At 70.4% G+C, this 46,294-nt stretch carries 43 protein-coding genes; 24 read left to right on the forward strand and 19 right to left on the reverse strand.

Annotated elements, in window-relative coordinates; all coding sequences use genetic code 11:
- The coding region (locus tag Q7T09_RS13935; RefSeq protein ID WP_304700489.1) for a methyl-accepting chemotaxis protein at nt 1-1,020 on the forward strand (1,020 nt) is incomplete at its 5' end.
- Here Q7T09_RS13935 and recQ read toward each other — a convergent pair.
- Both recQ and Q7T09_RS13945 read right to left on the reverse strand, forming a co-directional pair.
- Nucleotides 1,017-2,849 carry a DNA helicase RecQ gene (gene recQ, locus Q7T09_RS13940; RefSeq protein ID WP_304700490.1) on the reverse strand — a complete coding sequence of 611 codons (1,833 nt, stop codon included), beginning with the start codon at nt 2,847-2,849 and terminating at the stop codon, nt 1,017-1,019. The genes Q7T09_RS13935 and recQ overlap by 4 nt on opposite strands.
- A gap of 168 nt (nt 2,850-3,017) precedes the next feature.
- A complete protein-coding gene (locus tag Q7T09_RS13945; RefSeq protein WP_304700491.1) occupies nt 3,018-4,757 on the reverse strand; it encodes an amidohydrolase family protein in 1,740 nt (579 codons plus the stop codon).
- Nucleotides 4,758-4,925: 168 nt separating this feature from the next.
- Here Q7T09_RS13945 and Q7T09_RS13950 point away from each other — a divergent pair, with 168 nt between their 5' ends.
- Nucleotides 4,926-5,063 carry a hypothetical protein gene (locus tag Q7T09_RS13950; protein ID WP_304700492.1) on the forward strand — a complete coding sequence of 46 codons (138 nt, stop codon included), beginning with the start codon at nt 4,926-4,928 and terminating at the stop codon, nt 5,061-5,063.
- 102 nt (nt 5,064-5,165) lie between these two features.
- Here Q7T09_RS13950 and Q7T09_RS13955 read toward each other — a convergent pair whose 3' ends face one another.
- Complete coding sequence (locus Q7T09_RS13955) at nt 5,166-5,456, reverse strand: GIY-YIG nuclease family protein (protein ID WP_304700493.1); 291 nt, start codon at nt 5,454-5,456, stop codon at nt 5,166-5,168.
- Nucleotides 5,457-5,590: 134 nt separating this feature from the next.
- On the reverse strand, nt 5,591-6,052 hold the full coding sequence (locus tag Q7T09_RS13960) for a COG3650 family protein (protein WP_304700494.1): 462 nt from the start codon (nt 6,050-6,052) through the stop codon (nt 5,591-5,593).
- 47 nt (nt 6,053-6,099) lie between these two features.
- On the opposite strand from Q7T09_RS13960, the gene Q7T09_RS13965 reads away from it, so the two are divergent.
- The 3 genes from Q7T09_RS13965 to Q7T09_RS13975 all read left to right on the forward strand — a co-directional run bounded on the left by Q7T09_RS13965 (nt 6,100) and on the right by Q7T09_RS13975 (nt 9,028).
- A complete protein-coding gene (locus tag Q7T09_RS13965; protein WP_304700495.1) occupies nt 6,100-7,239 on the forward strand; it encodes a DNA cytosine methyltransferase in 1,140 nt (379 codons plus the stop codon).
- Between the two features lie 348 nt (nt 7,240-7,587).
- Nucleotides 7,588-8,580 carry a cysteine synthase A gene (cysK, locus tag Q7T09_RS13970; RefSeq protein WP_304700496.1) on the forward strand — a complete coding sequence of 331 codons (993 nt, stop codon included), beginning with the start codon at nt 7,588-7,590 and terminating at the stop codon, nt 8,578-8,580.
- 19 nt (nt 8,581-8,599) lie between these two features.
- Nucleotides 8,600-9,028: a very short patch repair endonuclease gene (locus tag Q7T09_RS13975; protein WP_304700497.1), complete on the forward strand. Its 429-nt coding sequence runs from the start codon at nt 8,600-8,602 to the stop codon at nt 9,026-9,028.
- A 108-nt stretch (nt 9,029-9,136) separates the two neighbouring features.
- On the opposite strand, the gene Q7T09_RS13980 is transcribed toward Q7T09_RS13975, so the two are convergent.
- The 4 genes from Q7T09_RS13980 to Q7T09_RS13995 all read right to left on the reverse strand — a co-directional run bounded on the left by Q7T09_RS13980 (nt 9,137) and on the right by Q7T09_RS13995 (nt 13,791).
- The gene (locus Q7T09_RS13980; RefSeq protein ID WP_304700498.1) at nt 9,137-10,867 is read right to left on the reverse strand and encodes an ATP-binding protein; all 1,731 of its coding nucleotides are present in this window, start codon (nt 10,865-10,867) and stop codon (nt 9,137-9,139) included.
- Nucleotides 10,868-10,972: 105 nt separating this feature from the next.
- A complete protein-coding gene (locus tag Q7T09_RS13985) occupies nt 10,973-11,440 on the reverse strand; it encodes an OsmC family protein (protein ID WP_304700499.1) in 468 nt (155 codons plus the stop codon).
- Between the two features lie 2 nt (nt 11,441-11,442).
- On the reverse strand, nt 11,443-13,230 hold the full coding sequence (locus Q7T09_RS13990) for an acyl-CoA dehydrogenase C-terminal domain-containing protein (protein ID WP_304700500.1): 1,788 nt from the start codon (nt 13,228-13,230) through the stop codon (nt 11,443-11,445).
- Nucleotides 13,231-13,323: 93 nt separating this feature from the next.
- Nucleotides 13,324-13,791 carry a MerR family DNA-binding transcriptional regulator gene (locus Q7T09_RS13995; protein WP_304700501.1) on the reverse strand — a complete coding sequence of 156 codons (468 nt, stop codon included), beginning with the start codon at nt 13,789-13,791 and terminating at the stop codon, nt 13,324-13,326.
- 159 nt (nt 13,792-13,950) lie between these two features.
- Here Q7T09_RS13995 and Q7T09_RS14000 point away from each other — a divergent pair, with 159 nt between their 5' ends.
- Nucleotides 13,951-16,398 carry a zinc-dependent metalloprotease gene (locus Q7T09_RS14000; protein WP_304700502.1) on the forward strand — a complete coding sequence of 816 codons (2,448 nt, stop codon included), beginning with the start codon at nt 13,951-13,953 and terminating at the stop codon, nt 16,396-16,398.
- Nucleotides 16,399-16,402: 4 nt separating this feature from the next.
- Here the strand turns inward: Q7T09_RS14000 and Q7T09_RS14005 are convergent, their stop codons facing one another.
- Entirely contained in the window at nt 16,403-18,094 is a 1,692-nt protein-coding gene (locus tag Q7T09_RS14005) for a lysine--tRNA ligase (RefSeq protein ID WP_304700503.1), read from the reverse strand.
- 117 nt (nt 18,095-18,211) lie between these two features.
- Here Q7T09_RS14005 and phnD point away from each other — a divergent pair, with 117 nt between their 5' ends.
- Entirely contained in the window at nt 18,212-19,213 is a 1,002-nt protein-coding gene (gene phnD / locus Q7T09_RS14010; RefSeq protein WP_304700504.1) for a phosphate/phosphite/phosphonate ABC transporter substrate-binding protein, read from the forward strand.
- 148 nt (nt 19,214-19,361) lie between these two features.
- Here the strand turns inward: phnD and Q7T09_RS14015 are convergent, their stop codons facing one another.
- Nucleotides 19,362-19,778 carry a PaaI family thioesterase gene (locus tag Q7T09_RS14015; protein ID WP_304700505.1) on the reverse strand — a complete coding sequence of 139 codons (417 nt, stop codon included), beginning with the start codon at nt 19,776-19,778 and terminating at the stop codon, nt 19,362-19,364.
- Nucleotides 19,775-20,227 (reverse strand): PaaI family thioesterase, encoded by a 453-nt coding sequence (locus Q7T09_RS14020; RefSeq protein ID WP_304700506.1) that lies wholly within the window; start codon nt 20,225-20,227, stop codon nt 19,775-19,777. Before Q7T09_RS14020 ends, Q7T09_RS14015 begins: the two co-directional genes overlap by 4 nt.
- 334 nt (nt 20,228-20,561) lie before the next feature.
- Between Q7T09_RS14020 and Q7T09_RS14025 the strand changes: the two genes are divergently transcribed.
- Nucleotides 20,562-21,575 (forward strand): ligase-associated DNA damage response exonuclease, encoded by a 1,014-nt coding sequence (locus Q7T09_RS14025; RefSeq protein WP_304700507.1) that lies wholly within the window; start codon nt 20,562-20,564, stop codon nt 21,573-21,575.
- On the forward strand, nt 21,576-23,210 hold the full coding sequence (locus Q7T09_RS14030; RefSeq protein WP_304700508.1) for a cisplatin damage response ATP-dependent DNA ligase: 1,635 nt from the start codon (nt 21,576-21,578) through the stop codon (nt 23,208-23,210).
- On the opposite strand, the gene Q7T09_RS14035 is transcribed toward Q7T09_RS14030, so the two are convergent.
- Genes Q7T09_RS14035 through Q7T09_RS14045 form a run of 3 tightly spaced genes read right to left on the reverse strand, consistent with a single transcriptional unit; the run spans nt 23,188 to nt 25,972 of the window.
- Nucleotides 23,188-24,540 carry a hypothetical protein gene (locus Q7T09_RS14035; protein ID WP_304700509.1) on the reverse strand — a complete coding sequence of 451 codons (1,353 nt, stop codon included), beginning with the start codon at nt 24,538-24,540 and terminating at the stop codon, nt 23,188-23,190. The two genes, Q7T09_RS14030 and Q7T09_RS14035, sit on opposite strands and share 23 nt — an antisense overlap.
- Nucleotides 24,537-25,454, reverse strand: coding sequence for an ABC transporter ATP-binding protein (locus Q7T09_RS14040; RefSeq protein ID WP_304700510.1), 918 nt, complete (start codon nt 25,452-25,454; stop codon nt 24,537-24,539). The genes Q7T09_RS14035 and Q7T09_RS14040 overlap by 4 nt, the downstream gene beginning before the upstream one ends.
- On the reverse strand, nt 25,451-25,972 hold the full coding sequence (locus Q7T09_RS14045; protein WP_304700511.1) for an HAD family hydrolase: 522 nt from the start codon (nt 25,970-25,972) through the stop codon (nt 25,451-25,453). Before Q7T09_RS14045 ends, Q7T09_RS14040 begins: the two co-directional genes overlap by 4 nt.
- A gap of 187 nt (nt 25,973-26,159) precedes the next feature.
- Between Q7T09_RS14045 and Q7T09_RS14050 the strand changes: the two genes are divergently transcribed.
- The 5 genes from Q7T09_RS14050 (at nt 26,160) to Q7T09_RS14070 (ending at nt 32,103) form a co-directional block, all read left to right on the forward strand.
- Nucleotides 26,160-27,989, forward strand: coding sequence for a dipeptide ABC transporter ATP-binding protein (locus tag Q7T09_RS14050; RefSeq protein ID WP_304700512.1), 1,830 nt, complete (start codon nt 26,160-26,162; stop codon nt 27,987-27,989).
- 72 nt (nt 27,990-28,061) lie between these two features.
- Complete coding sequence (locus Q7T09_RS14055; RefSeq protein WP_304700513.1) at nt 28,062-29,129, forward strand: mannose-1-phosphate guanylyltransferase; 1,068 nt, start codon at nt 28,062-28,064, stop codon at nt 29,127-29,129.
- Between the two features lie 113 nt (nt 29,130-29,242).
- On the forward strand, nt 29,243-30,334 hold the full coding sequence (locus tag Q7T09_RS14060) for a GNAT family N-acetyltransferase (RefSeq protein ID WP_304700514.1): 1,092 nt from the start codon (nt 29,243-29,245) through the stop codon (nt 30,332-30,334).
- A gap of 60 nt (nt 30,335-30,394) precedes the next feature.
- Nucleotides 30,395-31,597, forward strand: coding sequence for a threonine ammonia-lyase (locus Q7T09_RS14065; RefSeq protein WP_304700515.1), 1,203 nt, complete (start codon nt 30,395-30,397; stop codon nt 31,595-31,597).
- A 14-nt stretch (nt 31,598-31,611) separates the two neighbouring features.
- Nucleotides 31,612-32,103 (forward strand): FKBP-type peptidyl-prolyl cis-trans isomerase, encoded by a 492-nt coding sequence (locus tag Q7T09_RS14070; protein WP_304700516.1) that lies wholly within the window; start codon nt 31,612-31,614, stop codon nt 32,101-32,103.
- A 169-nt stretch (nt 32,104-32,272) separates the two neighbouring features.
- Here the strand turns inward: Q7T09_RS14070 and Q7T09_RS14075 are convergent, their stop codons facing one another.
- Complete coding sequence (locus Q7T09_RS14075) at nt 32,273-33,358, reverse strand: hypothetical protein (RefSeq protein ID WP_304700517.1); 1,086 nt, start codon at nt 33,356-33,358, stop codon at nt 32,273-32,275.
- 96 nt (nt 33,359-33,454) lie between these two features.
- On the opposite strand from Q7T09_RS14075, the gene Q7T09_RS14080 reads away from it, so the two are divergent.
- The 3 genes from Q7T09_RS14080 (at nt 33,455) to Q7T09_RS14090 (ending at nt 35,339) form a co-directional block, all read left to right on the forward strand.
- Nucleotides 33,455-33,748, forward strand: coding sequence for a DUF1294 domain-containing protein (locus Q7T09_RS14080; protein ID WP_304700518.1), 294 nt, complete (start codon nt 33,455-33,457; stop codon nt 33,746-33,748).
- 164 nt (nt 33,749-33,912) lie between these two features.
- Nucleotides 33,913-34,263, forward strand: a complete 351-nt coding sequence (locus Q7T09_RS14085) for a nuclear transport factor 2 family protein (RefSeq protein WP_304700519.1) — start codon at nt 33,913-33,915, stop codon at nt 34,261-34,263.
- Nucleotides 34,260-35,339 (forward strand): phosphotransferase family protein, encoded by a 1,080-nt coding sequence (locus Q7T09_RS14090; protein ID WP_304700520.1) that lies wholly within the window; start codon nt 34,260-34,262, stop codon nt 35,337-35,339. The genes Q7T09_RS14085 and Q7T09_RS14090 overlap by 4 nt, the downstream gene beginning before the upstream one ends.
- Before the next feature lie 4 nt (nt 35,340-35,343).
- Here the strand turns inward: Q7T09_RS14090 and purU are convergent, their stop codons facing one another.
- Entirely contained in the window at nt 35,344-36,186 is an 843-nt protein-coding gene (gene purU / locus Q7T09_RS14095) for a formyltetrahydrofolate deformylase (protein WP_304700521.1), read from the reverse strand.
- A 118-nt stretch (nt 36,187-36,304) separates the two neighbouring features.
- Between purU and argE the strand changes: the two genes are divergently transcribed.
- Entirely contained in the window at nt 36,305-37,474 is a 1,170-nt protein-coding gene (argE, locus tag Q7T09_RS14100; protein WP_304700522.1) for an acetylornithine deacetylase, read from the forward strand.
- A gap of 122 nt (nt 37,475-37,596) precedes the next feature.
- Here argE and Q7T09_RS14105 read toward each other — a convergent pair whose 3' ends face one another.
- The gene (locus tag Q7T09_RS14105) at nt 37,597-38,586 is read right to left on the reverse strand and encodes a glycosyltransferase family 2 protein (RefSeq protein WP_304700523.1); all 990 of its coding nucleotides are present in this window, start codon (nt 38,584-38,586) and stop codon (nt 37,597-37,599) included.
- A 61-nt stretch (nt 38,587-38,647) separates the two neighbouring features.
- On the opposite strand from Q7T09_RS14105, the gene rfbC reads away from it, so the two are divergent.
- The 3 genes from rfbC to Q7T09_RS14120 are packed head-to-tail and all read left to right on the forward strand — an operon-like array spanning nt 38,648 to nt 41,423.
- Complete coding sequence (gene rfbC, locus Q7T09_RS14110) at nt 38,648-39,202, forward strand: dTDP-4-dehydrorhamnose 3,5-epimerase (protein WP_304700524.1); 555 nt, start codon at nt 38,648-38,650, stop codon at nt 39,200-39,202.
- On the forward strand, nt 39,202-40,038 hold the full coding sequence (locus Q7T09_RS14115; protein ID WP_304700525.1) for an acyl-CoA thioesterase II: 837 nt from the start codon (nt 39,202-39,204) through the stop codon (nt 40,036-40,038). The genes rfbC and Q7T09_RS14115 overlap by 1 nt, the downstream gene beginning before the upstream one ends.
- A gap of 56 nt (nt 40,039-40,094) precedes the next feature.
- Complete coding sequence (locus tag Q7T09_RS14120; protein ID WP_304700526.1) at nt 40,095-41,423, forward strand: amidohydrolase family protein; 1,329 nt, start codon at nt 40,095-40,097, stop codon at nt 41,421-41,423.
- A gap of 4 nt (nt 41,424-41,427) precedes the next feature.
- Here the strand turns inward: Q7T09_RS14120 and Q7T09_RS14125 are convergent, their stop codons facing one another.
- Together Q7T09_RS14125 and Q7T09_RS14130 are read right to left on the reverse strand one after the other, a co-directional pair.
- Entirely contained in the window at nt 41,428-42,504 is a 1,077-nt protein-coding gene (locus Q7T09_RS14125; RefSeq protein WP_304700527.1) for a sensor histidine kinase, read from the reverse strand.
- Nucleotides 42,505-42,584: 80 nt separating this feature from the next.
- Nucleotides 42,585-43,682, reverse strand: coding sequence for an NADH:flavin oxidoreductase (locus Q7T09_RS14130; RefSeq protein ID WP_304700528.1), 1,098 nt, complete (start codon nt 43,680-43,682; stop codon nt 42,585-42,587).
- Between the two features lie 124 nt (nt 43,683-43,806).
- On the opposite strand from Q7T09_RS14130, the gene Q7T09_RS14135 reads away from it, so the two are divergent.
- From Q7T09_RS14135 to Q7T09_RS14145, 3 genes are all read left to right on the forward strand, one after another.
- Nucleotides 43,807-44,238 (forward strand): globin, encoded by a 432-nt coding sequence (locus Q7T09_RS14135; protein WP_304700529.1) that lies wholly within the window; start codon nt 43,807-43,809, stop codon nt 44,236-44,238.
- A gap of 109 nt (nt 44,239-44,347) precedes the next feature.
- Nucleotides 44,348-45,772, forward strand: a complete 1,425-nt coding sequence (locus Q7T09_RS14140; protein ID WP_304700530.1) for an MFS transporter — start codon at nt 44,348-44,350, stop codon at nt 45,770-45,772.
- 234 nt (nt 45,773-46,006) lie between these two features.
- Nucleotides 46,007-46,294: SDR family NAD(P)-dependent oxidoreductase (locus Q7T09_RS14145; protein WP_304700531.1), on the forward strand; the 288-nt coding region annotated here is incomplete at its 3' end.

A 46,294-nucleotide genomic window follows, 5' to 3' on the forward strand; every position in this document is an offset into this window, starting at 1 on the left:
CGGCTGTCGTCCGTCGCCGGCGCCAAGATCGGCGAGATCTCCTCGATCAATCGCGAAGCCAAGATGCTGGCGATCAACGCCCTGATCACCGCCGCCCGCGCCGGCGACGCGGGCAAGGCCTTCGCCATCGTGTCGGAGGAGTTCAAGCGCATCTCCCAGGAGATCGACGAGGTGGCCCAGGCCCTGGAGAGCCAGGTCCGGGCCGATCTGCGCGAGCTGTCGGCGGTGGGGGGCGCGATCCTCGATCACCTGCGGGGCCAGCGTCTGGCCGACCTGGCGCTCAACGCCATCGAGATCATCGACCGCAACCTTTATGAGCGCACCTGCGACGTCCGCTGGTGGGCCACCGATTCGGCCGTGGTGGCCTGCTGCGCCGATCCGACGCTGGAGGCCGCGCGCCACGCCAGCAGTCGGCTCAAGGTCATCCTCGACGCCTATACCGTCTATCTCGACCTGTGGATCTGCGACGCCCGGGGCAAGGTCCTGGCCACCGGCCGGCCCCAGACCTATCCGCAGACCCAGGGCCTGTCGGTGGCCGGCGCCGGCTGGTTCCAGCAGGCGATGAAGACGGTTTCCGGCGACGAGTTCGTGGCCTGGGACATCGAGCGGGTGGCGGCGCTGCACAACGCACCGGTGGCCACCTACGCCACCGCCATCCGCCAGGACGGCCTGGCCGATGGCAAGGTGATCGGGGTGCTGGGCATCCACTTCGACTGGAAGCCCCAGGCCCAGGCGGTGGTGGACGGGGTGCGCCTGACCGAGGACGAGCGGGCCCGCTCGCGGGTCCTGCTGCTGGATCACAGCGGCCGGATCCTGGCGGCCTCCGACAAGCGCGGCGAGCTGGAGGAAACCTTCCGCCTGCCCGGTGACGCCACCGGCATGGGCAGCTACGCCCGCGAGGGGGTGACGGTCGGCTACGCCCTGACCCCCGGCTACGAGACCTATCAGGGCTTGGGCTGGTACGGCGCCATCACCCAGCGCGAACCCGACGCGGCGTCAGCCGCCTCGAGGGCGGCCTAACCCTCGAAGCCCCGAACCACCTCCAGCACCGCCTCGCCGTAGCGGGCGAGCTTGCTCTCGCCGACGCCGGAGACCGCGGCCAGGCGGGGCAGGGAGCCGGGCTTGGTCTGGGCCACCTCGATCAGGGTGCGGTCGGGGAAGATCACATAGGGCGGCACGTGCTGGCGCTTGGCCTCGCCGGCCCGCCAATAGCGCAGGGCCTCGAACAGGGCCGCATCCCCCGGATCGATGGTCGCGGACTCTCGGCGCTTGCGGGGCCGGCCCGAGCGGGTGGTGGGATCGTGCTCCTCGGGCGCCTTGCGCAGACCCACCCGGCGCTCGCCGCGATAGACCGCCTTCACCCCCTCAGGGTCCCCCAGGCCGATCAGGGGGCGGCCGTCATTGGGGTCTTCCTTCAGCAGGCCGTCGAACAGAAGCTGGTCCAGCAGATCCCGCCAGCCGTTGGTGCTGAACTCCTGGCCGATGCCGAAGGTGGTCAGCCCCGCCTCGAAGCTGGAGGGCTCCTTGGTCTTGCCCAGCAGGTGCTCCACCAGCCGCCCGCGCCCGAACCGGCCCCCCAGGCGATGTACGGCCGAGAGCGCCTTCTGGGCGGCCTGGGTGGCGTCGATGCTCTCCGGCGGCGACAGGCAGAGGTCGCACTGGCCGCAGGGGGCCACCCCCTCCTCGCCGAAATAGCGGCGGACGGCGGCGGCCCGGCAATTGACCCCGTCCAGCATGGCGTAGAACTGGCCGACCTTGCGCCGCTGCACGGCCTTGACCGTGTCGTCCATCTCGCGGCCGTCGATGCGGCGGTAGGCCCAGGCCATGTCGGCCGCGCCATAGAGGGTGATGCCCTCGGCGGGATCGCCGTCGCGCCCCGCCCGGCCGATCTCCTGCCAATAGGCCTCGATGGAGGCGGGCGGATCGGCGTGGATGACGAAGCGGACGTCGGGTTTGTCGACCCCCATGCCAAACGCGATGGTGGCCACCATCACCGCGGCGTCGGCCTCCAGGAAGGTCTCCAGCCGTTCGGCGCGCACGTTCTTGTCGAGGCCGGCATGGTAGGCGAGCGCGTGGGTTCCGGCCGCCCTCAGGCTTTCGGCCAGCTTGTCGACCCCGTCGCGGGAGCCGGCATAGACCACGCCGGAGCGGTCGGGTCGGGCCTCGATCAGCTCTAGCACCCGCTTGTGGCCGGCCCCGCGCTTGCGTTCGGCCGATAGGGCGAGTTCGGGGCGGGCGAAGCTGGCGACGAACTCCTGGGCGTTCTCCAGCCTAAGTTCCGCGCGGATGTCGTCGCGGGTCCGGGCGTCGGCGGTGGCGGTGACCGCCAGGCGCGGCACGTCGGGGAAGACCTCGGCCAGGCGGCCCAGCATGCGGTATTCGGGCCGGAAATCGTGGCCCCACTGGCTGACGCAGTGGGCCTCGTCTATGGCCACCAGGGCCAGCGGCGTGCGGCGCAGGCGCTCCATCACCGAGGAGCTCATCAGGCCCTCGGGCGAGATGTAGAGCAAATCGAGCTTGCCGGCCTCGATCCGCTCCCAGGTCTGGGCCTTCTCCCAGGGCTCGATGTTGGAATCCAGCCGCGCGGCGGCGACGCCCGACTGCACAAGGCCCGCCACCTGATCGGTCATCAGGGCGATGAGGGGCGAGACCACCAGGCCCAGGCCCGGGCGCATCAGGCTGGGGATCTGGTAGCAGAGGCTCTTGCCGCCGCCGGTGGGCAGGACGGCCATGGCGCTGCGCCCGGCCAGGATCTCGGCGATCACCTCGGCCTGGCGTCCCCGGAACTCGGCATGGCCGAAGGTGCGGCGCAGGATCTCCCGCGCCTCGTCGAGGGAGGCGGATGGCATGGCGGTCTTATGGCCTGCATCGGGGGGCCTGCGAAGACCCCAGCAACATGTCGGCGGCCGCGGATGGAGCAGGAGGCCACATTGGCCCGGCATGATCGCGCGAAAGCCCGCCCCGCCGGGCTCAGGGCCGATCGACACAGGCCGACATGTGGCCGTCGAGGTCCCGCGCTACTCCGCCGCCATCGAGACCGGCGCGGCCTGGCTGCCGCGCAGCAGGCGGCCGGGCAGGGCGCCGGTGGGCTCGCCGTCGCGATAGGTGACCTGGCCGGCCACGATCGTCGCCACATAGCCGTCGGCCCGCTGGATCAGCCGACGCCCGCCGGCCGGCAGGTCATAGGCCACCTGGGGCGCCTTCAGGGTCAGGTTCTCGTAGTCGATGACGTTGAGATCGGCCCGGTAGCCCGGGGCGATCAGGCCGCGATCGAACAGACCCAGCGCCTGGGCGGTGTCGCGGCTCTGCATCTTGACCATCAGCGGCAGGGAGAGCCTCGGCCCCCGGGTGCGGTCTCGGGTCCAGTGGGTGAGGTTGGAGGTGGGGAAGCTGCCGTCGCAGATCATGCCCACATGGGCCCCGCCGTCCGACAGGCCGGGCACGGTGTCGGGATGGGTGAGCATCTCGAAACTGGGGTCCAGGGAGCCGTCGGCATAGTTGAGGAAGGGCAGGTAGAGCATGCCGCGCCCGCCGTTCGTCAACATGTGGTCCAGCGCCACCTCCTCGGGCGTCACGCCCTTGGCGGCGGCCAGGGCCGCGACGGTGCGGTCGGGGGTCTGCTCGTAGTCGGGCTCCTCCCCCATCAGGAACATGATCTTCCAGTTCTGGGTCATGTTGGCGGCGAAGGCGGGGTCGGCGGCGGCGCCCTGCGCGAACAGCTCGGCGCGGAAGACCGGATCGCGGAGCTTGGCGACCCGCTCGGCCAGCGGCGCCTTGGCGATCGCCTGGTAGCTGGGGCGGTGGGTGAAGGGATTGAGGGTCAGCTCCAGCCCGAAGAGGACCCCCACCGCCCGGCCGGCGACCTGGCCCCGCATCTCCAGGCCGGCCACGTTGGCGTCGCTGAGCTGGTCGAGCAGGAACTCGTACTGCCGCGGCTGGCGCGGGTTCTGGATCAGGGAGAAGGACAGGGGCCGCCCCGAGGCCTCGACGATCCGCCGCAGCATGGCGAACTCCCGCGCGCCGTCGTTGAAGTCGGAGACGAACTGCAGGACGCCCTTGCCGGCCGCGGCCAGGCCCATGGCGATCCCGGTGAGTTCGGCCTCCGAGGCCGTGAGCGTGGGGGTCGGCTGGCCGTCGCTGGTGCGGTGGTTGAGGGTCCGGGAGGTGGAGAAGCCCAGCGCCCCGGCCTCCATGGACCGCTTGGCGATGGCCGCCATGGCCGCGATATCGGCCGCCGTGGCGTCCTCGCGGTTGGCCCCGCGCTCGCCCATCACATAGACCCGCAGGGCCGCGTGGGGCAGCTGGCTGCCGATGTCGACGTCGAAGCTGCGGGCGGCCAGGGTGTCGAGATAGTCGGGATAGCTCTCCCAGGTCCAGGGCAGGCCCTCGGCGAGCACCGGGAAGGGGATGTCCTCCACGCCCTCCATCAGGCGGATCAGCCGGTCGTGGTCCTCGCGCTTGCAGGGCGCGAAGCCGACCCCGCAATTGCCCATCACCACGGTGGTCACGCCATGCCAGGCCGAGGGCTGCATGTGGCTGTCCCAGGTGGCCTGGCCGTCATAGTGGGTGTGGATGTCCACGAAGCCGGGGGTGACGATCTTGCCCGCGGCGTCGATCTCCTCGGCGCCCCGGCCGCGGACCTCGCCGACCTCCCCGATCAGGCCGTCCTTGATGGCCACGTCGGCGGCGTAGGGCTCGCCGCCCGAGCCGTCCACCACGCGGCCGTTGCGGATCACCAGGTCCCAGGCGCGTTCCATGGCGGTCTCCCTATCTTCTTCTTCGTTGGATCGAATTGGGCGCCCGGAGGGGCGGTGGGGTCAAGGGCGCCGCGAGGGAATGGTCCCTATTCACCCTGTGCTTTCCCGAAGTCTTAACCGCGACAAGCTAGGCTGTCGGCAAGATCAAGGGTTCGGGAGGACCCTGCCATGGGGATTAGAGCCGTCTTCGCCGCCGCCACCCTCGCCGCCGTCCTGGTGGGGATGATGCTTCCCACCCCCAACGGCCACAGGCCCGCGCCGCCCGGCGAGAGCCAGATCGCGACCATGACGCTGGGGGCCGGGTAAGGATAGACACGTCATCCCGGGCGGAGCGTAGCCCTCGGGTCCGACCTTTGGTCGGCCCAAGGATAAACTCCGACCCGGGACCCAGGGGCCATCTGCACGACATCAGGAATTGAACGTCTCGTAGAGGTCCAACCACTGCGGGTTCAACTTTTCGATCAGTTCGATCTTCCAGGCCCGGCGCCAGCGCTTGATGCGTTTCTCGGCGTCGATGGCGTCGTGAATGCTGGAAAAGATCTCGTACCAGACGAGGCGTTTGACGTCGTACTTGGCGGTGAAGCCCGAACGCCCCTCGCGGTGTTGATACACTCGGCGCGAAAGATCGGCTGTGACGCCGGTGTAGAGCGTGCCGTTTCGTCCGCTGGCCAGGATGTAGACGTAGGAGCTGCGCTCCATGGACGCCTCCCAAGTTCGCAAACCCACGACGTCATCCCGGCCGCAGCGAAGCGGAGAGCCGGGACCCAGGGGCGGTGTGCTGGGCCCCTGGGTCCCGGATCGGCCTGTCGGCCGTCCGGGATGACGGTAGAAATTTACCCTTCCTTCGGCATCGCGCCGGTCTTGCCCGCGCAGCCCTTCAGGGTCTCCGAACCGATCACCACCTGCGCCGCATAGCTGTACTTCAGGTCCGACATGCCGTCGGAGCAGGCCTGCAGGGTCAGGGTGACGGTGAGCGGGACCGCGCCGGCGGTGGTGGTCCAGACCGCCTTGGCTCCATCCATCGTCGGGCCGCGATTGGCGGCTGTCAGATCGGGATGGTCGGGGCGTTGCAGGGTGATCTGGGTGGCGCGGACCTGCAGGCCCCAGAAGGGTTCGGTCCCGCGCGCGTCGAGATCGCCGGAGAATTCCTCGGGGATCGGGGCCGCCGGGGGCGGGGCGGCCGCTGGCGGCGTCGCCGGCGCGTCGGCGGGGGGCGGGGCGAGCGCGCCGTCGGGCGCCTGGGGCGAGCAGGCGGCCAGGATCAGGACGCAGGCGGCAAGGACGATGGGGCGCATGGCGGCGATCCTTTCGCGGGGACGGAAGCAGGCTAGACTCCAATGCGATGAGTCGGAACGCCCCTCGCCCCTTCTATGAGTTCTTCGCCGGCGGCGGCATGGCCCGCCTGGGGCTGGGCGAGGCCTGGACCTGCGCCTTCGCCAACGACTTCGACGCCACCAAGGCCGCCACCTATCGCGCCAACTTCGCCGACGCGCAGGCCCATTTCCGCCAGGGCGACGTCTGGAAGCTGGCGGCGTCGGATCTGCCGGGCCAGGCCGACCTCGCCTGGGCCTCCTCCCCCTGCCAGGACTTCAGCCTGGCCGGCGCGCGGGCGGGGCTGACGGGCGGGCGCTCCTCGGCCTTCTTCGGCTTCTGGCGGCTGATGGAGGCCCTGGCCGCCGAGGGCCGCGCGCCGCGCACGGTGGTGATCGAGAACGTGGCGGGCCTGCTCACCTCCCATGGCGGGGCCGATTTCACCGCCCTGTGCCGGGCCCTGGCGGCCCAGGGCTACCGGTTCGGGGCCCTGGAGATCGACGCCGCCCGCTTCCTGCCCCAGTCGCGGCCCCGGGTCTTCGTGGTGGCCACGCGCCAGCCCGTCCCCGCCGGCCTGACCGGGGAAAGCCCCTTCCACACCCGGCTGGTGCGCGAGGCCCACGCCCGCCTGCCGCAGGACCTGGCCGCCGCCTGGGTCTGGTGGCGGGGCCCGGCGCCGGCCGCTCGCAACACCGACCTGGCCAGCCTGCTGGAGGCCGACGCGGCGGTGACCTGGCATTCGCCGGCCCGCACCCAGGCCCTGATCGACCTGATGGCGCCCCTGCATCGCGCCCGGATCGAGAAACTTCAGGCCGGCGGCGGCCGCGCCGTGGGCGGGCTTTTCCGCCGCATGCGGGTGGAGAACGGCGTCCGGGTGCAGCGCGCGGAGGCCAGGTTCGACGGCCTGGCCGGCTGCCTGCGCACCCCCCGGGGCGGCTCCTCGCGCCAGACCCTGGTGGTGGTGGAGGCCGGCAAAGTCCGCACCCGCCTGCTCAGCCCCCGGGAAGGCGCCCGGCTGATGGGCCTGCCGGAGACCTACCAATTGCCCCGCGCGGCCACCTCGGCCCTGCACGTCATCGGCGACGGGGTGGTGGTCCCGGCGGTGCGCTGGCTGGCGGGGAACATCCTGGAGCCGCTGCTGGCGGGCGAGGCCGTGCTGGCGGCGGAGTAGGCCACGGGTCAAACACGCCACGTCATCCCGGACGGCCGTCAGGCCGATCCGGGACCCAGGGGCCCAGCGCACCGCCCCTGGGTCCCGGGTCTTCGCTGCGCTACGCCCGGGATGACGTGATGAGGTAGGCGGAGGCGTTTAGAAAACCTGCGCCTCCGCCGCCAAGAACCTGCCTTCCAAATCCGCGCCACGGGGTTAGGGTCTGGCCTCAAAGAGACCCCTTGGAGCGTGACAGCCTGAAGTGGATGCCGGTTCAGGCGCCCGTCACGCTCCAAACATAAGAAACCGAGCCTGTTCATCCGTTTCAGATGAGGCCATCTGAAACGGACAGGCTCTAGGGACCAGACCATGGCCGACGCCGCCGACACCTCCGCCTATGACGCCGCCCGCTACAAGCGCGCCGGCCGCGGCAAGATCTACGACTCCATCATCGACACCATCGGCGACACGCCCCTGGTGGCCCTGCCCAACCTGACCAAGGCGCTGAAGCCCAAGGGGATCGTGCTGGCCAAGCTGGAGTTCTTCAATCCGATCGGCTCGGTGAAGGACCGCATCGGGGTGGCGATGATCGAGAGCCTGGAGGCCCGCGGCATCCTCAAGCCCGGCGGCGCCATCATCGAGCCCACCAGCGGCAATACCGGCATCGCGCTGGCCTTCGTCGCCGCGTCGAAGGGCTACAAGCTGACCCTGGTCATGCCCGAGAGCATGTCCATCGAGCGGCGCAAGATGCTGCTGATCCTGGGGGCCAAGCTGGAGCTGACCCCGGCCGAGCGCGGCATGGCCGGGGCGGTGGCCCGCGCCAAGGAGCTGGTGGACGCCACGCCGGGCGCCGTCATGCCCCAGCAGTTCGACAACGCCGCCAATCCCCTGATCCACCGGGTCTCGACGGCCGAGGAGATCTGGAACGACACCGCCGGGGCGGTGGACGCGGTGGTCTCCGGGGTCGGCACCGGCGGCACCATCACCGGGGTCGGCCAGGTGCTGAAGGCCCGCAAGCCCTCGGTGAAGATGATCGCCGTGGAGCCGGAGGCCTCGCCCATCCTGTCGGGCGGCAAGCCCGGGCCGCACAAGATCCAGGGTATCGGGGCGGGCTTCGTCCCCTCCATCCTCGATCGCGGGGTGATCGACGAGATCATCCAGGTCTCCAACGACGACAGCTTCGCCATGGCGAGGCGGGTGGCCCGCGAGGAGGGCATCCCGGTGGGCATCTCCTCCGGCGCGGCCCTGACGGCGGCCTTCGACCTGGCGTCGCGCGACGAGTTCGCCGGCAAGACCGTGGTGGCCATCATCCCGAGCTTCGCCGAGCGCTACCTGTCGACGGCCCTGTTCGACGGGCTCTGACACCCCGCGATCGGGCGCCATGACCGACGTCTACGGCCCGGAGAAGCGCTCGGCGGTGATGCGGGCCGTGAAGGGCAAGGGCACCACCCCGGAGATGAAGGTGCGCCGGGCGCTCACGGCGCTCGGCGCCCGCTATCGCCTGCACCGCACGGACCTGCCGGGGAAGCCGGACGTCGTCCTGCCGGGGCGCAGGCTGGCCATCTTCGTCCACGGTTGCTTCTGGCACGGCCACGACTGCGCCCGCGGCGCCCGCGTGCCCAAGGCCAACCGCGACTACTGGGTCGCCAAGGTTGCCCGCAACCGGGCGCGGGATGCCGCCTCGCGGGACGCGCTGCTGGCTCTGGGCTGGCGGGTGGAGACGATCTGGGAGTGCGACCTGAAGGACGGCGAGGCGCTGACGGCGCGGCTGGAGACTCTTCTCCTCTCCCCGTTCAGGGGGAGAGGTTAGGGTGAGGGGGCGCGCAGCAGCGCTGCGCGTCTCGGCCTCGGAGTAACAACGGACCTTCAGAAAGGGCCCTCACCCTACCCTCTCCCGCAAGCGGGAGAGGACAAGGGCCTAGGCCACCGCCGTTTCTGCTGACTCCTCGACCTCCGGCAGCACGCGGGCGATGGCGGCGGTCAGGGCGGCGGGGTCGATGGGCTTGGCCACGTGGTCGTTCATGCCGGCGACCATGCACGCGGCCCAGTCCTCGGAGCTGGCCGAGGCGGTGCAGGCGATCACCGGCGTCCTGCGGTTGGGGCCGGGGGTCGCGCGCAGGCGGCGGCAGGTCTCGTGGCCGTCCATCTCGGGCATGTAGACGTCCATCAGGATGACGTCGAAGACGCGGGCGGCGGCCAGGGCCAGCCCCTCCTCGCCGCTGGCGACGGCGGTCAGCTCCACCCCGAAGGGCTCCAGCATCAGGGCCACGGCGCGGCGGTTGACCTCGTGGTCGTCCACCACCAGCACCCGCACGGCCCCCAGCTCGGCCGGGGCGGCCGGGGCGGCCTCATCGACGGTCTCGCCGGCGGGCTCGGCCAGGTCGAGGGACAGGGTGAAGACCGCCCCCTGGTCCGGCAGGCTTTCGGCCACCAGGTCCCCGCCCATCAGGCGGGCGAGCTGGCGGCTGATGGAGAGGCCGAGCCCCGTGCCGCCATGGGTGCGGGCGGTGGAGGCCTGGCCCTGCTCGAAGGGCGAGAAGAGGCGGGAGATCTCGTCGGGGGTCAGGCCGCGGCCGGTGTCGGCCACGGCGAAGCGGAAGGCCTCCCCCTCGCGGCTCACCGCCAGGATCACCGCGCCGCGGTCGGTGAACTTGATGGCGTTGGAGATCAGGTTGTTGAGGATCTGGCGCAGGCGGGTGGGGTCGCCGGCCACGCTGGCAGGCAGGGTCTCGGCGCCCAGCCGTTCCAGGCGCAGGCCCTTCTTCTCCGCCTCGGCCCGCCAGAAGGCGGCGGTGTCGCCCACCAGGGCGTCGAGGTCGAAGGCGACGGTCTCGATGCTCATCCGACCGGCCTCCATCTTGGAGAGGTCCAGCAGGTCGTTGAGCAGGGTGCGCATCATGCGCCCGGACTGGGCGATCAGGGCGCCTGCGGCGGCGTCGGTCCCGCCGCGGCGCTCGATGACCTCGGCCCCGGCCAGGATGGCGCTGATGGGGGTGCGCAGCTCGTGGCTGACCATGGCCATGAAGGCCGACTTGACCTCTGCGGCGGCCTCGGCGACGCCCCGGCCGCGCTCGGCCTCCTCGCGGGCCCGGCGCTGGGCGTCGAGGGCCTCGGCGGCGGCGCGCCACAGGATGGTGGAGGAGAAGACCAGCAGCACGCCCACCATGCCCACGGCGATCCCGTAGGTGGAGGCGCCGCTGATCGCCCAGGCCATGCCGGCGGTGAGCAGCAGATAGACGCCAAAGGGGGTCATGGCCGCCACATAGGCCGCCTGCGACCTCTGGTTGGTGACCACGGTGTTGAGGACGGCGCCGGCCAGGAACAGGCCGCCGCAGATCAGGCCCGCCGAGCCGCCGCCCACGATCGCCATCAGGGCCAGGGCCCCATAGATGACGGAGTTGAGGCTGAGGACGGCCAGGGCCAGCCGGGGCCGGAAGGCGCGCGTCCGGGCCTTTTCGGTGGCGAACAGCAGGTATTCGGCGGTGTGCAGCAGGCCGTAGGCGGCGATCCAGCAGGCGGCGGGGGTCCAGCCGGCGACCGGCGCCAGGACCACGGCGTACACCGCGGCGAACACCATGCGGGTGCGCATCCCGGCGGCGCGGGCCAACATGGTCTTGGACAGACCATCGTCGGTAGAGTTCTGCACCATGGTCGGCGCTCCCGGGCAGGGGGTGTGAGCACGCCCCTTGGAGCCCAGCTTAGCCCAGGGGCCTAAACCATCGGTAAAGCGCTGCGCCCGCCGGTTGCGGCCCGCTCAGGCCGGCTGGCGCGGCGCCACCACGATCTCGGTCCTCACCGAATTGGCGATGTAGCACTCCTCGTGGGCCTCGTGGTGCAGCCGGTCGAGTTGCTCGGGCGTGGGCTGCGTCCCCTGCCAGGTCACGGCCGGGCGCAGCCAGACCCGGGTCACCGCCATGCGGCCCGGGGCGATCTCTTCCATGATCCCCTCGGCGGCGTCCTCGTAGGCGACCGCCACGAAGCCGGCCAATCGGGCGCGGTGCAGGAAGGTCAGCATGTGGCAGTTGGAGAGCGCGGCCACCAGCATCTCCTCCGGGTCGACGGCCGCCTCCACCGCCCACTTGCCCACCACGTGGGGGGAGGCCGAGGCCGGCACCTCGACCCCGCCGTCGAAGGCGAGCGTGTGGCCGCGGCTGTAGCGGCCCTTGGCGAAGTCCTCGCCGTCCTTCAGCGTCCAGACGACCTGGGCGACGTATTTCGCCATGCTCAGAAGGCCTCGGCCGGCAGGGCCATCATCAGCTCCGAGCCGGTGACCAGCTTGGCCAGGTGGGCGCCGGCGTCGGGCAGGACGCGCTGCATGTAGTAGCGGCCCACCACCAGCTTATTGGCGAAATAGGGATCGGCGTCGCCGGCGGCGATCCTGGCCTGGGCGGCCTTGGCGATCAGGGCCCACATGTAGGCGAGCGCCGTCAGGCCGAAGAGGTGCATGTAGTCGGTGGAGGCGGCGCCGGCGTTCTCCGGGTTCATCAGCCCGTTCTGCATCAGCCACATGGTGCCCTCCTGCAGCTTGGCCTTGGCGTCGGCCAGGCCCAGGGTGAAGGGCTCCAGGGCCGGATCGGCGGCATTGGCGTCGATGAAGGCGTCGATCTCGGCGAAGAAGCCCATCACCCCGCGGCCGCCGTCGGCCGCCAGCTTGCGGCCCACCAGGTCCAGGGCCTGGACGCCGTTGGTCCCTTCATAGATCAGCGCGATGCGGACATCGCGCATGTACTGGCTGGCCGGGAAGTGCTCGGTGAAGCCGGAACCGCCGTGGATCTGCAGGGCGTCGGAACAGACCTTCAGGCCCTTGTCGGTGAGGAAGCCCTTCACCACCGGGGTCATCAGGGCCATGTAGTCGGAGCCCTTCTGGCGCGCGGCCTCGTCGGGGCTGGCGTGGGCCAGGTCGCCGTGCAGGGCGGTCCAGAACAGGAAGGCGCGGCCGGCCTCGATGATGGCGCGGCTATCCATCAGCATGCGGCGGACGTCGGGGTGGACGATGATCGGGTCGGCCGGGCCGTCGGGGTTCTTGGGGCCCGTCAGCGAGCGGCCCTGCAGGCGGTCCTTGGCGAAGGCGGCGGCGGCCTGATAGGCGGCCTCGGCCTGGGCGATCCCCTGCAGGCCGACCCCGATGCGGGCCTCGTTCATCATCACGAACATCAGGCGTAGGCCCTGGTTCTCCGCCCCCACCAGCCAGCCGGTGCTCTCGTCATGCTGGATGACGCAGGTGGCGTTGCCGTGGATGCCCATCTTCTCTTCGAGGCCGGCGCAGAAGACGCTGTTGCGCGCGCCGGGCTTGCCTTCGGCGTCGGGGATGAACTTGGGCACGATGAACAGGCTGATCCCCCGCACCCCGGCCGGCGCGCCCTCGATGCGGGCCAGGACCAGGTGGACGATGTTCTCGGCCATGTCGTGCTCGCCGCCCGAGATCCAGATCTTTTGGCCCGAGATCCTGTAGCTGCCGTCGCCCTGGGGGACCGCCTTGGTGCGCAGCAGACCGAGGTCGGTGCCGCACTGGGGCTCGGTGAGGTTCATGGTCCCGCCCCATTTCCCGGAGACCAGGTTGGGCAGGTAGAGGCGCTTCTGTTCGTCCGAGCCGCCGTTGAGGATGGCCGAATAGCAGCCGTGGGTCAGGCCCGGATACATGGAGAAGGCCATGTTGGCCGAGGAGCTCATCTCCGAGAACGACAGGTTCACCACGTGGGGCAGGCCCTGGCCGCCATAGGCGGGCTCGGCGCCCAGGGCCGGCCAGCCGCCCTCGACGAGCTGGGCGTAGGCCTCCTTGAAGCCCTTGGGGGTGGTGACCGTATTGTCGGAACGCCAGGTGCAGCCCTGCTTGTCGCCCACGGCGTTCAGGGGGGCCAGGACCTCGCTGGTGAAACGGCCGGCCTCCTCGATGATCTGCTGGACCACGTCCATCGAGGCGTCGGCGAAGGCCGGCAGGTCGGCGTATTTCTCGATCTGCAAGACGTCGCGCAGCAGGAAGGCGTGGTCGCGCACGGGGGGCTGGTAGGTCATGTCCGCTCCGGAATTGTCAAAAGGGCCCCCGACGGGTCGGGAGCCCTTGAGAGATACTAGCTGAGGTTCTCGCCGCCGCTAAGGCGCCGGAGACTACTTGGCGTGTTCGAGGTCGCCCAGGCGGGCGCGCAGCACCTGATCGTAGTCGGCGGCCCGGGGCAGCAGGTCGGGCCGGGTGCGGGCCAGCTGGCCCTCCAGGGCGTCGCAGCCGGAGCGGAGCTCCTCGATGGCCTTGTCGATGTCCTGGCGCTGGGCCTCCAGGGCCACGATGCGCTCGCGGAACTTGGTGAGCGACTTGATGTTCTGGGCCGCCCCGCCGTCGTCGACCTCGTAGAGATCCAGGATCTCGCCGATCTCCGACAGGGCCAGGCCCACGCGCTTGCCGCGCAGGATCAGCTGCAGCCGGGCGCGGTCCTTGTAGGAATAGACCCGGTTCATGCCGTCGCGGGCGGGCGAGAGCAGGCCCTTGTCCTCGTAGAAGCGCAGCGCCCGGGGCGTGCACCTGAACTCCAGGCAGAGCTGGCGGATGGTGAAGGTGCGCGCCGGACGGCGCAGTTCCATGGGCACTGGATGTCCTCCCTCGGAGTTTTCTTGGTTGCCCGGAACGTAAGCCTGCATTCCGTTAACGTCAACATGATCGTTGATCACCTTGCGCGAGTTCCCAGGCTTGTGATCGGCGTCCGGACCCTTAGGCTGACAGCTCCATCTGGGGGCGGTTCGATGACACGCAGTATCTGGCTTTGCTCGGGCGCGGCGGCCCTGGTCCTGCTGACCGGCGCGCCGGCGAGCGCCCGGGACAAGGCCCCGGCGGCGACCGCCGGCGCCCAGCGCCAGGAGGGCCTGCTGCCGGTCTATGTGGACAAGACCAGGGGGACGATCCTGCTCTCCCTGCCGGCGCCCGACGCCGACGGGGTCAGCGGCCGGTTCCTCTATCTGACCGCCCTGCGCACCGGCATGGGCTCGGCGCCCGTGGGCCTGGACCGCGCGGCGATCGGCGACACCCAGGTCCTGGTGTTCCGCCGTCTGGGCAAGAAGGTGTTCGCCGAGTACGAGAACCCCCGCTTCCGCGCCGCCGGCGCCCCGGCCCCGGAACAGACCGCGGCCCGCGAGGCCTTCGCCACCTCCACGGTCTGGGCCGGCGAGGTGGTCGGGACGGAGGGCGACGGCCGCATCCTGGTGGACATCTCGTCCTTCCTGACCCGCGACGTCATGGGCGCGGCCGATGCGCTGAAGCGCGCCGACGAGAAGGGCTACCGCCTGGTCCCGGAGCTTTCGGCGGCCGACCCCTCGATGGTGAAGGTGTTCCCGGAGAACCTGGAGTTCGAGGCCCGCCAGACCTACCAGTCCGACACGCCGGGCCCCGAGAGCCGCAACATCGCCCCCGACGCCAAGCTGATCACCCTGCAGGTGCGCCACAGCCTGGTGAAGCTGCCGACGCCCGGCTACGAGGTCCGCCGGTTCGATCCCCGCGCGGGCGTGTTCGGCTCCACCGTCCTGGACTACGCCGCCCCGCTGGGCGCCGACATCGTCGGCCAGGTGGCCCACCGTTTCCGGCTGGAGAAGACCGATCCCGCGGCCGCGAAGTCGCCGGTGAAGAGGCCCATCGTCTTCTATGTCGACCGCGCCGCCCCCGAGCCGATCCGCACCGCCTTGAAGGAGGGCGCCGCCTGGTGGGCCCAGGCCTTCGAGGCGGCGGGCTATCAGGACGCCTACCGGGTGGAGATTCTGCCCGAGGGGGTCGACCCCCTGGACGTCCGCTACAACGTCATCAACTGGGTGGACCGCGCCACCCGCGGCTGGTCGGTGGGCCAGTCGGTGCGGGACCCGCGCACCGGCGAGATCCTCAAGGGCAGCGTGCTGCTCGGCGCCCTGCGGGTGCGCCAGGACATGCTGATCTTCGAGGGCCTGGCAGGCGCCGACAAGGTGGGGACCGGCGGCCCCAACGATCCGGTCGAGGTCTCGCTGGCCCGCCTGCGCCAGCTGGCCGCCCACGAGGTCGGCCATTCCCTGGGCTTCGCCCACAACTTCGCCGGCAGCACCCAGGATCGCGCCTCGGTGATGGACTATCCGGCCCCACGGGTGACCCTGGTCGCCGGCAAGCCCGACCTCTCCGACGCCTATGGGGTGGGCCTGGGCGCCTGGGACAAATTCATCGTCGACTGGCTCTATGGCCAGGTTCCGGCCGGCGCGGCGGGGGAGGCGGCGCTGGCCGCCAAGGCCCGGGCGGAGATGGCGTCCGGCGCCCGCTATGTCACCGACGGCGATTCCCGGCCGGCGGGCGCGGCCCAGCCCTGGGGCGCCCTGTGGGACGATGGGGCCGATCCCATCGCCGAGCTGACCCGGATGATGGGGGTGCGCCGCGCCGCCCTCGACCGCTTCGGCCTTTCCGCCCTGAGGACCGGCGAGCCGGTGGCCAACCTGCGCCGCAAGTACGTCCCGATCTTCCTGCTGCACCGCTACCAGGTGGACGCCGTCGCCAAGCAGCTGGCGGGGATCGACTATCCCTATGCGGTGAAGGGCGACGCCCGCGAAGCCGCCGCCATCGTCCCGGCCACGCAGCAGCGCGCGGCCCTGGAGGCCTTGCTGGCGACCCTGAAGCCGGCCGAGCTGGATACGCCGGACGCGCTGATCCCCCTGCTGTCGGCTGGCCGGTCGGGGGACAATGACCGCCAGTTCGAGATCGAGGTCTTTGACGGCGATCCGGTGTTCGATCCCCTCACCGCCGCCGACGTGGCCGCCGGCCTGACCCTCGAGGCCCTGACCGCCGCCGATCGCCTGGGCCGGCTGGTGGAGCAGCGCCGCCGCGACGCGACCCTGCCGGGCGCCGGCGAAGTGCTGGACCGGCTGATCGCCACCGCCTTCGCCCCGGCGTCGGGGCGGAGCGTCGAGATCGCCCGGCGGACGCAGACGAGGACCGTGCTGGACCTGGCGGCGGTCTCGCGGAATGCGGAGACCTCGCCGGCGGTGTCGGCGGAGATCGACCAGAGGCTGGCGGATCTGGCCGCGCGGCTGAAGGCGGCGCCGGGCGAGGGCGCCGACCGGGCCCACCGGCTGCGGCTGGCGGGATTGATCGGCGACCGCGAGGAGATGGCCCGGGTCCTGGCCCAGCCGAAGCTGAAACCCACCGTGCCGCCGGGCATGCCGATCGGGGACGACGGGGACTGGTGAGGCGTTAGGCCTTCGCCACCAGTTCCCCCGCCAGCCCGCGTTCGATCAGGGCGATGGTGCGCTCCAGGCCGAAGATGGCGGCGAAGGAGCCGAAGCGGGGGCCCTGGCTCTGGCCCAGCAGGACCTCGTAGAGGGCGGTGAACCACAGGCGCAGGGGCTCGAAGCCGGCCTCCTTGCCCGCGGCGTAGACTTCGTTCTGGATCAGTTCGGCGTCCTGGCAGCCGGCGGGCAGGGCCCTGAACCGGGCGATCAGGTCCTCCATCGCCGTCCGCTCCTGCACATCGGCCGGACGGAACTTCTTCGAGGGCTTCACGAAGTCCTCGTAATAGTTGATCGCGTAGCCGGCCAGATGGTCCAGCAGGGGCTGGGTGGCCGGTGTCGCGCCGGGGATATAGCGCTCCAGGAAGCCCCAGAGGATGTCCTTGGTGGAGGCGTCGGCGGCGGAGACCAGGTTCAGCAGCAGGGAGTAGGAGACCGGCGACCCCTCGGCGGGCGGGGCGCCGTGGTGCACGTGCCAGACCGGATTGTCGATCTGCGGCTCGTTGGAGCCCTCGGCCCGCTTGCGGTTATAGGCGTCGAGCTGTTGCAGATATTCGTCGGTGGCCTTGGGCGCGACGTCGAAATAGAGCCGCTTGGCCGAGCGCGGCGACTGGAACATGTAATAGGCCAGGCTCTCCGGCGGGGCGTAGCGCAGCCACTCCTCCATGGAGAAGCCGTTGCCCTTGGTCTTGGAGATGCGCTCGGCGTTCTCGTCGAGGAAGAGTTCGTAGCTGAAGGTCACCGGGGGCGCGCCCCCCAGGGCCTTGGCGATGGCCGTCGAGGTCTTGACCGAGTCGATCAGGTCCTTGCCCGACATCTCGTAGTCCACCTCCAGCGCCGTCCAGCGCAGGGCCCAGTCGGGACGCCACTGCATCTTGACGTGGCCGCCGGTGACCGGGACCTCGGTGCGGCCGCCGTCGGGGTCGTCGAAGACGATGGTCCCCTTCTCGACATTGCGTTCCAGGGTGGGGACTTGCAGCACCTTGCCGGTCTTGGGGCTGACCGGGAGGAAGGGCGAATAGGTGGCGCGCCGCTCGGGACCGAGGGTCGGCAGCATGACCTTCTGGATGGCGTCGAAACGCGCCAGGGCGGTCAGCAGGGTCGCATCGAAGCGGCCGGACTTGTAGGTCTCGCTGGACGACATGAACTCGTAGTCGAAGCCGAAGCCGTCGAGGAAGGCGCGCAGGCGGGCGTTGTTGTGGCCCGCGAAACTGCCGTCCGTGCCGAAGGGGTCGCGAACCACGCTCAGCGGCTTGTCGATGTCCTCGAGCAGCATCTCCTGGTTGGGCACGTTGGGCGGAATCTTCCGCATGCCGTCCATGTCGTCGGAGAAGGCGATCAGGCGGGTGGGGACGGCGTCGCCGGTAAGCGCGCGGAAGGCCACGCGCACCATGGTGGTCCGCGCCACCTCGCCGAAGGTGCCCACGTGCGGCAGGCCCGACGGGCCGTAGCCGGTCTGGAACACCACCGGCTTCACCAGGGCCGGAAGCGTCGCGACGGCCTCGGCGGCCTTGCCCTGGGCGATGAGGGTGACGGCGAGATCGCGCTCGGCGTCGGTGAGCCGCAGGCGCAGGATACGCTCCAGCAGCAGGCGGGCCTGTTCGAAGGGCCAGCTCTTGGCTTCACGGGCTTGGTGGGAAAGACCTTGCAGGGACATGGGCGGGCGTTAGCGCCCAAAGGGGCGGGCCTCAAGCTTAGTTTTCGCTGGCCGTTGTCGGACAAGCGTCACAAGAACAGGCGAAACAGGGGGATGAACGTCTTGAAGGGTGTTTCGATGATCTCCGTCCGTAGCGGATTGGCCCTGGCCGGCGCGGCCCTGATCCTGGCCGCCTGCGCCAAGCCCGCGGAGACGCCAGCGGCCCAGACCACCCTCACCTTCTCGATCCTCTCCACCGAGAAGGCCGCCACGGCCGCCGCCGACTGGGAGCCGGTCCTGGCCGACATGCAGAAGGCGACGGGCCTGACGGTGAAGCCCTTCTTTGGAAGCAACTATTCCTCCCTGATCGAGGCCATGCGCTTCAAGCAGACCGACATGGGCTGGTTCAGCAACCAGTCGGGGCTGGAGGCGGTGCGCCGCTCCGGCGGCGAGGTCTTCGCCCGCACCACCAAGCCCGACGGCGGCCAGGACGGCTACCAGTCGGTGATCATCGTGGCCAAGGACAGCCCGCTCACCCTGGAGACCCTGCTCAAGTGCGACAGGACCCTGAGCTTCGGCATGGGGGACGTGAAGTCCACCTCCGGGACCCTGGCGCCCATGACCTACCTGTTCGCGCCGCGCGGGATCAGTCCCGAGACCTGCTTCAAGACCGTCCGCTCGGCCAATCACGAGTCCAATCTGTTCGCGGTGGCCAACGGCGTGCTGGACGCCGCCACCAACAACACCCAGTCCATGGAGCGGCTGACCCAGCAGAACAGCGCGACCGCCGCCAAGACCCTGGCGGGTCTCAAGGTGATCTGGACCTCGCCCACCATCCCCGAGGATCCGATGGTCTGGCGCAAGGACCTGGACCCGGCGCTGAAGGCGAAGATCAGCGCGTTCTTCTTCACCTACGGGGTGGGGACGGGTCCCGAGGCCGTGCGCCAGAGAGACAATCTGCGGCGCATCCAGAGCGGCCCCTTCAAGCGCGCCGACGCGACCCACCTGCTGCCGGTCCGCGAGATGGAGGCCACCAAGCTGCTGCTCGAGGCCAAGGGCGACGCCGCGGCGATCGCCAAGGCCCAGGCCGAGCTGGACGCGGTGCATGCGGAAGAGAAGGCGGCCAAGCCGGCGGGTTGAGTGACGCTTTCCTCTCCCGCTCGCGGGAGAGGGCAGGGTGAGGGTTCTCTCTGAACCGCAGTTGATACTCCGGTCGCCAGCAGACCTCCGCTGCGCGGAGGCCCCCTCACCCGACCTCTCCCCCGCAGGCGGGGGCGAGGAGGAGGATCTACTCGTCGCTGCTCAGCATGAAGTGCCCGCGCAGGGCGGCGATGGGGCTGGAGCGGGCTTCCTGCCAGGCTTCCACCGTGACATTGGCGATGCGTCGGCCGACCTTGCGCAGGTCGGCGCGGGCATAGGTGGTGAGCGCCCGGCCGGGGCGCAGGTATTCGATGGTGACGTCGATGGTCTTGTGGACCTTCGGGGTCTGCTGGACCACGGAGAGCTGGGCGAGCGCCGTCATCTCCATGAAGGCCCCGATCACCCCGCCGTGCAGGGCCGGCAGCATGATGTTGCCCACCAGATGCGGGGCGAAGGGCAGGATGGCGGTCATCTCGTCGCCCGCCAGCTCGCAGCGCATGCCCAGGAACTGGATGTAGGGCACCGAGGCGAGGAAGCCCTGCAGGCGGTCGCCGGCCTCGCTCATCGGGCCGCTCCGGGCGCGGGCGCGCCATTGAGGATGAAGGCCGCCTGGGCCGTGGCGATGGGGTCCTCGGGGTCCTCGTCCCAGGCATGGGCGCGGACGAAGGCGATGGACCTGGTCATCTTGTAGCAGTGGGCCAGGGCCGTGACCCCGGCGTGTGGGGCGGCGGGGCGCATATAGTCGATGCGCAGGTCGAGCGTCGCGGTGGGGAAGCGCTCGTTCTTGGCCGAGGAGATGGCCAGGCCGCAGCAGTGGTCCAGCAGGGAGGTGACGACGCCGCTGGCGATCACCCCGGTGGCGGGGTCCCCCACCAGCTCGGCCCGCCAGGGAACCAGGATCGAGCCCCGGCCGTCGGCCACGGACACCAGTTTGAAGCCGAGCGCGGCGGCCTGGGGCACGGTCTCCACCATGTGGACGGCCAACTCGCGCAGGGTGGGATTGGGGGCGCTCATGCCCTCGGTTTGGGCCAGGCCCGCCCCAGGGTCAAGGACGACCCAAGGGAAGGTTTAGGCGGCCACCAAGCCGGTGGTGAGGGCGACGAGGGCGATGGCGAGCATGGGCAGGGCGGCCATCAGCAGGGTGGCGAGGCCGCTGGCGCGGTCGGGGTTGAAGGGGTGAGACATGGCTTTTTCTTTCGGTTCGGAGCGAAGCGCGGGGAGGCGCGTTCGTCTCGAGCGGGGGTATAGGAGCGGCCCCCCGCGAATACTCGTTAAGTCTTGGTCATGACGTCGATTTCACAATATGAATACTCTGTAAGGTGGAGTTTCTCATGAGCCGGCGGCCCGGATGATCAAGCCCGAAGCCCTGCTGCGCCCCACCCCGGCCGGCCTCTACTGCCCGCCCGGCGACTTCTATGTGGACCCCGTGCGGCCGGTGGACCGGGCGGTGATCACCCACGGCCATTCCGACCATGCCCGCGCCGGCCACGGGGCGGTGCTGGCCACGCCGGAGACGCTGGCCATCATGGCCGAGCGCTATGGCGCCGGCTTCGCCGGGGCGACCGAGGCGGCGGCCTATGGCAAGCCGGTCCATCGCGACGCCGTCGAGGTGACCCTGGTCCCGGCCGGCCACGTGCTGGGCTCGGCCCAGGCGGTGGTGGCCTGGAAGGGCCTGACCATGGTGGTGTCGGGGGATTACAAGCGCCGGCGCGATCCCACCTGCGCGGCCTTCGAACCCGTGCCTTGCGACGTCTTCATCACCGAGGCCACCTTCGGCCTGCCGGTGTTCCACCACCCGCCGGATTCCGGCGAGATCGCCCGGCTGCTGCGCTCGGTGGCCCAGTTCCCGGAGCGCTCGCACCTGGTGGGCGCCTATGCGCTCGGCAAGGCCCAGCGGGTGATCTGCCTGCTGCGGGCGGCGGGATGGGACAAGACCATCTTCGTCCACGGCGCCCTGGAGCGGCTGAACCGGCTCTATGAGGACCACGGCATAGACCTGGGGCCCCTGGAGCCCGCCACCGTGGCGACCAAACAGGACTTCGCCGGCGCCATCGTGATCGGCCCGCCCTCCGCCCTGCAGGACCGCTGGTCGCGGCGCTTTCCCGATCCGGTCCAGGCCTTCGCCTCGGGCTGGATGCAGGTGCGCGCCCGGGCCCGCCAGCGGGGGACGGAGCTGCCGCTGGTGATCTCCGACCACGCCGACTGGGACGAACTGACCGCCACGGTGGACGAGCTGCGGCCCGGCGAACTGTGGATCACCCACGGCCGGGAGGAGGCGCTGGCCCGTTGGGCCCAGCTGCACGACATCAAGGCCCGGGCCCTGGCCCTGGTCGGCTATGACGACGATGAGGAGGACGGCTAGGTGCGCGCCTTCGCCGAGCTCCTGGACCGCCTGTCGCTGACGGCGTCGCGCAACGCCAAGCTGACCCTGGTGGCCGACTATCTGCGGGAGACGCCGGACCCCGACCGGGGCTGGGCGCTCGCGGCCCTCACCGGCGACCTCAGCTTCGCCGCCGCCAAGCCCACCTTCATCCGCAAGGCGGTGGAGGACCGGATGGACCCGCTGCTGTTTCGCTGGTCCTACGACTATGTGGGGGACCTGGCCGAGACCGTGGCCCTGGTCTGGCCCGCGCGGCCCGGCGCCAATCGCGAACCGGAGCTGGCCGAGGTGATCGACGCCCTGCGCGGCGCGACCCGGCCTGAAGTGCAGCAGCTGATCGAGGGCTGGCTGGACGCCCTGGAGCCCACCGGCCGCTGGGCGCTGCTGAAGCTGATGACCGGCGGCCTGCGGGTGGGTGTTTCGGCCCGTCTGGCCAAGCAGGCCGTGGCCGACCTGGGCGGTGTGCCGGTCTCGGAGGTGGAGGAGGTCTGGCACGCCCTGCACGCGCCCTATGAGGATCTGTTTTCCTGGCTGGAGGGCCGCTCGGACCGGCCGCGCCCGGATTCGCCCGGCCGGTTCCGCCCCACCATGCTGGCCCAGGCCCTCGACGAGGCCGTCGACTTCGGGCGGCTCGATCCGGCCGACTACGCGGCGGAGTGGAAGTGGGACGGCATCCGCGTCCAGGCGGTGAACGAGGAGGGCGTGCGCCGCCTCTACACCCGCAATGGCGACGATATCTCCAAGACGTTTCCCGATGTGCTCCAGGTCCTGGACTTCGAAGGCGCCCTGGACGGCGAGCTGCTGGTGATGGGCGACGACGGGGTGGCCAGCTTCGGGGATCTGCAGCAGCGGTTGAACCGCAAGACCGTCGATGCGAAGCTGATGGCCAAACACCCGGCCGGCATCCGCGCCTATGATCTGCTGGCCGAGGGCGGCGAGGACACCCGGGTCCTGCCGTTCCGGGACCGCCGGGTCCGGCTGGAGGCCTTCGTCGGCCGGCTCGCCACGCCGCGCATCGACCTCTCGCCCCTGCAGCCCTTCGAGACCTGGGCGGAGCTGGCGGCTCTACGCGCCTCGCCGCCGCCCGGCGACCCGCAGATCGCCGAGGGCCTGATGCTCAAGCGGTGGGACTCCCTCTACGAGGCCGGCCGGCCCAAGGGCCCCTGGTTCAAGTGGAAGCGCGACCCGTTCCTGATCGACGCGGTGCTGATGTACGCCCAGCGCGGCCACGGCAAACGCTCCAGCTTCTATTCCGACTACACCTTCGGGGTCTGGACGCAGGTCGAGGGCAAGCGGGCCCTGACCCCGGTCGGCAAGGCCTATTTCGGCTTCACCGACGAGGAGCTGAAGCTGATCGACAAGTTCGTCCGCGACAACACCCTCGAGCGCTTCGGCCCGGTGCGCTCGGTGAAGGCGCAGCCGCATTTCGGCCTGGTGTTCGAGGTGGCCTTCGAGGGGCTGCAGCGCTCCACCCGCCACAAGTCCGGGGTGGCCATGCGCTTCCCCCGCATCCACCGCATCCGCTGGGACAAGCCCGCCGGGGAGGCCGACGAGCTGGCCACCCTGGAGCGGATGCTGGCGCAGATGGAAAAGGTCAGCGCACCTCCGGCGCCTTGATCCGCCGCCAGGCCAGCGCCCAGGCGACGACGGCCTGGGCCAGGCCCGAGGCGAGGCTGGCCCAGGGGGCGATGGACAGGGGTACAAACAGGGCCTGGCCGGTCCCGGGGCTGATCACCCCGCCGACGATGCCGCCCACCGCGTAGAGCAGGGCGAGCGCCACCACGGCGCCGAAGTCGCCGCGCTGGGGTCGGGGGCCGAAGCGGAACAGGGCGATGACGCCCAGGTCGCGCAGGATGAAGGCCAGCAGGGCCGCGGCCTGGGCCGGATCGGGACCTTGGTCGAAGGCCGAGCCGGCGCCGCCGATCCCGAAGGCGGCCGCCACCAGGATCAGGGCCAGCAGGAAGGGGGCGATGGCGGCGGGTGTCAGGGGTAGCGCCCGGGCGAGGTCACCCTTGCCCAGGGCGCCGGCGAACTGGCGCAGCCGCACCCGGTCGGCGGGCTCGGCGAAGGCGCCCGCATAGGCCGCGAGCGCCACGGCCAGGGCGCCCACCAGCAGGGCGGCGGCCAGGCCGCCCCCGGCATAGGCGAAGCCGCCGAGGAACACCGCCAGGAAGATCAGGAAGGCCGGCCAGACCACCGGCGCGTTCTTCATCTGCAACTCCAGCCGCATCAGCCGCCAGGCGCCGGTCAGGGCCCAGCCGGCGAAGGCCAGGGTGGCGAGGGTCCGGAAGCCGACGGCGGGGAAGACCTGGCCCCACCAGGTGACGTCGCCGCGGGCGTAGAGGAAGGCCGGGATTCCGGCCAGGCCGGCGCCCTTCTGGAAACCGGAGGAGCCGGCGACAACGCTCAGCAGGAAGAGGCCCAGGATCAGGCCGCCCATCACCCCGCCGGGGCGGGCCACCCGGCCCTCGGCCCGGGCCTTGCGCACCCCGATCAGGGCCGCGCCCAGGCTGACGGCCTGGAGCAGGAGGGCGAGTGAGATCAGGAAGGCCGGCATCCACAGGGCGCCCGGCTGGCCCTGGACCACCATCAGCCCAGCCATCAGGACCACCCCGGTCAGGGCGCAGAGCCAGGCCAGGCTCGCAGAGCCCAGCAGCTTGCCCCAGGTCATGGCCCAGGGGGTCAGGGCCGAGAGCCGCTGGAAGTCCCAGGTGCGGTCGGCGATCTCCGCCAGCACCGCCGTGCCGGCGGCCCGCGAGCCCCAGATCACGCCGCAGATCAGGAAGACGAAGCCCCCCACCCCGGCCAGGGCCGGCAAGGGCCCGCCGCCGGCGTCCCGCGCCAGCAGGGCCGTGGCGCCATAGATCAGGATCAGGGTGACGGCGGCCCAGGCGACGCGGCGGGGCGAGGCCTCCAGCCACAGATTGCGTTGGAACTCCGGGTTCATCGCGCCACCTCCGCCAGATAGGCGTCTTCCAGGGTCTTGCGGGTCGCCTGGAAGGCCCGGACCTTCAGGCCGGCCCCGATCAGCTGCGCAAGCAGGGCCGAGTCGTCCTCGCCGTCGGCCAGGACCAGGGTGGCGGCGTCGCCCTCCAGCCGTTCGACGGTGACGCCCAGGGCCACCAGCCGGTCGCCGAGGTCGGGGGGGGGCTCGGCGAAGACCACCTCCACCCGGGACCCGTCGCGATGGCCGCCGCCCGCCGCCAGCACCCCGCCGCCGGCCACCGCGCCGTCGCGGATCATCAGCATCTGGGTGGAATAGTCCTCCAGTTCGGCCAGGATGTGGGAGGAGACCACGATGGTCATGCCCTCGCGCGACAGGGACAGGATCAGGTCCGAGAGGCTGCGCCGCGCCTCGGGGTCCAGCCCGGCGGCGGGCTCGTCCAGCAACAGGACGCGGGGACGGTGGACGATGGTCTGGGCGATGGCCAGGCGCTGCTTGAGGCCCCGCGACAGCTCGCCGGCCCGGGCCTCCAGGCGGTCGCTGAGCTGCACCCGGGCCGCGGCGGCCTCGACGGCGGCGGGCGTGTCGGCGACCGACACGCCCCGGGATCGGGCGGCGTAGGTCAGCGCCCTGCGCACCGAAAGCTCGTCATAGAGGCCGAAGAAGTCGGGCAGGTAGCCTATTGTCGCGTGGACCCCGCGAGGATCGGCCTCCACGTCGAGGCCCGCCACCGCGATCGTCCCCTCGGTGGGGACGTCGAGGGCGGCGATGCAGCGCATCAGGGTCGACTTGCCCGCCCCGTTGGGGCCCACCAGGGCCAGGACGGCGCCGGCCTGGACGTCGAAGGACACCCCGTGCAGGGCGCGGGCCGAGGGGTAGTCATAGACCACCTCGCGAACCTCGATCATCGCGGTCATGTCAGCTCCCCTTCCAGGAAGGCCTTGAGGTCGCCGCCGGTGAACTTCAGTCCGCGGACCCCGGCGCGGCGGCCGGCCTCCACGTCGCCGTCCTTGTCGCCCACCATGATCGAGCGGGCCAGGTCCACGGGCCACTCGGCGATGGCCTGGAGCAGCATGCCGGGATTGGGCTTGCGGCCCGGCGGATCGGGGTGGCGATAGATGTCTTCGGCGGCCTCGGGATGGTGCGGGCAATAGTAGAAGGCGTCGACCCGGGCGCCGACCTCATCCAGGGACGCGCTCATCTGGGCGTGCAGCTTGCGGACGTCGTCCTCGGTGTAGTAGCCGCGGCCGACCCCGGACTGGTTGGTCACCACGAACACCCACCAGCCGGCGGCGTTGAAGGCGGCTATGGCCTCGCGGGCGCCTGGAATCCAGACGAAATCCTCCCAGCGATAGACATAGCCGGGGTCTTCATTGAGCACCCCGTCGCGATCGAGGAACAGGGCGGGGCGGGGGGACGGGTCGGGCGCGCTCACAGGGGCACTGTAACGCCAAGCCCGCGCGGCGTCGCGGGGGTCTGGGCTTAAGCTTTCGTAACTCGCCATTTCGCCGACACATCGCCCCGGTCTGATAGACTTAGAGCGTGACGGTCGCCTGAACCGGTATCCACTTCAGGCTGTCACGCACTATGGTCGCCAACCCTTTCAAGTTCCAGAGGTCGCCTTGGCCGATTCAGCCGCTTCGCCCGTTCTCTCCATCAAGGACCTCAAGGTCGATTTCACCACCCATGACGGGATGGTCAACGCCGTGCGCGGGGTCTCCCTGGACGTGGCCCGGGGCGAGACCCTGGGGGTGGTGGGCGAGAGCGGCTCGGGCAAGAGCCAGACCTTCATGGCCCTGATGGGCCTGCTGGCCCGCAACGGCCAGGCCAGCGGTTCGGCCAAGTTCCTCGGGACCGAGCTGCTGAACCTCAAGCCCGGCGCCCTGAACAAGATCCGCGGCTCGAAGATGACCATGATCTTCCAGGACCCGCTGACGGCCCTGACCCCCCATGTGCGCATCGGCGAGCAGATCGCCGAGCCCCTGCGCCTGCACCTGGGCATGAGCGGCGAGGCCGCGACCAAGCACGCCAAGGACTGGCTGGATCGGGTGCGCATCCCCGACGCCGCGCGCCGGCTGCGGCAGTATCCGCACGAGCTGTCGGGCGGCATGCGCCAGCGGGTGATGATCGCCGCGGCCATGGCCGGGTCGCCCGCCCTGCTGATCGCCGACGAGCCCACCACCGCCCTGGACGTCACCGTCCAGGCCGAGATCCTCGACCTGATGGACGAGCTGAAGCGCGAGACCGGCACGGCCATGGTGCTGATCACCCACGACATGGGGGTCATCGCCCGCCTCGCCGACCGGGTCTGCGTCATGAAGGACGGGGCCTATGTGGAGGAGGGCGACGCCGAGGCGCTCTTCGCCGCGCCGAAGGACGCCTATACCCGCGCCCTGCTGGACGCGATCCCGCGCCTGGACCGCTCCGATCGCGGCGGCCGCCCGACCCTGTCGCCGGTCGCCCCCAACGCGCCGGTGGTGGTGGAGGGCAAGGACATCAAGGTCTGGTTCCCGATCCATGAGGGGGTCTTCGGCGCCAAGCGGAACCTGCGGGCCGTGGACGGGGTCTCCTTCAAGGTGCGCGAGGGCGAGACCCTCGGCGTGGTGGGGGAGAGCGGCTGCGGCAAGTCGACCCTGGCGCGGGCCGTCATCAACCTGATCCCGGCCACCGGCGGGGCGGTCACCCTGCTGGGCCGCGATATCACCGGCGCCGACAAGGAGGCGGTGCGGGCGTCGCGCCGCGATCTGCAGATCGTCTTCCAGGATCCGCTGGCCAGCCTCGACCCGCGCATGACCATCGGCGACTCCATCGCCGAGCCCCTGCAGGTGTTCAAGCCGGAGCTGAAGCGGGCGGAGCGCGACACCGAGGTCGCCGCCATGATGGCCAAGGTCGGCCTGCCGCCGGCCCTGATCAATCGCTATCCGCACGAGCTGTCCGGCGGCCAGAACCAGCGGGTCGGCATCGCCCGCGCCATGATCCTCAAGCCCAGGCTGGTGATCTGCGACGAAGCGGTCTCGGCGCTGGACGTCTCCATCCGCGCCCAGATCATCGACCTGCTGATCGAGCTGCAGAAGGAGATGGGCTTGGCCATGGTCTTCATCAGCCACGACCTGGCGGTGGTCCGCGAGATCAGCCACCGGGTCATGGTGCTCTATCTGGGCCGGGTGATGGAGCAGGCCGACCGCGAGCAGATCTACGCCCACCCGCACCATCCCTACACCCAGGCCCTGCTGTCGGCCGCCCCGATCCCCGATCCGGTGCGCGAGCGGGCCCGCAAGCGGCTGAAGCTGTCGGGCGAGCCCCCCAGCCCCATGGACCCGCGCAGCGCCCTGCGCTTCCTGCCCTCCCGGCTCTCGGCCGACCCGCTCTCCCAGGTCTATGTGCCGCAGCTGAAGGAGGTGGCCCCCGGCCATCTGGTCTCGGAGTTCGACCCCCCGGCCGAAGCGGCCTAGGAGCGTGACAGCCTGAAGTGGGAACCGGTTCAGGCGACCGTCACGCGAACGAGAAAGAATCTGCGCGAAGCCATGAGCGGAAAGATCACCCCCATCCTGATGTCGGGCGGCGCGGGCACGCGCCTCTGGCCCCTGTCGCGCCTGGCCAAGCCCAAGCAGTTCCACCGGCTGGGGGGGGCGCAGACCCTGATCCAGGCCACGGCGCTTCGGGTGACCGGCGAGATGTTCAATCCGCCCATCGTGGTCTGCGCCGCCGCCCATGCCGACCTGACCCGCGACCAGCTGGCGCAGGTGGGGATCACGCCCCGGGCCCTGATCGCCGAGCCCGCGCCGCGCAATACCGCCGCGGCGTCGGTGGCCGCCGCCGCCGTGGCCGCCGAGATCGATCCCGAGGGGGTCTTCCTGCTGCTGCACGCCGACAACCTGGTCTCCGACGTTCCGGCCATGCACCGCGCGGTGGAGGCCGGCCGGGCGGCGGCCGAGGCCGGCGAGGTGGTGATCTTCAGCCTCAAGCCGACGGGGCCGGAGACCATCTACGGCTATATCCGCGCCGGGGCCGGCGAGGGCCTGGTGCGCAAGGTCGCCCAGTTCGTCGAGAAGCCGGACCTGGCGACCGCCAAGCGCTTCGTGGCCGATCCCGACTATGGCTGGAACGCCGGCATGTTCATGTTCGGCGCCGCAGCCTTCCTGGCCGAGTGCCGCAAGCTGGCGCCGGCCATTTCCGCCGCCGCCGAGGCCGGGGTCGCCAAGGCCGCGCGGCGCGGCGACCTGATCGCGCTCTCGCCCGACTTCCTCACCGCCCCCTCCGAGGCTATCGACACCGCCATCATGGAGAAGACGGCCCACGCCAGCGTGGTGGGCGCCGACATCGGCTGGAGCGATGTGGGCAACTGGAACGCGCTCTGGGAGGGCTCGGCCCAGGACGGCGCCCGGAACGTCGCCGACGGCGACGTCGTGCTGGTGGACTCGTCGCGCAATCTCGCCCGCACCGACGGGCCGGTGGTGGTCCTGGCCGGGGTCGAGGACCTGGTGGTGGTGGTGGAGAACGGGGTGGTCCTGGTCACCCGGCGCGAGGCCACGGCCTCGGTGCGCGCCGCCGTCGACGCCCTGAAGGCCAAGGGGCGCGGCGAGCTGCTCTGAACCCTGGGGTGGTCCGCACTTCGCGGAAGTTGCACCCGGCCCCTTCCGGCAACTTCGCGGAAAGACTTCTTGGTTAAGTTCGCCGTCCTGTAGTCGCGTTTCGCCGCCCCGGGATGGCCGTCTTGCACATCGAAGTCCTCCGTCCGCAGGACATGACGGCGCAGCGGATGGCCCGTTGGGCGGCCCTGCAGGCCACCGACATCACCCTGGACAGTCCCTTCCTGTCGCCGGACTGGGCCCGCGCCGTCGAAGGCGTCCAGCGCCAGGCCTCCCGCCAGGTCCGCGTCGCCGTGGCGGTGGAGGACGGCCGCGACGTCGCCTTCCTGCCGGTCCGGGTCGGCCACCTGACCGCCATGCCGGTGGGGGCGCCGATGTGCGACTACCAGGGCCTTGTGGCCGAGCCGGGCGCCCGGATCGACATCCGCAAGATGGTCCAGGCGCTCGGGGTCCAGCGCTTCGACTTCTGCCACATGATCGAGGCCCAGGCCGCCTTCGCCCCCTATGCCCGGGGTCGCGACCTGTCCCACGTGGTGGACGTCTCGGAGGGCTATGAGGCCTACGAGGCCGCCCGCCGCGAGGCCGGGACCTCGGTCCTGAAGGATTGCGACAAGAAGCGCCGCAAGGTCGAGCGTGAGATCGGTCCGGCCGTCTTCACCCCCTTCTCCCGCAGCCAGGCCGACTTCGACCAGCTGGTGGCCTGGAAGCGCGCCCAGCTCGACGCCACCGGCCAGACCGACATCTTCGACGCCGGCTGGACCCTGCGGCTGATGCAGGAGCTGTTCGAGCGCCGCGATCCCGACTTCGGCGCGGCCCTGTTCACCCTGCATTTCGGCGACCGCCTGGCCGCCGTCCACCTGCACCTGCATGGCAAGCAGACCATCCACGGCTGGCTGATCGCCCACGATCCGGAGTTCGAGCGTTATTCGCCGGGCATCCTGCTGTTCCAGGACATCCTGCGCTGGATGGACGCCACCCCCTATAGGCGCCTGGATCTCGGTCCCGGCGACTACCGGTTCAAGCGCGAGCTGGCCAATACCGGCGTCTGGGTCACCCACGGCTTCGTCGGCGGCGTCGCCCCGGCCGCCCTGGTTCGCCACGCCGCCTACGGCGTCCGCGCCGCCGCCGAGGCCCTGCCGCTGGGCAAGATGTCGGCCCTGCCCGGCAAGGCCATGCGGCGCATGGACGTGCTGCGCGGTCTTCGCTGACGTTGCCGTGAGGGCCCGCCCTCGTTAGAGGTGGCGTCCTTTTCCACCCCTGGCCTGATCATGACCCTGTCCATCGACGATATCCGCGCGGCCGCCGAGCGGCTGAAGGGGCGCATCGAGCGCACGCCCTGCCGCCAGTCGCGGACGCTGTCGGAGATTACCGGGGCCGACGTCTGGGTGAAGTTCGAGAACCTGCAGTTCACCGCCGCCTACAAGGAGCGCGGCGCGCTCAACACCCTGCTGCAGCTCTCCGACAACGAAGCCAAGCGCGGGGTGATCGCCGCGTCGGCCGGCAATCACAGCCAGGGGCTGGCCTATCACGCCGCCCGCCTGGGCATCCCGGTGACCATCGTCATGCCCCGCAACACCCCCTTCGTGAAGGTGCAGCAGACCCGCGCCTTCGGGGCCGAGGTGGTGTTGGACGGCGAGACCTATGACGACTCAGCCGCCCTGGCCAAGACCCTGTGCGCCGAGCGCGAGCTGGTCTTCGTCCACCCCTTCAACGACGTGAAGGTGATGGCGGGCCAGGGCACCGTGGCGCTGGAGATGTTCGAGGACGTGCCGGACCTGGAGGTCCTGCCCATCCCCATCGGCGGCGGCGGCCTGATCGCCGGCTGCGCCACGGTGGCCAAGTCGCTGAACGCCAAGGTCGAGATCTACGGCGTCGAGCCGGCCATGTACCCCTCCTTCACCGCCAAGATGCGCGGCGTCGGCGCGGCCACCGGCGGGGCCACCATCGCCGAGGGCATCGCGGTCAGGAGCGTGGGCGAGGAGAGCTACGCCATCGCCCGGCCGCTGATCGACGACGTGCTGCTGATCGAGGAGCCCTATTTCGAGCGGGCCATCGCGCTGTACTGCAATGTCGAGAAGACGGTGGTGGAGGGCGCCGGCGCCGCCTCGCTGGCCGCCCTCCTGGCCTATCCGGAGAAGTTCCGCGGCAAGAAGGTCGGGCTGATCATCACCGGGGGGAATATCGACACCCGGCTGCTGGCCTCGGTGCTGACCCGCGAACTGGTGCGCGAACAGCGCCTGGTCTCCCTGCGCATCATTGGCGACGACCGCCCGGGCCTGCTGGGCACCGTCTCGGTGCTGATCGGGAAGATGGGGGCCAATATCGTCGAGGTGGCGCACAACCGCCTGGCCCTGGACGTGCCCGCCAAGGGCGCGGAGTTCGACATCATGATCGAGACCCGCGACGCCCAGCACACCCAGGAAATCATGGACGCCCTGCGCGAGAGCGGCTACCCGCCCCGCGCGGTCTGACAAGTGAGCATGCAATGAAGCGTATCGTCCTGGCCCTGGCGCTCGTCGCGCTCGCCGCCTGCGGGCCCAACAAGAAGGCCGCCGACAACCTCGGCGCCGCCAAGACCTTCCTGGCGACCAACGGCAAGGCGGCGGGCGTCGTCACCCTGCCGTCGGGCCTGCAGTACAAGATCGTCCGTTCGGGCCCCAAGGACGGGCTTCGGCCCCACGCCGGCGACGAGGTGAAGGTCCACTACGAGGGCAAACTGCTGGACGGCAAGGTGTTCGACTCATCCTACGAGCGCGGCGTGCCGGCCGCCATGCCGCTGGACGCCCTGATCCCGGCCTGGATCGAGGCCCTGCAGCTGATGCGGCCTGGCGACGAGTGGGTGCTCTATGTGCCGCCGGCGCTGGGCTATGGCGAAGAGGGCGCGGGCGGCGGCGAGATCCCCGGCAACAGCGTGCTGATCTTCAAGATCGAACTGCTCGGCGTGCTGCCGGGCCCGGGCTCCGTCGCCCAGGGCTGATAGATGCTCCCCTCCTGGGGGAGCTGTCAGCGAAGCTGACTGAGGGGGACTTTGACTCTTGTTTCGGGGCTGAAGGATTGTCGACTACGTCGATCCCCCTCCGTCCCGGACCTGCGGTCCAGGCCACCTCCCCCACATCGGCGCTGCGCGCCTGGGGGAGGATCTTGTTCTAGCTAAACAAGTGTTTCCGGGTGTCCGGGTTCTCCCGGCGCCACATGACGTTGTCGAGGAAGAAGTGGTGGATGTTGATGAAGATCCACACCGCGAAAAGGCAGGCCGTTGTCCCGAACACCGCGTGGTCGTAGGGGATCACAGCGTCCATCAGGTTGGGCAGGCCCCAGAAGCCGACGAAGCCGAGGGCCAGGCCGCAGGCCACGAACACCGCCATCCCACGCTTCCAGTTTCCGGGCTTGGCGCGCTCGACGCTTCCCTGATAGCGCCAGACCACGGCCAGGTACTGCAGCGAGTGGAAGGCCGGGATCACCAGCAGCCACAGGGGATTGATCCGCATGAAGACCAGCCAGGCGTAGAGGCTGGCGGCATAGGCGGCCACCCCGTTCCAGGGCAGGGTCTTCCAGGATCGTCCCACCACCACCAGGGTCGCCGCCGTGGTGAGCGCCGCGGCCAGGCCCGCGATCATCAGCAGGGCCTGCGGGATCGGCAGCGCGTAGTAGTCCAGGCCCCAGAGGTGGGTCACCTTCACCTGGTGGTTGGCGGTCAGCCAGGAGAAGACCCAGACCCCATAGGCGTTCACCAGGAACACCTTCTTCTGGAGGGGGCCGAAGAAGCTCTTCTTCAGGGCGCAGTCCACCATCAGCATGCCGTAGCCCTGCTTGACGTAGTGCCAGCCCACGAAGAAGGCCATCAGGTTGCCGCCCCAGCCCAGCAGCCGCGAGTCGGCGCTCATCAGGGCGGTGGCCAGGAAGGCCGCCAGGACCAGGGGCACGACCAGGCCGGCGAAGATGTAGCGGCCCCGCAGGGCCGGGGCGTGGGTTCCGGAGAAGGCCTTGGCCGGGTAGCCGCGGTAGAAGATCTGATAGGAGTGGGCGAAGTGCGGGTGGTTGAGGACGTTGATCAGCATCCACATCGCCGCCGCCAGGGGCGCGGCCACCTGGTCGGCCGGCAGCAGCAGCAGGATCGGGAAGACCAGCAGCGACCCGCCCCCCAGCAGCAGGAAGTCGGCGACCGGGCCCCACAGGTAGCGGCGCGGCGCCGCGGCGGCGCTCATGGCGGTCTCGCCCAAAGCTATCGACATGGCGCCCTCCGCCCCGGTTCTTCGGGCGCCAGCATGGCGGGCAATGCTTAGGCCCCGGTGAACGTCCCGCTAAGCCTGTGGCGTCAGACTGGCGGCGTGCTGACCTTCCTCCTCACCTATCTGGCGGTGCTCAACCTGACGGCCTTCGCTGTCTTCGCCGCCGACAAGCGCGCCGCCGCCGCGGGCCGCAGACGCACGCCCGAGGCCACCCTGCTGGGGCTGGCGGCCCTCGGCGGGGGCCTGGGGGCCGTGGCCGCCCAGCGGCTGCTGCGCCACAAGACCCGCAAGCAGCCCTTCGCCAGCGAGCTTGGCCTGATCCTGATGGGCCAGGGTTTCCTGCTCGCCGTCTTTGGCGTGCTGGCCTTCCGACATGGCCTTGTCATCCCCTAAGGAAGCCTGCTGAGATCGTTTTGGAGCCGCGCCGTCAGAGCGTCGGCCAAGGGACGGAAACAGCGCATGGACCACGACCTGATCGTTGTCGGCGGCGGTATCGGGGGCTCGGCCTTGGCCGCCGTCATGGCGCAGGCCGGCGTCCGCGTCCTGGGAGAGGCCTGATGGAAGATTTCAACAATCGGTGGCTGGCGGCCTGGACCGCCAAGGATGTCGAGGCCCTGCTGGGCTTCTATGCGCCCGACACCTGGTACTTCGACCAGCAGGTTCCCCAGGGCCTGCACGGCCACGCGGCGCTGGGGGCCTATCTGCGCGGGCTGTTTTCCGCCACCCCGCCCATGCGTTACGAGGCCGAGGCCCTGTGGCCCATCGCCGGCGGTTTCTGCGGCCGCTGGTACTGCACGATCGGGGACGCGACCGCCCCGGCCCTGCGCGGCTTCGACCTGGTGCTGATGGACGGCGAGCGCATCGGCCGCAACGAGGTCTATGTCCACACCCTGGGGCCGGCCGCGTGAGCGACCTTCCCATCGTCACCGACCCCGCCGCCGTCGACGCCGCCTGGCTCACCGCCGCCCTCAACCGCGCCGGCGTCGCCGCCCAGGTGGAGGGCTTCACCACCCAGAAGGTGGGGGATGGCATGCTGGGGGAGAGCGTCCGCTTCAACCTGGCCTACGCCAAACCCGTGGAGGGCGCCCCGGCCAGCCTGGTGGGCAAATTTCCTTCCGCAGATCCCGTCAGCCGCGCCACCGGCGGCCAGATCGGCCTCTATCTCAACGAGGTGCGCTTCTACCAGGAGATCGCCCACACCGTGGCGATCCGCACTCCGCGGCCCTTCGTGGCGGCCATCGACCCCGAGACCAGCGACTTCACCTTGCTCCTGGAGGACATGGGCCCGGCCCGCGGCGGAAACCAGCTCACCGGCTGCTCCCTGGCCGACGCCCAGACGGTGATGGACGAGGCCGCGGCCCTGCACGGCCCCCGCTGGGCCGATCCGAAGCTGGACGAGGTGGAGTTCCTCAACCGCCAGATGCTCGATCCCGTGGCCCTAGTGGCCATGTTCGGCGGCATCATGGCGGCCTTCCGCCAGCGCTACGAGGACGCCCTGGAGCCTGAATATATGGCCCTTTGCCAGGACTTCGCCGACAATCTCGGCGGCTATTACGCCGGACCGGTCGCGCCGCCCACCGTGCAGCACGCCGACTTCCGCCTCGACAACATGCTGTTCGAGCCCCAGGGCGGCCGCTGGCCCCTGGCGGTGCTGGACTGGCAGACGGCGGCCAAGGGGCCGGGCGTGCAGGACGTGGCCTATTTCATCGGCGCGGGCCTGCCCACGCAGGAGCGCCGTCGCCACGAACAGGACCTGCTGCGCCGCTGGCTCGACGCGCTGGCCCGCTACGGGGTGACCTACAGCTGGGACGAGGCCTGGAGCGCCTACCGCCACTACCTGCTGCACGGGGTCTTCACCGCCATCTTCGCCTCGGTCAGCACCAAGCAGACCGACCGCGGCGACCAGATGTTCCTCACCATGGCCCGGCGCCACAGCGCCCACGCCCTGGACCTGGAGTCGATGAAGCTGCTGCGGGGGGCCTAGCCCCTCAGTCCGTAAACACCACCGTCTTGCCGCCGTTCAGCAGCACCCGGTCCTCCAGCCGCCAGCGGACGGCGCGCGCCAGCACGCGGCGCTCGATGTCGCGGCCCTTGCGGATCAGGTCCTTGGGGGTGTCGCGGTGGCTGATGCGCTCGACGTCCTGCTCGATGATCGGGCCCTCGTCGAGGTCGGTGGTGACGTAGTGGGCGGTGGCGCCGATCACCTTCACCCCGCGCTGGTGGGCCTGGTGATAGGGGCGCGCGCCCTTGAAGCCCGGCAGGAAGGAGTGGTGGATGTTGATGCAGCGACCCTCCAGCTTGGCGGCCAGGCCGTCGGATAGCACCTGCATGTAGCGGGCGAGCACCACCAGCTCGGTCTGGGTCTCCTGGATCAGCCGCCACAGCGCGGCTTCCTGCTCCATCTTGGTGTCGCGGGTCACCGGCAGGTGGTGGAAGGGGACGCCCGACAAATCCAGGTGGGCGTAGGTGTTGGCGGCGTGGTTGGAGACCACGGCCGCCAGGGTCATGGGCAGCTCGCCCCGGCGCCAGCGATAGAGCAGGTCGGCCAGGCAGTGGTCCTGCTGCGAGGCCAGGATCATCACCCGCTTCTTGTCCCGGGCGCCGCGCAGGGTCCAGTCCATGCCGAAGGCCTGGGCGTGGGGGGCGAAGGCGTCGCGCAGGCTCTCGGCGCTCTCCTTGCCGGCGTCGAACACCACCCGCATGAAGAAGCGGCCGGTCTCCTCGTCGTCGAACTGCTGGGCGTCGAGGATGTTGCCGCCGCGCTCGAACAGGAAGGCCGAGACGCGGGCGACGATTCCGGGGCGGTCGGGACAGGCGAGGGTCAGGATCATGACCGGGCCTAAGGCGCGATCGCCGCGCGGACGTCAAGTTCCGAACAGTTTGCGCCCTGGCGAATTCGTGACCGGCCTAGCGGGTGGAGCCCGTCGCGGCCCAAGGCTAGGGTGGCCCATGACCCTCACCTCCCGCGCCCTCGACATCCTGGCGACCCTGGTGGCCTTCGACACCACCTCGCACCTCTCCAACCTCGCCCTCATCGAATGGGTGGAGGCCTATCTGGACGGCCACGGCGTGGCCCACCGCCGGGCGCCCAACCCCGAGGGGACCAAGTCCAACCTGCTGGCCACCATCGGTCCGATGATCCCGGGCGGGGTGGTGCTGTCGGGCCATACCGACGTGGTGCCGGTGGACGGCCAGCCCTGGGTCACCGACCCCTTCAAGCTGACCCCGAAGGCCGACGGGCGCATCTATGGGCGCGGGACCTGCGACATGAAGGGCTTCCTGGCCCTGGCCCTGGCCGCCGTCCCCGACCTGGTGGCCGCGAACCCCAGGAAGCCGGTCCACCTGGCCTTCTCCTATGACGAGGAGATCGGCTGCCTGGGGGCGCCCGACCTGATCCGCCTGATCGGCGCCGAGCTGCCGGCCCCGGCCCTGGTGGTGGTGGGCGAGCCCACCAACATGGAGGCCGTGCGCGGCCACAAGGGGATCATCAACCACCGGGTCACGGTCAACGGCCACGAGGCCCATTCCAGCCAGACCCAGCTCGGGGTCTCGGCGATCATGGAGGCCGTGCCCCTGATGGCGGCCCTGCGCGAGCTGGCCGCGAAACTGGAGCGCGAGGCCGATCCCGCCTCCCTGTTCACGCCCAAGCAGGCGACCCTGACCATCGGCCTGGTGAACGGCGGCACGGCGGGCAACATCCTGGCCCGGGAGTGTGTGTTCCAGTTCGACCTGCGCTATCCGGCGGGGCTGGATCCCGACGCCGTCCTGGCCGACTTCATGGCCCAGTGCCGCGCGCTGGACGCCGAGCTCAAGACCCGCGCCCCCGAGGTTGGGGTCAGGGTCGAGCGCCGCTCCGCCACCCCGCCGCTGGCGCCCGAACCGGACGGCGTCGCCGAGGTCTTCGCGCGCAGGCTGACCGGCGACAATGGCCCGCCCCGGGTGGTGGCCTTCGCCACCGAGGCCGGCCAGTTCCAGCGGGCGGGTTTCTCGACGGTGATCTGCGGCCCCGGCTCCATCGACCAGGCCCACCAGCCCAACGAATATGTCGAGGCCGCCCAGATGGACCGCGGCGGGGCCTTCATGGAACGCCTGGTGGAATGGGCCGCGGCGGGGGAGTGAGCGCCCTCCCTCCCCTTCATGGGGAGGGGCAGATCGCGAAGCGATCGGGGTGGGGGAGTGTGGCCGGTGCTCCCCACCCGTCCGGCGTTCCGCCGTCCACCCTCCCCATGAAGGGGAGGGAGTTATTTCAACTTCTTGATCACCACCCGACGCAGGAACAGGTCCAGCGGGTTCCAGGTCATGGCCCGCGCGATGGTCCAGGAGCTGACCGTCCGGGTCGCCTGGGCCTCGCGGCGGGCGGCGAGCGCCACGTCCAGGCCCTTCAGCCCCGCCATCAGGCCCCGCCAGGGCGCGTGAATCTCGTGGCGGTCGGCGTGACGCAGGAAGAGCAGGGCGGTGGTGAGGAGGTGCAGGGGCAGGGTCAGCCACAGCAGCAGGGGCGGGGTGTCCTTCAAATAGACCCACAGCCGATTGCGGGTGCCGTGGAAGACCGCGAACTCCGAACGTGGCCCGCCCGAGGCGGTGGAGCCCACGTGCCGCACGACGGCGGCGGGGATCACCAGGGTGGGCTCCCCGATCAGCCGCATGCGGTAGCCGAAATCCACATCCTCGCAGTAGCAGAACAAGCGCTCGTCGAAGCCGCCCAGCGCCAGGAAGAAATCCCGCGCCACCAGCATGGCGCCGCCGCAGGCCGAGAACACCTCGCCGGGCGCCACCGGTCCCGGATCGGCGCCGGTATAGCCGCCCCGGAAGGGAAAGCCCGCCCCCGACATCACGTCCCCCAGCCCGTCCAGCCGTCCGGGATCGTCGGCCATCAGCTGGCGGGAGGAGAAGCACTTCACGGCAGGCCAGGTCTCCGACGCCTCCATCAGGGTCTCCAGCCAGTCGGGGTCGGCGAAGGCGTCGGGATTGATCAGGGCGATCCAGGCGCCCCGCGCCAGGGCCGCGGCGCGGTTCACCCCGGCCGCGAAGCCCAGGTTGGAGCCGGCCTCCACGAACCGCACCCCCGGATGGGCGGCGACCGCGGCCTGCGGCGCGCCGTCGCTGGAGGCGTTGTCCAGCAGGATGATCTCGTGGTCGGTGAAGCCTTGGCGCTCCAGGGCCGCCAGGCAGGTTTCCAGGTGGTGACCGCTCTGATAGGCGACCACGATGATGCTGACGGCGGGCGTCAAGGACTTGTCTTTCCCGCCAACCCGCGCCATCGCAAGCGTCACTCCGTCCAACTGAGGCGCCATGACGACGATTACGCCGCTCGCCCTGCCCGAGGTCCTGCTTATCACGCCCCGGCGTCATGGCGATGCGCGGGGCTGGTTCGTCGAGACCTGGAGCCGCCGCGCCTTTGCCGACGCCGGGCTGGACGTCGATTTCGTGCAGGACAACCACGCCTTCAGCGCGCAGGCCGGCACGGTGCGCGGCCTTCACTTCCAGACCGCCCCCCACCCCCAGGCCAAGCTGCTGCGGGCCCTGCGCGGCGCTATTCTCGACGTGGCGGTGGATATCCGCGCCGGTTCGCCCACCTACGGCCGCTGGGTCTCCGCCACCCTGACGGCCGAGCGCGGCGAGCAGCTCTTCGTGCCCCGCGGCTTCGCCCACGGCTACTGTACGCTGACCCCCGACACCGAGATCGCCTACAAGGTCGACGGCCTCTACGCGCCCCAGACCGAGGGCAGCGTGCTGTGGAACGACCCGGACATCGGGATCGACTGGCCTGACTTCGCCGGCGCCAGCCTGTCGGAGAAGGACAAGGTCGCCCCGCGCCTGAAGGACCTCGCCCCGGTGAGTTTCTGATGGCCGACGTCAGCGAGCTTGTCGCCATCCTGGAGCTCGAACCCATCGAGCTGGACATGTTCCGTGGCCAGACCCCGGCCGGGGCCGGCAGCCGCATCTATGGCGGCCAGGTGGTGGCCCAGGCCATGGCCGCGGCCTACCGCACCATCGACGACGGCCGGCTCTGCCACTCAATGCACGGCTATTTCATGCGGCCGGGCGACCCCAAGGTCCCGATCCTGTTCCAGGTGGAGCGGGTGCGGGACGGCGGGACCTTCGCGGTGCGCCGGGTGGTGGCCCTGCAGAACGGCAAACAGATCTTCAACCTGGCCGCCTCCTTCCAGATCCCGGAAGAGGGCTTCGAGCACCAGTTCGACATGCCCGCCGCCCCCGATCCCGACACCCTGCTCAACGAGGAGCAGCTGCGGGCCAAGGCGGGTCTGGATTCCGCGTCCCGCCGCATCTGGCCGGTGGAGGTGCGCCCCGTCGATCCGGCCCCGCACGGCGTCGTGGAGGCGCGCGAGCCCTACGACATGTGCTGGTTCCGCGCCCGCGTCTCCCTGGGGGACGGTGTGGTCCTCAACCAGTGCGCCCTGGCCTACGGCACCGACATGACCCTGCTGGACGTGTCCCTGCGGCCGCACGGGGTGGACTGGGACTCCGGGCGGCTGCAGGTGGCCAGCCTCGACCACGCCCTCTGGTTCCACAAGGCCAGCGACTTCTCCCGGTGGCACCTCTACGTCCAGGACAGTCCCTCGGCTTCGGGCGGCCGCGGGTTCAACCGCGGATCCATCTATGGGCCCGACGGCGCCCTGGTGGCCTCGGCCACCCAGGAAGCCCTGATCCGGTACCGCTAGACCGGTCGCCGCGGCGCCGATAGCTTCGCCGCCTGGCTTTCGAGTGGGGTTTCCTGATGCGTATCCAATGGCGGCGCGCGGCGCTGACGAGTGTGGCGGCCGCGGCCCTGGTCCTCGGAGCGGCCCCAGCCTTCGCCAAGGACATCGTCATCCATGCCGGCCGGTTGATCGACGGGGTCTCCAAGGCGCCGCGCGCCGAGGTCTCCATCCTGATCCACGACGACCGCATCACCGGCGTCCAGGCCGGCTACGTCACCCCGGCCGGCGCCGAGGTCATCGACCTGAAGTCGGGCACGGTGCTGCCCGGCCTGATCGACACCCACGACCACATCGCCGCGGGCTTCCACAAGGGCGACCCGATCCGCAACGCGGTCACGATCACCAGCTACGACACCGCCATCGAGTCCACCAACTATGCGCGGGCCACCCTGCTGGCGGGCTTCACCTCGGTCCGCGACGTGGGCGGGGAGACCGGTGTCACCGTGGCGCTGAAGAAGGCGGTCAACGCCGGCACGATCCCCGGTCCCCGCATCTGGACCTCCGGCGGCGCCATCGGCCCCACGGGCGGTCACGGCGACTCGGCCAATGGCCTGGATCCGGACCTGGATCATCCGCACTGGAAGGACAACCTGGCAGACAGCCCGGAGTCCGCGCGCCGGGCGGTCCGCACCCTGCACCGTCAGGGCGTCGACCTGATCAAGATCATGCCCTCGGGCGGGGTGATGTCCATCGGCGACGACCCCAACCACCAGCTGATGGCCGACGACGAGATCAGGGCCGTGATCGAGACCGCCCACGCGCTGGGCATGAAGGTGGCCGCCCACGCCCACGGCAAGCTGGCCATCGACAAGGCCGCGGCCCTGGGGGTCGACTCCATCGAGCACGGCTCCTTCGCCGACGCCGAGAGCTACAGGATCATGAAGGCCCACGGGACCTACTTTGTCCCCACCATGCTGGTGGGCGCCAGGGTCTATGACCGGGCCAAGACCCATCCCGAACAGCTCAACCCGTCCACCGCCGAAAAGGCCCTGAAGGTGGTGCCGGTGATGGTCAAGAACCTGCACGACGCCTATGCCGCCGGGGTGAAGATCGCCTTCGGCACCGACACCTTCGGCATGTCGGCCCACGGCGAGAACGCCCAGGAGTTCGCCCTGATGGTCAAGGCGGGCATGAGCCCGTCCGACGCCATCACCGCGGCGACGGCCAGCGCGGCGGACCTGATCGGCGACGCCCAGGACATCGGCTCCATCCAGGCCGGCCGCTATGCCGACATCATCGCCGTCGATGGCGATCCCCTGGCCGACGTCACCACCCTGGAGCGGGTCGGGTTCGTGATGAAGGGCGGGACGGTCTACAAGGTCGGCGGCAAGCCGGTCACGCCCTGAGGCCTCAGGTTTCCGGGGCGGCGTCGGCGCGGGCGAAGAAGACGCTCACCCGCAGGCCCGTGCCGGGATTGGGCTCCACCTCGACCTGGGCCTTGGCGTTCTGACGCAGGGACTGGACGATCAGGGCGCTGAGCTTGCCGGCCCGGGGCCAGACCTCGCCTGGGGCCAGACCCACCCCGTCGTCGGCGACGACCACCCGGCACCCGGTCTCGTCCACCAGGCTGCGCAGCTTGATCGTGCCGCCCTCACGGCCCTTGAAGGCGTGCTTCAGGGCGTTGGTGAGCAGCTCATTGACCACCAGGCCGGCGGGCATGGCGACATTTATGGAGACCGGCCAGGTGTCCACCTGCAGGTCCAGGTGGATGCCCTCCACCGCATGGGCCTTCATCACCGCCGAGGCGACCTGGCTCAGATAGACCCCCAGGTCGATGCTCTCCCCGTGGCCCTCCTCGGAGAGCGAGCGGTAGAGCAGGCCCAGGGCCTCGACCCGGCCGGCCAGGCGGGCGAACCGCTCGTCCTTGGCGTTCTCCGGAACGTTGCGCGCCTCGATGCGGATCAGGGCGGTGATCATCTGGAGATTGTTGCCCACCCGATGCTGCAGCTCCTTCAGCTGCACGTCCTTGTCGTGGATCCTTTGCTCGAAGTCGCTGAGGTCCAGCTCGCCGCGGCGGGCGGCCTCCACCAGGGCCAGCATGCGGAACACCGGGTCGCCGGCGGAGTCCTGGATCAGGTTGGACCAGGCGTCGACCGTCTGGGCCTGCTCCCCGGCGGTCAGGTCGAAGGCGCCGATGAAGTCCTGATCCTCGGTGATGGCGTCGCTGAACCGGCGACCGTCCTGCGCCCCGGCGGCCTGGCCCGAAAGGGTGGTCCAGACCTCGCCCTCCAGGTCGGCGGCGGCGCGGCCGGTCAGGCGCTCGAACTCGACATTGGCGTAGACGATGCGTTCGGCCGGTTCGAGCTCCGACACCGCGATGGCGATCGGCACCTGGTCGAGGAACTGGCGGAAGCTGCTGCTTTCGAGCACGCCGGCCAGGTCCGGGGTGTTCAGCAGCTGTTCAAGCCGCTCGTCCGGAGGCGTCATGTAGAAGTCCTAAACTCGTCGTCCCGCCGCCCGTATGCGCCCGCCCGGCCCGCAAGGCCAGTGGCGCGAGCCACGCGCGCTCAGGCCTCGGCCGCCTCCGGCTCGGTCACGAAGCCCTTCCAGGTGGACATGTAGCCGACAAAGGCCGGGCCCAGGCCCTCGGCCTTCAGATAGGCGGCCGTGACCGGCAGGCTCACCGGCTTGAAGTCGGGATCGGCGGCCACCTTCTGAGGATAGTCATGGTGCAGGATGGCCGCCCGGCCCAGCAGGACGAAGTCGGCGCCGGCCGCCAGCATGGCCCGCGCGTCGGCGGCGCTCATGATCTTGCCAGCCACCCCCAGCCGCACCGCGCCGCGGTCGAGCTCGGTGAAGTAGCTCATCAGGGTGCGCCCCTGATAGGCCGCGTCCGCCGGCTCCTTGAAGGCGTCCCACAGGGACATGTCGAGGAAGTCGATCAGCTTGGCGCTCATCACGGCCTGGGCGAAGTCGGCGATCTCGCGCAGGTCGAGATCGAACCGCTCCGGCGACAGGCGCAGGCCCAGCAGGAAGTCGCCGCCACAGCGCTTGCGCACGCCCCGCAGGACCTCGACGATCACCCGCCCACGGTTCTCCGCCGAGCCGCCATACTGGTCGGTGCGGCGGTTGAGGCCGGCGCTGAGGAACTGGCAGAGGATGTAGGAGTGGGCGCCGTGGATCTCGACCCCGTCGAAGCCCGCGGTCTTGGCGCGCAGGGCGGCGAGCACGAAGTCCTCCACCAGCTGCTCGACCTCGGCGGTGGACAGGCCCCGCGAGCCGGTGGCCTCGTCGTCGGAGGGGCCCACCGGCGCCTCGCCGATCAGGGCCTTGGGCGAGCGGAAGCCGGCGTGATGAAGTTGCACCACCGCCACGCTGTCGGCGGCCTTGATGGCGGTCGCCAGCCGGGTCAGGCCGGGCAGGTGGGCGTCCGACCAGATCCCCATCTGGCCGGGGAAACCCTGGCCGATCCGCTGGACGTGGGCCGCGCAGGTCATGGTCAGGCCAAACCCGCCCTGGGCCCTCAGGGTCAGCCAGCGGAACTCGTCCTCGCTCATCGTCCCGTCGGGGTGGCTCTGCAGGTTGGTGAGGGGGGCCAGCATGAAGCGGTTCTTCATCGCCGGGCCATGGGCGAAGCTGAGCGGGGCGAACAGGTCTGCGGTCAAGGTCGTCTCACCCCTAAGGTTTCCACCCTCCCGCGGGCTCGGCGGGAGCGCCGGACCCACCTAGGTGATTGCCGATAAGCTGAGGGCGCGCGATGATCGCGTCAACATCTCGCGGGAGGCGACCATGAACGCAGAACTCATCGAGCAGAGCCTGGAGCTGGCGGCCGAACGCTGCGAGGACCTCACGCCGCTGGTCTATGCCCGCCTGTTCGCCGAGCATCCGCAGATGGAGCCCATGTTCTGGGGCGACACCAACTGGGCGATCCGCGGCGAGATGCTGTCCAAGGTGTTCTCGGCCATCCTCGATTTCATCGGCGAGCGCCTCTACGCCCACACCCTGATCCAGACCGAGGTGATCAACCACGCCGGCTACGACGTGCCCCCCGACGTCTTCCGGGTGTTCTTCGGCACGGTGGCGGCCACCGTCGCCGAAGTGATCGGCGCCGACTGGACCCCGCAGATCGACCAGGCCTGGACCGAGCTGCTGGCGCAGCTGGACTTCTACGTCACCCACCCCAACCAGGCCGAGACCCAAGGGACGCCCATCCCGGCTTGATGTCTTTGTTGTCATTCTTCGCCGCGCCCCTTGCCCTCTCCCCGGAAAATCGCTTCCTGTGCCGCGTCAGAGCGCCACGGTTGATCGGCGCCGATCGGGAGCAGGCTTCGTGAATCAGGGCGCGTCAGGCTCCAGCAGGCTCGGCCTGCCCACCATCCTGGGCTTCTCGCTCTCCAACCTGCCCCTGGGCGCGCTCGCCGTCGCCGTCGCGGTCTATCTGCCGCCCTATTTCGCCAGTCACCTGGGGGTCAGCCTGACGGTGGTGGGCAGCGCCTGGGCCATCGTCCGGCTGCTGGATATCGGGGTCGATCCCGTCCTCGGCCTGATCATGGACCGCACCCGCACCCGGATCGGCCGCTACCGGTTCTGGATGATCATCGGCGCCCCGATCCTGATGCTGGCCACCTACGCCCTGTTCCAGGCGCCGCACGGCATCGGCTCGCTCTATCTGATCGGCTGGCTGCTGGTCTTCTATCTGGGAACCTCGATCCTCGGCCTCGGCCACTCGGCCTGGGGCGCGAACCTGTCGACCGAATACCATGAGCGCTCGCGCCTGTTCGGCGTGGTGGCGGCGCTGGGCGTCATCGGGGCGGTGGTGGTCCTGCTGATCCCCATCGGCGCCAACGCCCTCCACCGCAGCACCGCCGAGATCGTGCCCGACATGGGCTGGTTCATCTTCTGGCTGATCCCGGTCTCCATGGCCTGGATGGTGTTCCGCACGCCTGAGCGCATCGCCCCTGACACCGGCCACCCGCAGTTCCGCCTGCGCGACTACGTGTCCCTGCTGGTGAAGCCCGACCTGCTGCGGCTGTTCCTGGCCCAGATGGCCCTGACGCTGGGCCCGGGCTGGATGAGCGCCCTCTACGTCTTCTTCTTCACCGACAGCCGCGGCTACACCCCGACCCAGGCCTCGGCCCTGCTGCTGGTCTATATCCTGGCCGGCATCGTCGGCGCCCCGCTCACCGCCCTCATGGCGCGACGGCTGTCCAAGCACCGCACCCTGATGGTCACCACCACGGCCTATTCGCTCGGCCTGTGCATGGTGATGGTCCTGCCCAAGGCCAATGTGCCGGCGGCGATCCCGGTGATGTTCTGGTGCGGCTTCATGGCCGCCGGTTTCGACCTGATGATCCGCGCCATGCTGGCCGATGTCGGCGACGAGGTGCGGCTCGAACAGGGCCAGGAGCGGCTGAGCCTGATCTACGCGCTCAACTCCCTGGCCGCCAAGATCGCCTCGGCCTTCTCCATCGGCCTGACCTTCCCCCTGTTGGCGAGGCTTGGCTACAAGGCCGCCGAGGGGGCGGTGAACACGCCGGCCGCCATCCGCAGCCTGGAATGGGCCTATATCGCCGGCCCCATCATCTTCGTGATGCTGGGGGGCGCCTGTGTCGTCGGCTGGCGCCTGGACGCCGACCGCCACGCCCAGATCCGCCGCGACCTCGACGATCGCGACGCCCAGTACGCCGAGGCGCCCATCATCGAGAGCCTCTCCGCCGAGCCGGCCATTCCGGTCCTGGACGGCAAGGCGGGGTGAGGAGCGCCGGTTCGCGCTTGCGAACCGGATGTGATCGACAATGATTTGTCGATCGCCGCGACGAATGCACGGACCGTAGGTCCGTGCCGGGGGGCGCAGTCGACAACCTTTCGACCCCAGAACAAGAGTCAAAGTTCCCCTCGGCCGGCTTCGCCGACAGCGCCCCCAGGAGGGGCGCATCCATTCTTTCCTTGCGCCTTTTGTGCGCTGCAATATGAGCCTGGGGGGAGCCGGATGCGCCTTCGGCCGCCCAAGGACGCCCGCATGATCCTCAAATCGAAATCCGCCGTCGTCACCGGCTCCACCAGCGGCATCGGCCTGGCCATCGCCCGGGCGCTGGCCGCCGAGGGGGCCAATGTCCTGATCAACGGCTTCGGAACCCCCGAGGCCATCGAGACGGAGCGGGCCGGGATCGAGGCCGAGTTCGGGGTCAGGGCGATCTATTCCCCCGCCGACATGACCAAGCCCGCGGAGATCGCCGCCATGATCGCCCAGGCCGAAGCGGCGTTCGGCGCCGTCGAC

Source organism: Phenylobacterium sp. (genome assembly GCF_030645195.1).
GTDB lineage: Bacteria > Pseudomonadota > Alphaproteobacteria > Caulobacterales > Caulobacteraceae > Phenylobacterium.

Bases quoted from the DNA above. Each gene is read 5' to 3' on its own strand.
- Q7T09_RS13960 (WP_304700494.1), bottom strand. From the start codon at position 6,052: ATGCGCCCCATCGTCCTTGCCGCCTGCGTCCTGATCCTGGCCGCCTGC.
- rfbC (WP_304700524.1), top strand. From the start codon at position 38,648: ATGACGACGATTACGCCGCTCGCCCTGCCCGAGGTCCTGCTTATCACG.
- Q7T09_RS13975 (WP_304700497.1), top strand. From the start codon at position 8,600: ATGACCGACGTCTACGGCCCGGAGAAGCGCTCGGCGGTGATGCGGGCC.
- Q7T09_RS14120 (WP_304700526.1), top strand. From the start codon at position 40,095: ATGCGTATCCAATGGCGGCGCGCGGCGCTGACGAGTGTGGCGGCCGCG.
- Q7T09_RS14025 (WP_304700507.1), top strand. From the start codon at position 20,562: ATGATCAAGCCCGAAGCCCTGCTGCGCCCCACCCCGGCCGGCCTCTAC.
- Q7T09_RS14020 (WP_304700506.1), bottom strand. From the start codon at position 20,227: ATGAGCGCCCCCAATCCCACCCTGCGCGAGTTGGCCGTCCACATGGTG.
- Q7T09_RS14000 (WP_304700502.1), top strand. From the start codon at position 13,951: ATGACACGCAGTATCTGGCTTTGCTCGGGCGCGGCGGCCCTGGTCCTG.
- Q7T09_RS13995 (WP_304700501.1), bottom strand. From the start codon at position 13,791: ATGGAACTGCGCCGTCCGGCGCGCACCTTCACCATCCGCCAGCTCTGC.
- Q7T09_RS13985 (WP_304700499.1), bottom strand. From the start codon at position 11,440: ATGGCGAAATACGTCGCCCAGGTCGTCTGGACGCTGAAGGACGGCGAG.
- Q7T09_RS14065 (WP_304700515.1), top strand. From the start codon at position 30,395: ATGACCCTGTCCATCGACGATATCCGCGCGGCCGCCGAGCGGCTGAAG.
- Q7T09_RS14125 (WP_304700527.1), bottom strand. From the start codon at position 42,504: ATGACGCCTCCGGACGAGCGGCTTGAACAGCTGCTGAACACCCCGGAC.
- Q7T09_RS14075 (WP_304700517.1), bottom strand. From the start codon at position 33,358: ATGTCGATAGCTTTGGGCGAGACCGCCATGAGCGCCGCCGCGGCGCCG.
- Q7T09_RS14040 (WP_304700510.1), bottom strand. From the start codon at position 25,454: ATGACCGCGATGATCGAGGTTCGCGAGGTGGTCTATGACTACCCCTCG.
- Q7T09_RS14055 (WP_304700513.1), top strand. From the start codon at position 28,062: ATGAGCGGAAAGATCACCCCCATCCTGATGTCGGGCGGCGCGGGCACG.
- argE (WP_304700522.1), top strand. From the start codon at position 36,305: ATGACCCTCACCTCCCGCGCCCTCGACATCCTGGCGACCCTGGTGGCC.
- Q7T09_RS14070 (WP_304700516.1), top strand. From the start codon at position 31,612: ATGAAGCGTATCGTCCTGGCCCTGGCGCTCGTCGCGCTCGCCGCCTGC.
- Q7T09_RS13990 (WP_304700500.1), bottom strand. From the start codon at position 13,230: ATGACCTACCAGCCCCCCGTGCGCGACCACGCCTTCCTGCTGCGCGAC.
- cysK (WP_304700496.1), top strand. From the start codon at position 7,588: ATGGCCGACGCCGCCGACACCTCCGCCTATGACGCCGCCCGCTACAAG.
- Q7T09_RS14060 (WP_304700514.1), top strand. From the start codon at position 29,243: ATGGCCGTCTTGCACATCGAAGTCCTCCGTCCGCAGGACATGACGGCG.
- Q7T09_RS14035 (WP_304700509.1), bottom strand. From the start codon at position 24,540: ATGAACCCGGAGTTCCAACGCAATCTGTGGCTGGAGGCCTCGCCCCGC.
- Q7T09_RS13950 (WP_304700492.1), top strand. From the start codon at position 4,926: ATGGGGATTAGAGCCGTCTTCGCCGCCGCCACCCTCGCCGCCGTCCTG.
- Q7T09_RS13980 (WP_304700498.1), bottom strand. From the start codon at position 10,867: ATGGTGCAGAACTCTACCGACGATGGTCTGTCCAAGACCATGTTGGCC.
- Q7T09_RS13965 (WP_304700495.1), top strand. From the start codon at position 6,100: ATGAGTCGGAACGCCCCTCGCCCCTTCTATGAGTTCTTCGCCGGCGGC.
- recQ (WP_304700490.1), bottom strand. From the start codon at position 2,849: ATGCCATCCGCCTCCCTCGACGAGGCGCGGGAGATCCTGCGCCGCACC.
- Q7T09_RS14135 (WP_304700529.1), top strand. From the start codon at position 43,807: ATGAACGCAGAACTCATCGAGCAGAGCCTGGAGCTGGCGGCCGAACGC.
- Q7T09_RS14005 (WP_304700503.1), bottom strand. From the start codon at position 18,094: ATGTCCCTGCAAGGTCTTTCCCACCAAGCCCGTGAAGCCAAGAGCTGG.
- Q7T09_RS14085 (WP_304700519.1), top strand. From the start codon at position 33,913: ATGGAAGATTTCAACAATCGGTGGCTGGCGGCCTGGACCGCCAAGGAT.
- Q7T09_RS14015 (WP_304700505.1), bottom strand. From the start codon at position 19,778: ATGAGCGAGGCCGGCGACCGCCTGCAGGGCTTCCTCGCCTCGGTGCCC.
- Q7T09_RS13955 (WP_304700493.1), bottom strand. From the start codon at position 5,456: ATGGAGCGCAGCTCCTACGTCTACATCCTGGCCAGCGGACGAAACGGC.
- Q7T09_RS14115 (WP_304700525.1), top strand. From the start codon at position 39,202: ATGGCCGACGTCAGCGAGCTTGTCGCCATCCTGGAGCTCGAACCCATC.
- purU (WP_304700521.1), bottom strand. From the start codon at position 36,186: ATGATCCTGACCCTCGCCTGTCCCGACCGCCCCGGAATCGTCGCCCGC.
- phnD (WP_304700504.1), top strand. From the start codon at position 18,212: ATGATCTCCGTCCGTAGCGGATTGGCCCTGGCCGGCGCGGCCCTGATC.
- Q7T09_RS13945 (WP_304700491.1), bottom strand. From the start codon at position 4,757: ATGGAACGCGCCTGGGACCTGGTGATCCGCAACGGCCGCGTGGTGGAC.